Source organism: Pseudoalteromonas sp. ESRF-bin5 (genome assembly GCF_002632075.1).
In the GTDB taxonomy this organism is placed as follows: Bacteria; Pseudomonadota; Gammaproteobacteria; order Enterobacterales; family Alteromonadaceae; genus Pseudoalteromonas; species Pseudoalteromonas marina.
On sequence record NZ_NTLW01000227.1, the window covers coordinates 1 to 44,788 of the forward strand.

37 protein-coding genes are annotated in these 44,788 nt (G+C 41.3%); 24 read left to right on the plus strand and 13 right to left on the minus strand.

Annotation, left to right across the window (positions count from 1 at the left end):
• The 4 genes from BCG07_RS13740 to greB form a co-directional block, all read right to left on the minus strand.
• Window positions 1–1,397, minus strand: a 1,397-nt coding sequence (locus tag BCG07_RS13740; RefSeq protein ID WP_286890578.1) for a Tex-like N-terminal domain-containing protein, incomplete at its 3' end; no start/stop codon positions are given.
• A 166-nt stretch (window positions 1,398–1,563) separates the two neighbouring features.
• A complete protein-coding gene (locus BCG07_RS13745) occupies window positions 1,564–2,145 on the minus strand; it encodes a CBS domain-containing protein (RefSeq protein WP_286888628.1) in 582 nt (193 codons plus the stop codon).
• A gap of 47 nt (window positions 2,146–2,192) precedes the next feature.
• Window positions 2,193–2,498: a hypothetical protein gene (locus BCG07_RS13750; protein WP_010557746.1), complete on the minus strand. Its 306-nt coding sequence runs from the start codon at window positions 2,496–2,498 to the stop codon at window positions 2,193–2,195.
• A 110-nt stretch (window positions 2,499–2,608) separates the two neighbouring features.
• On the minus strand, window positions 2,609–3,091 hold the full coding sequence (gene greB, locus BCG07_RS13755) for a transcription elongation factor GreB (protein WP_286890580.1): 483 nt from the start codon (window positions 3,089–3,091) through the stop codon (window positions 2,609–2,611).
• Window positions 3,092–3,288: 197 nt separating this feature from the next.
• Between greB and ompR the strand changes: the two genes are divergently transcribed.
• Together ompR and envZ are read left to right on the plus strand one after the other, a co-directional pair.
• Window positions 3,289–4,008 carry an osmolarity response regulator transcription factor OmpR gene (ompR, locus tag BCG07_RS13760; protein WP_006793806.1) on the plus strand — a complete coding sequence of 240 codons (720 nt, stop codon included), beginning with the start codon at window positions 3,289–3,291 and terminating at the stop codon, window positions 4,006–4,008.
• A 5-nt stretch (window positions 4,009–4,013) separates the two neighbouring features.
• Window positions 4,014–5,330 (plus strand): two-component system sensor histidine kinase EnvZ, encoded by a 1,317-nt coding sequence (gene envZ / locus BCG07_RS13765; protein ID WP_286890582.1) that lies wholly within the window; start codon window positions 4,014–4,016, stop codon window positions 5,328–5,330.
• Window positions 5,331–5,392: 62 nt separating this feature from the next.
• Here envZ and BCG07_RS13770 read toward each other — a convergent pair whose 3' ends face one another.
• Window positions 5,393–7,429, minus strand: coding sequence for a glycoside hydrolase family 97 protein (locus BCG07_RS13770; protein WP_286890584.1), 2,037 nt, complete (start codon window positions 7,427–7,429; stop codon window positions 5,393–5,395).
• Window positions 7,430–7,591: 162 nt separating this feature from the next.
• Here BCG07_RS13770 and BCG07_RS13775 point away from each other — a divergent pair, with 162 nt between their 5' ends.
• The 3 genes from BCG07_RS13775 to BCG07_RS13785 all read left to right on the plus strand — a co-directional run bounded on the left by BCG07_RS13775 (window position 7,592) and on the right by BCG07_RS13785 (window position 11,111).
• Window positions 7,592–8,218, plus strand: coding sequence for a methylamine utilization protein (locus tag BCG07_RS13775; RefSeq protein ID WP_286890612.1), 627 nt, complete (start codon window positions 7,592–7,594; stop codon window positions 8,216–8,218).
• Entirely contained in the window at window positions 8,208–9,440 is a 1,233-nt protein-coding gene (locus tag BCG07_RS13780; protein WP_286890585.1) for a hypothetical protein, read from the plus strand. Before BCG07_RS13775 ends, BCG07_RS13780 begins: the two co-directional genes overlap by 11 nt.
• Window positions 9,441–9,509: 69 nt before the next feature.
• A complete protein-coding gene (locus BCG07_RS13785; RefSeq protein ID WP_286890586.1) occupies window positions 9,510–11,111 on the plus strand; it encodes a methyl-accepting chemotaxis protein in 1,602 nt (533 codons plus the stop codon).
• Between the two features lie 51 nt (window positions 11,112–11,162).
• Here the strand turns inward: BCG07_RS13785 and speE are convergent, their stop codons facing one another.
• Window positions 11,163–12,026, minus strand: coding sequence for a polyamine aminopropyltransferase (gene speE, locus BCG07_RS13790; RefSeq protein WP_058403599.1), 864 nt, complete (start codon window positions 12,024–12,026; stop codon window positions 11,163–11,165).
• A gap of 197 nt (window positions 12,027–12,223) precedes the next feature.
• Here speE and speA point away from each other — a divergent pair, with 197 nt between their 5' ends.
• From speA to BCG07_RS13810, 4 genes are read left to right on the plus strand one after another with little or no spacing between them, the layout of a single operon-like run.
• A complete protein-coding gene (speA, locus tag BCG07_RS13795; protein ID WP_138740605.1) occupies window positions 12,224–14,104 on the plus strand; it encodes a biosynthetic arginine decarboxylase in 1,881 nt (626 codons plus the stop codon).
• Between the two features lie 57 nt (window positions 14,105–14,161).
• Window positions 14,162–15,046, plus strand: coding sequence for a 1-acylglycerol-3-phosphate O-acyltransferase, YihG family (yihG, locus tag BCG07_RS13800; RefSeq protein WP_138740604.1), 885 nt, complete (start codon window positions 14,162–14,164; stop codon window positions 15,044–15,046).
• An 18-nt stretch (window positions 15,047–15,064) separates the two neighbouring features.
• Window positions 15,065–15,985: a 1-acylglycerol-3-phosphate O-acyltransferase, YihG family gene (gene yihG / locus BCG07_RS13805; protein ID WP_243532390.1), complete on the plus strand. Its 921-nt coding sequence runs from the start codon at window positions 15,065–15,067 to the stop codon at window positions 15,983–15,985.
• A complete protein-coding gene (locus BCG07_RS13810) occupies window positions 15,982–17,238 on the plus strand; it encodes a mechanosensitive ion channel family protein (protein WP_286890589.1) in 1,257 nt (418 codons plus the stop codon). Before yihG (BCG07_RS13805) ends, BCG07_RS13810 begins: the two co-directional genes overlap by 4 nt.
• Here BCG07_RS13810 and chrA read toward each other — a convergent pair.
• Complete coding sequence (gene chrA / locus BCG07_RS13815) at window positions 17,201–18,355, minus strand: chromate efflux transporter (protein ID WP_286890614.1); 1,155 nt, start codon at window positions 18,353–18,355, stop codon at window positions 17,201–17,203. The two genes, BCG07_RS13810 and chrA, sit on opposite strands and share 38 nt — an antisense overlap.
• A gap of 178 nt (window positions 18,356–18,533) precedes the next feature.
• Here chrA and BCG07_RS13820 point away from each other — a divergent pair, with 178 nt between their 5' ends.
• Window positions 18,534–19,166: a YiaD family glycine zipper/OmpA-like lipoprotein gene (locus BCG07_RS13820; RefSeq protein ID WP_008129859.1), complete on the plus strand. Its 633-nt coding sequence runs from the start codon at window positions 18,534–18,536 to the stop codon at window positions 19,164–19,166.
• On the opposite strand, the gene BCG07_RS13825 is transcribed toward BCG07_RS13820, so the two are convergent.
• Window positions 19,163–20,941 carry an ABC transporter transmembrane domain-containing protein gene (locus tag BCG07_RS13825; protein WP_006794215.1) on the minus strand — a complete coding sequence of 593 codons (1,779 nt, stop codon included), beginning with the start codon at window positions 20,939–20,941 and terminating at the stop codon, window positions 19,163–19,165. The two genes, BCG07_RS13820 and BCG07_RS13825, sit on opposite strands and share 4 nt — an antisense overlap.
• An 88-nt stretch (window positions 20,942–21,029) precedes the next feature.
• Here BCG07_RS13825 and BCG07_RS13830 point away from each other — a divergent pair, with 88 nt between their 5' ends.
• From BCG07_RS13830 to BCG07_RS13860, 7 genes are all read left to right on the plus strand, one after another.
• On the plus strand, window positions 21,030–21,428 hold the full coding sequence (locus BCG07_RS13830) for a DUF3224 domain-containing protein (protein WP_006794216.1): 399 nt from the start codon (window positions 21,030–21,032) through the stop codon (window positions 21,426–21,428).
• 17 nt (window positions 21,429–21,445) lie between these two features.
• On the plus strand, window positions 21,446–21,628 hold the full coding sequence (locus tag BCG07_RS13835) for a DUF4177 domain-containing protein (protein ID WP_286890592.1): 183 nt from the start codon (window positions 21,446–21,448) through the stop codon (window positions 21,626–21,628).
• A complete protein-coding gene (locus BCG07_RS13840) occupies window positions 21,629–22,246 on the plus strand; it encodes a LysE family translocator (protein ID WP_008129861.1) in 618 nt (205 codons plus the stop codon). It abuts the gene before it with no gap.
• A gap of 156 nt (window positions 22,247–22,402) precedes the next feature.
• Window positions 22,403–25,282 (plus strand): TonB-dependent receptor, encoded by a 2,880-nt coding sequence (locus BCG07_RS13845; RefSeq protein ID WP_286890594.1) that lies wholly within the window; start codon window positions 22,403–22,405, stop codon window positions 25,280–25,282.
• 22 nt (window positions 25,283–25,304) lie between these two features.
• Window positions 25,305–29,609, plus strand: coding sequence for an alpha-1,6-glucosidase domain-containing protein (locus BCG07_RS13850; RefSeq protein ID WP_138740601.1), 4,305 nt, complete (start codon window positions 25,305–25,307; stop codon window positions 29,607–29,609).
• 337 nt (window positions 29,610–29,946) lie between these two features.
• Window positions 29,947–30,492 (plus strand): PH domain-containing protein, encoded by a 546-nt coding sequence (locus BCG07_RS13855; protein ID WP_008129868.1) that lies wholly within the window; start codon window positions 29,947–29,949, stop codon window positions 30,490–30,492.
• Window positions 30,493–30,535: 43 nt separating this feature from the next.
• Entirely contained in the window at window positions 30,536–31,360 is an 825-nt protein-coding gene (locus BCG07_RS13860; protein WP_286890597.1) for a hypothetical protein, read from the plus strand.
• Window positions 31,361–31,441: 81 nt separating this feature from the next.
• On the opposite strand, the gene BCG07_RS13865 is transcribed toward BCG07_RS13860, so the two are convergent.
• Window positions 31,442–31,786 carry a rhodanese-like domain-containing protein gene (locus BCG07_RS13865; protein ID WP_006794223.1) on the minus strand — a complete coding sequence of 115 codons (345 nt, stop codon included), beginning with the start codon at window positions 31,784–31,786 and terminating at the stop codon, window positions 31,442–31,444.
• A 5-nt stretch (window positions 31,787–31,791) separates the two neighbouring features.
• The gene (locus BCG07_RS13870) at window positions 31,792–31,980 is read right to left on the minus strand and encodes a YgaP family membrane protein (protein WP_006794224.1); all 189 of its coding nucleotides are present in this window, start codon (window positions 31,978–31,980) and stop codon (window positions 31,792–31,794) included.
• A 131-nt stretch (window positions 31,981–32,111) separates the two neighbouring features.
• Here BCG07_RS13870 and BCG07_RS13875 point away from each other — a divergent pair, with 131 nt between their 5' ends.
• The 3 genes from BCG07_RS13875 to BCG07_RS13885 are packed head-to-tail and all read left to right on the plus strand — an operon-like array spanning window position 32,112 to window position 36,758.
• Complete coding sequence (locus BCG07_RS13875) at window positions 32,112–32,414, plus strand: ArsR/SmtB family transcription factor (RefSeq protein ID WP_006794225.1); 303 nt, start codon at window positions 32,112–32,114, stop codon at window positions 32,412–32,414.
• 5 nt (window positions 32,415–32,419) lie between these two features.
• Window positions 32,420–35,695: an efflux RND transporter permease subunit gene (locus BCG07_RS13880; protein WP_286890601.1), complete on the plus strand. Its 3,276-nt coding sequence runs from the start codon at window positions 32,420–32,422 to the stop codon at window positions 35,693–35,695.
• Window positions 35,685–36,758, plus strand: a complete 1,074-nt coding sequence (locus BCG07_RS13885; RefSeq protein WP_286890603.1) for an efflux RND transporter periplasmic adaptor subunit — start codon at window positions 35,685–35,687, stop codon at window positions 36,756–36,758. Before BCG07_RS13880 ends, BCG07_RS13885 begins: the two co-directional genes overlap by 11 nt.
• Here the strand turns inward: BCG07_RS13885 and BCG07_RS13890 are convergent.
• The gene (locus BCG07_RS13890; RefSeq protein ID WP_008130030.1) at window positions 36,751–37,428 is read right to left on the minus strand and encodes a nitroreductase family protein; all 678 of its coding nucleotides are present in this window, start codon (window positions 37,426–37,428) and stop codon (window positions 36,751–36,753) included. The genes BCG07_RS13885 and BCG07_RS13890 overlap by 8 nt on opposite strands.
• 187 nt (window positions 37,429–37,615) lie before the next feature.
• Here BCG07_RS13890 and BCG07_RS13895 point away from each other — a divergent pair, with 187 nt between their 5' ends.
• The 4 genes from BCG07_RS13895 (at window position 37,616) to BCG07_RS13910 (ending at window position 42,893) form a co-directional block, all read left to right on the plus strand.
• Window positions 37,616–38,497: an ABC transporter ATP-binding protein gene (locus BCG07_RS13895; RefSeq protein ID WP_286890607.1), complete on the plus strand. Its 882-nt coding sequence runs from the start codon at window positions 37,616–37,618 to the stop codon at window positions 38,495–38,497.
• Window positions 38,498–38,506: 9 nt separating this feature from the next.
• Window positions 38,507–42,085, plus strand: a complete 3,579-nt coding sequence (locus BCG07_RS13900; RefSeq protein WP_010557718.1) for an ABC transporter permease/M1 family aminopeptidase — start codon at window positions 38,507–38,509, stop codon at window positions 42,083–42,085.
• A gap of 170 nt (window positions 42,086–42,255) precedes the next feature.
• Entirely contained in the window at window positions 42,256–42,567 is a 312-nt protein-coding gene (locus tag BCG07_RS13905) for a Bor family protein (protein ID WP_010557717.1), read from the plus strand.
• The gene (locus tag BCG07_RS13910) at window positions 42,564–42,893 is read left to right on the plus strand and encodes a Bor/Iss family lipoprotein (RefSeq protein WP_008127820.1); all 330 of its coding nucleotides are present in this window, start codon (window positions 42,564–42,566) and stop codon (window positions 42,891–42,893) included. Before BCG07_RS13905 ends, BCG07_RS13910 begins: the two co-directional genes overlap by 4 nt.
• A 13-nt stretch (window positions 42,894–42,906) precedes the next feature.
• Here BCG07_RS13910 and BCG07_RS13915 read toward each other — a convergent pair whose 3' ends face one another.
• Together BCG07_RS13915 and BCG07_RS13920 are read right to left on the minus strand one after the other, a co-directional pair.
• Window positions 42,907–44,145, minus strand: coding sequence for an ABC transporter permease (locus tag BCG07_RS13915; protein ID WP_006794233.1), 1,239 nt, complete (start codon window positions 44,143–44,145; stop codon window positions 42,907–42,909).
• On the minus strand, window positions 44,138–44,788 hold a 651-nt coding region (locus BCG07_RS13920), incomplete at its 5' end, for an ABC transporter ATP-binding protein (protein ID WP_286890610.1). The genes BCG07_RS13920 and BCG07_RS13915, both read right to left, overlap by 8 nt.

A 44,788-nucleotide genomic window follows, 5' to 3' on the forward strand; every position in this document is an offset into this window, starting at 1 on the left:
CCTACACCAATTGATTTTGGCTCTATTTTAACAAGCTCAGCAAGCGGATCCTGCAAGCGACGTGCAATCGATACCGCGCCACGTAATGACACATCTAAGTCAGGAAATTCGTTAGCTGCAAATTCAGATGCTGAGTAAACCGACGCGCCAGCTTCGCTCACCATAATTTTATTAAGTTTTAACTCGGTATTTGCTTTCATAAGCTCAGCAACCAATTTGTCTGACTCGCGCGACGCTGTACCGTTACCAATGGCAATAAGTTCTACTTTGTGTTGGCGGCAAAGTTGCTCTAGTGTACGCAGCGATTTATCCCAATGGTTTTGCGGGGCATGAGGGAAAATAGTTTGCGTAGTTAGCAGTTTGCCTGTGCTGTCTACAACAGCAATTTTGCAACCGGTACGTAAACCGGGATCAAGACCAAGTGTTGTGCGTGGACCTGCAGGTGCCGCCATTAGTAAGTCTTTTAAGTTTTTAGCAAATACATCAATAGCGCCTGCTTCTGCTTTTTCGCGCATGGCTGCAAAAAATTCGTTTTCTAGGTGTAAACCTAGCTTAATTTTCCAAGCCCATTGCACCACGCTTAAAAGCCAAGTACTCGCTGCTTGGTCGGTAATATTTAAGCGGTAGTGCTGTGCAATCATATTTGCACAAAGTTGAGCAGGGTTTTCAGAACTTGGTTCAGGGTTTACATTTAATTGGAGTATGCCTTCGTTGCGAGCTCGCAGCATAGCTAATGCACGATGAGAAGGAACTTTAGTAAGTAGCTCCTGATGATCGAAGTAATCGCGATATTTAGTGCCCGCTTGTTCTTGACCTTTAATTACTGTGCTTTGTATTGCACCGTTTTGGCTTATGTGACTTCTTAATTTAGCGAGTAATTTTGCATCTTCGGCAAAACGCTCCATTAAAATAAATTTAGCACCATCAAGCACGGCTTTTGTGTCATCAAAGCCTTTATCAGCATTAATGTACTGCTCAGCGTGTTGCTCAGGATTTAAACTCGCGTCGGTAAATAACGCATCGGCTAGGGGCTCTATGCCTGCTTCTATAGCTATTTGGCCTTTGGTGCGGCGTTTTGCTTTATATGGAAGATATAAATCTTCGAGTTCTGTTTTACTTTGCGCGCTAGTGATATCGGCTTTGAGCTCTGCGGTGAGCTTCTTTTGAGATTCGATAGTCGACAAAATAAAGCTACGGCGCTCTTCAAGTTCTCGAAGGTAAGATAAACGCTGCTCTAGTAAGCGCAATTGAGTGTCATCTAAACCGCCGGTGACTTCTTTTCTGTAGCGGGCAATAAAGGGAACAGTTGCGCCTTCATCAAGTAATTTTGTTGCAGCAACAACTTGTTGTTGTTGTGCATTTAGCTCACTGGCTAAACGTGCAGAGATATCGCTCATGCAAAAACCTTTTTAAACAAAAAATAAGACCAGAAATAAATATCTGGGTCGGCTAATTGCTTGAATAATATCACATGAAGTTGTAATAAAAAGCTCTTAAAGCAAGCTATTTAACTTGCTTTAAGACGGTTGCTTTGGTTGAGATAGTTAAGTGTTAAAACAACCTCTAATGAGGGTGGTCTACGCTTTCTAGTACGTCGCTAAACGAATTGGCAATTGGGCTAATATGCAGTGGAATATGTAATGTTTTAGCAATTTGGCGAGCTGAAATTAATCCACATATTTCGTTATTGGCTGTTGTTACTAATAAAAACATCGCCCCTTGATGCTCCATTGTTTGTAAAGCATCGCCCACACAGGCATAACTTAAGCTTTGCATGCTGACACCCATTAGCTGGTTTATTGGGGTCATTACATGGCGAAGGCTCACTTCATTTCGCGGTGTATTTAAACGTTGAGCAATAATAGTAATTTTAGCGCTTTGTAAATCAGCACTAGAAACAATACCTATTAGCTTGTGGTCGTCATCCATCACTAATACAAAGTCAGACTGCTGGCTGCTCGTTTTTTTAAGGGCCTCAGCGATTGTTGCTTCGTGCTGAGCTCGAACAGGTGTTTTTTGCGTAAAGTTATTTACCATTTTTAAAGCGGGTGAGGCCAAATCGATTAACGGTTGATTGTCAGCAAATGGTTTTGCAATAACCCCATGAGAGATATTTTGGGTACGTAATTCTTTAAAGTTAGACATAATATCCACCTATTAGTTAAAAATTTAATTAAATTGAAAGTAATAAATTAAATAACAGGGGGTCCACGTTGGTACGCAGTGCTAAACGGTCTGCTAAAAGATGAACTCTTGTAAAAAGAGTGAGCGCCTTTAGGGAGTGGTTGAGCTGCCTTAAGGGAAGTGACATCAACAAATGAATCTTCGTCAAAGTCAGGAGTTGCCTGATCGGGAATATCTAAGGCAATTAAATTATTTAAAACGGTTGGGTGTTCAAGGTTGGTGTTTTGGTTGCTGGCATGCAAAGTCAAACTCACACTCATAAAAAGTGCAAACAATACGGCATTACTAAATATGCGCTGTACTACGTTTGACATAACCATTACAACCTTTGCTAATTTCACATTAAAATTATGTGCGAGCTATTTATATATAGCCTAATGCGATAATTTAAACAATCAAAAGTTAATATGATCTGAATCAAATGCTACTTAGCCGTTTTTTGATACTCAATTGAGTTTATGTACCATTCTTTTTTTCCCTGCGGTGTCATTACTTCAAAATCGTCATCAACTTGTTTTTTAATCAGTGCCCGGGCCATGGGTGAGTCGATAGAAATACAGTCTTTTCTGTCGTAAATTTCGTCGGGACCGACAATTCTGAACTTTTTTATGTCGCCTTGATCATTTTCTATTTCGACCCACGCGCCAAAAAATACTTTTCCGTCTTGCACGGGGGAGTAATCAATAATATTTAAATCGGGAATACGCTTTCGCAAATAGCGAACACGTCGGTCTATTTGGCGCAGCAGTCGCTTATTATATTGATAATCGGCGTTTTCAGAGCGATCGCCTAAGCTTGCTGCCCAGCTAACTATTTTTGTTACTTCAGGGCGTTTTACATTCCACAGGTGGTCGTGTTCTTGTTGCAGTTGCAAATAGCCTTCACGGGTAATTAAATTTGTTTTCATCGACTTTTAATTATTATTAGCTTCAATGATGGGCACGGTAATAAACTTAGAAAAATTTGTCGAGCTTAAAGTGTTTAAAGCAGCCATTATTGTTGTTTGAAATGTTCAGTAACAATCTAAGGCCGTAATTAGTTTTTGATTATTTGGTTTTTCATTTATATTAATACTTAATTGGATATAAAAATAAGAAACAGGTAATGGGACACGAAACGACAAAAGTATTGGTTGTAGACGACGATATGCGCTTACGCAGCTTATTGGAGCGTTATTTAGTAGAGCAAGGTTTTATTGTAAGAACCGCCGCAAACTCAGAGCAAATGGATAGGCTTTTAGAGCGTGAAAACTTTCACTTAATGGTTCTCGACTTAATGCTTCCCGGTGAAGATGGCTTATCTATTTGCCGTAGGTTACGCCAAAAAGAAAACGAAATCCCTATTGTTATGCTCACCGCAAAGGGCGACGAAGTCGATCGCATCATAGGTTTAGAGCTTGGCGCAGATGATTACATTCCAAAGCCATTTAATCCTCGTGAGTTACTTGCGCGCATTAAAGCCATATTACGCCGCCGCGCTAAAGAAGTGCCAGGTGCGCCCGCCGCAGAAGAAAACCTAATTGCCTTTGGTAAATTTACGCTTAATTTAGCCACTCGTGAAATGAGCGAAGGCGATAAAACAATATCGCTAACCAGCGGCGAGTTTGCCGTACTTAAAGCGCTTGTGTCACACCCAAGAGAGCCGCTTAGCCGCGATAAACTCATGAACTTAGCGCGTGGCCGAGATTACAGTGCCCTAGAGCGCAGTATTGATGTGCAAGTGTCGCGCCTTCGCCGCATGATTGAAATAGATGCGGCTAACCCGCGTTATATTCAAACTGTGTGGGGATTAGGGTACGTGTTTGTTCCTGACGGTGAAAAGTAGTTTTTATGGGATTTTTTCCACGTAGTGCGTTTGGGCAAACTGTATTTTTGGTAGCGGCGTTATTACTTATAAACCAAGTTGTATCTTACGTAACAGTTAGTTTATATGTTGTAAAACCCACCATAGAGCAAGTTAACTTAATGCTTGCTAAGCAAGTTAAAACCGTTTTTATTGACTGGGAAGACGGTATAGAAATAAACGACGACTTATCAGAAAAGTTTTTTGAAATAACCGGTATTGATGTCATGACCCAGCGCGAAGCCATGCGCCAAGGGCTTGGTCAAACCCGTGAGTACCCGATGCTTTCACGTAGTATGTCTGCGCAGTTAAATGGCTCGGCGCGGGTGCGTATTACGCAAACTGGGCCACTCGTTTATTGGATAGAGGCCCCGCAAGCGCCTGGCTATTGGGTTAAAATTCCGCTTTCAGGGTATCAAGAAAACAACCTCGAATTTTTAACGTTTTACTTATCAAGTATTGGCTTTTTGAGTGTGCTAGGTGGTTGGTTATTTGCACGCCACCTAAACCGCCCGCTTAAAGCACTGCAACAAGCCGCTGTAAAAGTGGGTAAAGGCGATTTTAGCACCAAGCTAGAAGAAGAAGGCTCTACCGAAGTAATCGAAGTAACGCGTGCGTTTAACCAAATGTCGCGCGGTATCGCTGCCCTTGAAAACGACCGCCGTTTACTTATGGCGGGTGTATCTCACGATTTACGCACACCACTTACACGTATTCGTTTAGCAACCGAGATGATGAGCGACCAAGACGAGTATCTTCGCGAAGGGATTATTTACGATATTGAAGATATGAACGGTATTATCGATCAATTTATTGAATATTTACGTCACCACAAACGCGAAGAACTCAGTTGTGAAGATGTAAACGCGTTAGTGGGTGAAGTCGTTAATTGCGAGTTAAAGCATCAGCGTTCTATTACCTTTAAAAGTAACCCTAGTATAGAGAGCATTCCGCTCAGCAGCGTGGCTATAAGGCGTGTTGTAACTAACATGATTGAAAATGCTATTCGCTATTCTGACGGCGATATAGAGGTACTTAGTTATTATAACTCCAATAAAAAGTATGTGGTCATTGCGGTAAACGATAATGGCCCAGGTATTCCTGAAAGTGAATTAGAGTCGGTATTTGAACCGTTTAAGCAAGGTGATGCTGCACGAGGCAGTGAGGGCAGTGGCCTAGGCCTTGCTATTATTAAGCGCATTGTTGATATGCACGACGGCAAAGTAAAACTAGAAAACCGGCCTGAAGGCGGCTTAAGTGCACAAATTTATCTGCCTATAAAAATAGTAAACTCTGCACAGTAACCTGTGCAGAGTTTGCTATTTGTAACACTTAAATATCTGTAAAACTGATATAACCGTGAAGCCTAAAGTGCTTTAAAGCGGATGGCAGTGCCGCCGCTTGTTGCTAGTTTTAAAGTTAGCTTATCGTTTGCACTAACTACGCGCTTTTCGATATCTAAATCATACGGCTTGTTTTTCCATTCAGCGTTTTTGCCGTCTTGGTATATATGCGCTTCAAACTTTTTACCCTTTTCTAAAAAGTCGAGTTTTACCTCAATGGTGCGGGCTTTTTCGTCAGTCACTGCACCTAAGTACCAATCGTTTCCTGAGTATTTATCGCGTTTTCGTTCTTTACGAGCGAATACAATAAAGTCGCCCACCTCGCCATCAAGCGCAATACTCTGCTGCCAATCGGTTGGTACATCTTGAATAAACTGAAAAGCATCGGGTTTAGCTAAGTAGTTTTTAGGTAGGTCGGCAGCCATTTGAATCGGGCTATACAGCACAACATAAAGTGCAAGTTGCTTGGCAAGCGTTGTTTGTGGGCGGTTTGTATCATCGCCTAAGCCATTAAAGCCCATATCAAATATACCTGGAGTAAAGTCCATTGGCCCTGCCAGCATACGGGTAAACGCAAGCATAGGGATATGCTCTGGCGGGTTAGGCGGTGTGCCCCATGCATTAAACTCTTGCCCACGTGCGCCTTCGCGCGCAATCCAGTTGGGGTAGGTACGGCGCAGGCCAGTGTCTTTTATTGGTTCGTGAGTGTTAATACTAATTTTATGTTTAGCAGCGAGCTTTACGTTATAAAGGTATTCGTTAACCATAAATTGGCCGTCGTGCCACTCATGGCGGGCAATGCCGTTTTCATCTATGCGTTTTATGTTTCCGCCATCGGCCACATAGCCCGTTTTAACTTGGCTTACGTTTGACTTTTCGTATAGGGCAAAGGCATCTTCCATTTGATTGCGATAGTTAGTTACGTTGCCTGAGGTTTCGTGGTGGCCAATTAACTGCACCCCTTTTTGCTTACCGTAACGGGTAAGCTCCTCAATATCAAAGTCGTCGTAGGGTTGTGTAAAGCTAAACACATCGCCATTAAAAAACCAGTCGCCATCCCAGCCTATGTTCCACCCTTCTACTAACACGCCGTCAAAGCCATATTCTGCGGCAAAGTCCATGTAGTATTTGGTTGTTTGAGTTGTAGCGCCGTGTTTTTCACCACTGCCCCATGTTTGCGTATTTATGTGCATCCCCCACCAAATACCGACGTATTTACCCGGTTTTACCCACGATACATCGCCCAATTTATTTGGCTCATTAAGGTTTAAAATAATATCGGAGTTAATCAGGTCGACCGCTTTACTGCCTATTTGAATAGTACGCCACGGTGTATTAAATGCGCCTTGCTTTTTTACTGCAATGCCGTCAGACCACGGTGTTAAATCGGCTTGAAAAACACCTGGTCGACGCTGGTTAAGGGTCATACCAGCATAATCGACAAGGGCTGCTTCGTGAATGCTAACGTGTACGCCCTCTTTATTTTTAAATGTAAAAGGGGTGTGTACTAAGGGGGCGTCGTTAACTGGGGTGGTGTTATAAACATATTCGTAACGGTTCCAGCCTCGGGCTGGGATCCACCACGCTGTTGCACTTTGGCTGTCGGCAATGGCAAATTCGGTAAGTTCTTTTGTGATTTCTATATTTTCAAAACCGGGTTGCTTGGGTACTTCGTATCTAAAGCCCACGCCGTTGTTAAAGGCTCTAAATTTAACAGTAAATACGCCGCCTTGTGGTTTTTTAAATGTAACAGCAACTTCGTTATGGTTGTCGGTAACGATTTGTCGTTCGCCCCAAGGTTGTTGCCACTGGGTGTTTTGTGTGTTTTGTTGTGTATGGGTTATTTTAAAGCCTTCGCTAAAAGGGGCTTGTTGTTTAAATTTAAACCCCAGTGCGGAGTGATTAATAACCGGTTTGTTTTTAAAGTCGATTGAATAGCTGGGGGTTGTTAATTCGTCAGAAATAGTTATTTTAATATTGCCGTTGGGCGATTGTAATGTGGCTGTTTGTGCAAAACAGCTGCCCGAAAAAGCGAAAAGCAAAAGTGCTGATGTTCTCATTTAAGAGATCCTTACTGTGTCAGTGTGACTTATCAGAATAAAGGCTGTTGTTAACAAATACGAATATCTACATACGTATTCATTTATCAATAAAATAGAAAGAAATAAGTAATCTAATAGGTCTATACTGTAAATAATTTGAAAAATAAGAATAGTAAGATGATGTTCAAATATTTAACGTTAATTATAGTCATGTTATTAACTTGGCAGGTACAAGCGGTTTCTATCACGGTTAACAATAATAAAAACGAGCCTATGGCTGATGCCGTGGTGTGGCTGAATTCTGAGGTGCTTTCTAGTCAATCCAGCCAAGTAGATACGCTTTATTCTATGGTGCAAAAAGATAGGGAGTTTACACCGCGCATTTTAGTTGTACCACAAAATGCAAAAGTGGAATTTCCAAACGCCGATTCAATTTTGCATCATGTGTATTCGTTTTCTGAGGCAAAAACGTTTGAATTAAAGTTATATAAGGAACAACCCAAGGCGCCATTAGTGTTTGATCAAACCGGTGTTGTTGAGTTGGGATGTAACATTCATGACTGGATGCTTGGTTATATTGTGGTTGTTGATAGCCCTATTTTTGATATTACCGATAACAGCGGACATGTAAATTTAACCGCAGAGCCAGGTGAGTACACACTTAATGTTTGGCATTCAGGGTTTGGCGATATAAGCCATGTTGAGTCTAAAAAAGTAACCATAGGGCAAGCTCCATTTATATATAAAATTAAACAAGCGATAACTGAGCAGTTTGATTTTGCTACGGATGAATTTGATGATTATTAACCACATGCTTAAATATGCGGTTGTGAGTGGTGTGTTTTTATTTAGCGCGTCAATCAGTGCACAGGTTAAGGGGCTGCTACAAGTGCGTGCAGTTCAAGGTGATGCGCTAAAAAGTTTTCAAGATGGAGGCACCGGCTTATACCGACACGATGCTAAAAACGATGGCGTTTTATTATCGCAAGGTATTATTGACGTGCGCGCCGATTTAGCAACAAGTTGGTCTGCTCATGGGGTGTTAAACGTTAATCAGGACCCTGATGTAGGTTTAGGTTTAACACAAGCCTATTTTACATATAAACCATTAACTAGTAGCGCTTATAAGTGGCATGTACGAGTGGGTGGGTTTTATCCGCTAATGTCGTTAGAGAACCCAGATATTGGCTGGACATCTCCTTACAACTATACCAATTCAGCAATTAATAGTTGGATAGGTGAAGAGCTTAGAACCGTTGGCGCAGAGGTAACAATAAAACGCCCCGCTAAACGTTTTAACAGCCCGCATAGTTTTAGTTTAGTGGGTGCAACATTTAAAGGTAACGACCCTACAGGCACGTTACTATCTTGGCGTGGCTTTGCCATGCACGACAGACAAACTACATTTAACGAAGGTATTAGGTTTGCACCCGTTGCAGCACTTAGCGAATATGCATTGCGTTGGCAGGCAAATCAGGTTTTACCATTTGAAGAAGTTGATGGACGCTTTGGTTATTACCTTGGTGTTCACTGGGATTATTTAAAACAATCACAATTTAGAGTTTATTATTACGATAATAATGGCGATCCAACTAAACTGAACATTAGCTCAGGACAATATGCATGGAATACACGTTTTACCAGTGCTGCATGGTTATATAAATTTAATAATAAAACGCGTTTTATAACACAGGTACTAAGCGGTAAAACCGAAATGGGGCATAGCAAATTAATAGATAACGACTTTTACAGCCATTATTTAATGCTAAGCCATAAAGAAGGTAAACATAGAATATCGTTGCGGTACGATTACTTTAAAGTAACCGATAACGACACGACGGTATTTGACCCAAATGCAAGCAATGGCGAAGGGGTAACAGCCTCTTGGCGTTACGCGTTTAGCAAACATGGTCAAATTGGTATTGAAGGCTCAGCACTAAAAAGTTTTGTAGACAATAGAGCTGCAATGGGGCTGCAGCAGAGAGCTTCGCAGCAGCAAGTAATGATTAACACGCAATGGAAGTTTTAGGTTTTATCAACCTACTGCAATTTTAGGTTTAATTTGTAAGAGGCGTTTAGGGTCTTGTAGGGTGATAAAATGAATTTGCATAGTATTCGCGTTAAAGTGTCGTTTCCGATAGTTGTTTTAGGACTTGCCATACTCTCGTTAATTGTGGGGTATACCTACTTAATAACCTTACAAAAAAATGCACTTGATGTGCAGTCTGAAAAATTTATTAAGGCGCTGTCTCTTGCTTTAAACGCAGACCGCGACCTATACCAAGCTAAAGTGGCCGAATTAAATTTAGTAGCTCATTCAAAAAATACAGAAAAGTACCAGGCAGAGCACGAAGAAAATGCAATGCAAGTTACTGATAAACTTAATCAGTATTTATCTTTAATGAAAGATTACCCAAGTATAGCTAAAGAGCTAAATGGCTTTGAAAACGACTTTAATGCCTGGCTTACAGCGTCAAAAAGCTACATGGCTGATAAAAATAGCCAAGCTAAACAAAAGAATTCGGAGCAAGCATTTGCCACTTTAAGGATTAAGCTTGATAAAGCTGGTGAGCTGGCTGAAAAAACCTCGGAGCAAGAAATCATCACGCTTTCATCCAATATCATTTCAACAAAAATGATGATGCTGACAGTGGTTGCTATTATTTTAATTGCAGCGAGTTGGTTTAGTTACAGTGTACCTAAACAACTTACTCGCCAAATTAATTATGTAACTAAGCGTATTAGTGATATTGCCTCAGGAGATGGCGATTTAACTGGTCGAATACAAGTAACGTCTAAAGATGAGTTTTCTGACTTAGCCACCGAATTTAATACTTTTTTAGATAACTTACAGCAATTGATACGCGACATATTAGAGCAATCTAAAGAGTTAAATGGTTTAGGTGTTGAGCTTAGCAAAGTGGCCACCCAAAATAACAGTGTAAACCAAGCCTTGGGGCAAGCGTCGGAATCTATTGTAAGCGCAGTACATGAAATGAGCACTGTTAGCAAGGAGGTTGCAGGGGTTGCACAGCAGTCATCAAGCGAAGCCGATAATTCGTTAAAACTAGCGCAACAAGGGCTTAGTGCGGTGGCTAATTCTAGTTCGCGAATTACCTCTCTCTCTAGCAACATGGAGCAAGCTATGGCGCGCTCTACTGAGCTGCAACAAAGCTCTGATAACATAGCTAAAGTTTTAGAGGTCATTCGCGCCATAGCAGAACAAACAAACTTATTAGCACTTAATGCAGCTATAGAGGCTGCACGTGCTGGCGAATACGGGCGAGGCTTTGCGGTTGTGGCTGACGAAGTAAGAACGCTCGCTACGCGCACACAAGATAGTACCAACGATATTCAACAAATGATTGAGTTGTTTGCATCGAGTGTATCGCAGTCGATTAATGCCATAGGTGAGAGTAAGCAATTTGCAGATGATGCTGTGGAGTCGTTTTCGCAAACTAACGATATACTCAATGCTATGCAAAGTTCATCTACTAAAGTAAACGATATGGCTATGCAAACTGCGCAAGCTACCGAAGAGCAAACAACGGTTTCTGATGAAATAAGCCATAACTTATCATCACTTAACGATCAAACCTTAGAGGGTGGGTCGCTTGCGCGCACAACGCAAGATGTATCAAATAAAATGGAGCAGTTAACAGACGAGCTAAATCGATTAGTTAACCGGTTTAAGGTTTAACGTAACAAAAAGGGAGCGTGTAGAGCTCCCTTTGTAGAATATTAACACTTATTATTTTTTATCAAACGCGCGTTTCATAAAGTTAGGTGTTGCTAATGCACCATGGTGAATACCGCTGTTGTAGTATTCACTTTGCTCGGCTATTTGTGCTGCGCCATCTTCTCTGAAGCCGTTAAAGGTTTCAGACTTACGAGCAAGTGTTACCGACCATAAACCGCTTGGGTAAATTGGTTGTGGGAATGGTAATGTTTGTAAATCGTTAAAGCCAACACTTAACATCGCTTCACGCATTTCAACCAGTAGTGGCATATGCATAAGTGGCGATTCACTTTGCTGTACTAAAATACCACCAGGGCGAAGTGCATTTAAGCAGCTTGTGTAAAATGCATGGTTAAATAGACCTTCGCCAGGTCCTACCGGGTCAGTACCATCAACAATAACCACGTCGATAGACTCACTAGCTGCTTCGCGCATGTACTTAATACCATCGTCAAACATAACTGTAGCGCGTGCATCGTTATTAGACTCGCATAGCTCTGGGAAATATTTTAACGACATTTGCGTGACTACTTCGTCTATGTCAATTTGCGTTACGCTTTCTACGCCAGGGTGCTTTAATACTTCACGTAACGTGCCGCAGTCGCCGCCACCAATAATAACCACATTTTTAGGGTTTGGGTGTGCTAAAAGTGCAGGGTGGCTGATCATTTCATGATAAAAAAAGTTTTCGCGGGTTGATACCATGGTACAACCGTCGATGATCATTAAATTACCAAAGTCTGTGGTTTCGAACATTTCTACTTTTTGAAAAGGAGACTGTTTTTCATCTAACTTTTTGTTAATACGTAATGAAAATGCGCTGCCGTCACGGTCGCTAATTTCAGTAAACCACTTACTTTGATCTAAGTTTGCCATAGTTGCTGATACACTTTTTAGGTTGAGGTAAAAAAAGGGCAATTCTGCCAGTGCTTGGCAGTTTGCTCAATGACATTTTAACTGATTTAGCGAATAAAGTTAGTTAGGAGTGAGTGAAAGTTCAATTTTTGTTAGCCTAGGAGATAGCGACGTATTAAAATGCGCCTTTATACCTAATTGACGAAAGAAGAGTTGCCATGACCTGGGGTTTAGAAACAGCACGTGCCACTTATAATGTTGCTCATTGGAGTGATGGCTATTTTGATATTAATGCACAAGGCGAATTGGTTGCCTACCCCGACGGCGATCAAAGCAAAGCTGCAATCTCTTTAACCGATTTAACTGAGCAATTTAAACAGCAAGGGTTAACACTGCCTGTTTTAGTGCGCTTTACCGACATTTTAAAAAATCGTGTCGATACGCTTACTAATGCTTTTACTAAAGCGCGCAGCAGTCGTGAGTACAATGGTAAATACACCTGTGTTTATCCTATCAAAGTAAATCAGCAGCGCTCTGTTGTTAGTAAATTATTGGCGCACCCAAGCGGGTTAGTTGGCCTTGAAGCGGGCTCAAAACCAGAGTTAATGGCTATTTTAGGTGTGGCAAAAGAGCCAATCACTATTGTATGTAATGGCTATAAAGACAGTGAGTTTTTACGTTTAGCGTGCATTGGCCAAGCTATGGGGCACAGCGTAAAAATAGTAGTAGAAAAGCTATCTGAGCTAACCACTTTACTTGAAGAAATCGATAATTTGGGTATTGAACCTGCAATAGGTATTCGTATACGCTTAAATTCGGTGGGTAAAGGTAAGTGGCAAAATACCGGTGGCGAAAAAGGTAAGTTTGGTTTAACTGCAGGGCAAGTATTAAGTGCGGTAGAAGTGCTTAAAAAACACAATAAATTACACTTGATGCAAATGGTGCATTTTCATATTGGCTCTCAAATTGCCAATATACGTGATATACACCGCGCACTTCGTGAATGTGCGCGTCACTTTGCAGAATTAACACAGCTAGGTGTGCCGCTCAATACCGTAGATGTTGGGGGCGGTTTAGGCGTAGATTATGAAGGGTCGGGCTCTCGTAGTGCATGCTCAATGAACTACACAGTGGAAGAGTATGCTCGTAATGTAGTCAATGCGTTTGCTGAGGTGTGCGACCAACACGATTTAACCCATCCGGCTATTATTACAGAATCAGGCCGTGCTTTAACCGCGCATCATGCGGTACTCATCACCGATGTGATTGACGTTGAAAAAGCACCCAATCATTTAAATCCAGAACCACCGCTTGAAAACAGCGTGTTAGTGCTTGATGAAATGTGGCAATGCTTACAGCGTTTGAATCCGCGTATGGCGCTAGAAATTTACCACGATGCGATGCACTTATTTAGCGAAGCTCACGATCAGTACGTACATGGTTTAGTAAGCATGTTAGAGTGGGCGAAAATAGAGCAGCTTTATTTTACTATTTTACACCGCGTGCGTGCATCGCTTAGCAATAACGCCCGCGCACACCGAGAAGTACTTGACGATTTAAATGAAAAATTAGCCGATAAACTGTTTGTTAATTTTTCACTTTTTCAGTCGTTACCAGATGTGTGGGGCATACAGCAGTTGTTTCCGGTTATGCCAATCGAAAACTTAACGCAACCACTTACTCAGCGCGCCATAATCCAAGATATTACTTGTGACTCGGATGGGCAAATACGCGAATACGTTGAAGGTGCAGGTATTGAAACAAGTTTACCAATCCCCGAATATAAGCATGGCGAACAATACCACCTTGCTATGTTTATGGTGGGCGCGTATCAAGAGATTTTAGGTGACCTACATAACCTATTTGGCGACACCGATTCAGTGCATGTTGAGCTAAACGACGACGGCTATGTATTAACCAATGCCATAAAAGGTGATAGCGTTAAGGATGTATTAAAGTTTGTTGATTACGATAGCGCTATTTTAGCTGAAAATTTTGCTTATCAAATTAATAAACTAGATGCCTCAGAGCAGTGTAAAGCAAGTTACCTGGCTGAACTTAATGCAGGGCTTGAAGGCTACACCTATTTTGAAGATTAATTTTTAAGTATAAAAGCGCAGTGTTTGCTGCTGCGCACCGTTAAAGGAATAGAAGTAATGTCAGTTATTCGTAGTGTTTTTAGTCTTATTTTTTATGCATTAAACACACTTTTTTGGTTTATACCTATTTTTATATGTGGCTTGTTAAAGCTTATTCCTATTAAACCATTACAAAAGTTATTGAGCTGGATTGCTAAACAGTGCGCCACTATTTGGGTGTCGTTTAATACCTTAAACCAGCGGCTGTTTACACCAACAAAACTTAACGTGACGGGCTTGGATTCTCTGAAACTAAAAGATTGGTATTTGGTGATTGCCAATCATCAAAGCTGGGTTGATATTTTAGTATTGCAGCGCGTATTTAATCGCAAAATTCCGTTTTTAAATTTCTTTTTAAAGAAAGAGCTTATTTATGTGCCTATTTTGGGCTTATGTTGGTGGGCGCTCGACTTTCCATTTATGACGCGCACGAGCAAAAGTCAGCTTAAAAAGAACCCTAAATTACGTGGCAAAGACTTAGAAACAACACGTAAAGCCTGCGAAAAATTTAAAGAAATGCCTGTAACGGTAGTTAACTTTGTTGAAGGTACGCGCTTTACACAAAGTAAACATGCAAAACAGCAAAGCCCATTTCCGCATTTATTAAAACCAAAAGCCGGTGGCATTGCCTTTGTTATGCAAGCAATGGGTGAGCAAATTTCTCAAGTAGTGAATGTTACCTTGCATTACCCTGACGGTATTCCTACGTTTATGGACTTTGCTGGTGGGAAAGTAAAAAATATTAATGTACACGTGAATGTCATGCCGGTAAGTGATGAGCTAATTGGTGATTACACGGGTGATTCTGAATTTAGAGTTCGTTTTCAAAGCGAGTTAAATCGTTTATGGGAAGAAAAAGAACAAACGTTGCAATCACTTGACGCCCCAACAAGTACAAAATAACACGGTGAGCTTACAGTTATGCTAAAAAAATGGTTACCAAATTGGCTAAACGGCCTAATTGTAGGCTGCGTATTATTTACTAACCTTATAATTTTTGGCGTGTTGGTATTACTTTTAGGATTAGTGAAACTATTACTGCCTATTCATGCTGTTAATCGTTTATTACATAGCGCTTATCGGGGGTGGTGTAATGGTAATCGATTGGGTTTATGGCTAGGCTGCCCAGACATTAAAATTGATGTGAAAGGTGATTTAAATTCAAAAAGTTGGTACTTACTAATTTGTAACCATATGAGCTGGTTAGATATTACGGTGCTTAGCTCTATGCATGCGTTACCCGCGCCTAAGTTTTTTTTAAAAGACGATTTAAAATATGTGCCATTTATTGGCACTGGTGCGTGGGCGATGGGAATGCCATTTATGAAACGTGTAAGCAAAGCGCAAATAGCTAAAAACCCAAAGCTTAAAGGGTTAGACATAGAGCGCACTAAAAACAGCTGTCGTAACTTTCGTAACCATCCAACAACTATTATCAACTTTGTTGAAGGAACGCGTTATACCCCCGCTAAACATGCACAACAGCAAAGCCCATTTAAGCATTTACTAAAGCCAAAAGCAGGCGGAATTGCATTTGCACTTGAGGTACTCGGAACCCAGTTTGATGCTATGTTAAATACCAGTTTGGTCTATAGCGGTAAGTCAGATCATGTGTGCCGCAACTTATTAAAAGGTGAGCTAGACTCTATTCACGTATCAATTGATGTAATGGCTATTACCGACACTATGTTAGGTAGCTATCAAACAGATGAAGCGTTCAAAGCTAACTTTCAACAATATGTGAACGACTTATGGGTTGCAAAAGATAAGCAATTAGCAGGTATTTATGCCCAGCAAGCTATGCCAGATGCACAAATTAGTAAGGAAGCCAAAACACTATGACCAACACCCATATACAAGAGCTAATTGCTCCTTGGTTTGAAAATGTCCCCGACGCTGCTTTTTTTAGTGCACTAACGGCTACCGCCATTGGCATTTGTTCGTTATTTGTTGTGTATTTATTTACTCGCAGGCTTATGCTGCCAGGTATTCAAAAGGTGGTTACTAAGTTATCGCCTGAGCGTATTGGCGCGCTTTCTCCAATGTTAACTAAGCTTAATAAGCGTATTGCTGGGCTACTGTGTTGTGTATTGTTTTTAGCCACCTTCGATAGTGTATATCCGGTTGGTGAGTTAGCGGCTGAAATACTTAAAACCATAGGCCAAGCCTTATTAATTATTTATACCGGTTTTATTATCAGCAGTATTGTTAGTCTTGCTGCTGCTATTTATAACCAATTAGACTTTGCCCGAGAAGTCCCCATTCAAGGCCTTGTGCAAGTTGTAAAACTAATTACCTTTATTGTGTGTGGCATTTTAATTGTTAGTATTGTGCTTGAAAAATCACCGACATATATTCTTTCGGGTTTTGGTGCGATTGCCGCCGTCACTTTATTAGTATTTAAAGATACAATTTTAGGGTTTGTTGCCAGTATACAAATTGCGGCTAACCGATTAGTAACTTATGGTGATTGGATCCAAGTTGATAATTACGGCGCCGATGGTGAGGTAATAGACTTAGGCTTAAACACGGTAAAAGTACGTAATTGGGATAATACCATTACGACGATTCCTACTTACATGCTGGTGGCCGGATCGTTCAAAAACTGGCGAGGTATGCAAGAGTCGGGTGGAAGGCGGATTAAGCGCTCACTCAATATTGATATGAACAGTATTTGCTTAGTAAACGACGAGTTTAGAGCGCAAATTGATGCGGCTATTCCGCTACATGAGTATATTCGAGTGTCGGCATTACCAGAGCCAGTGTCTAATTTAGGGCTGTTTCGTCGTTATGCTGAAGGGTATTTAAAGCAGCATAGTAAAATAAACTCTTCGCTTACTTTAATGGTGAGAGAGCTTCAACCGTTAAACCACGGTTTACCTATTGAATTTTACTGTTTTAGTGAAGATAAGCGCTGGATCTCTTACGAACATTTGCAAGCCGAAATAATGGATCATTTACTTGCCGTACTGCCTATTTTTGGATTACGCGCTTATCAAAGTGTGAGTGGGCAGTTAAGCCCGCCAACCAATGCGGGGCAAAATGAAAAGCCCAGTATTAAAGTGCCCAATAATGCTGTGCAAGACCCACACTAATAAATAATATTAATAGCCACCAAATAGGTGGCTTTTTAAGTCGTAGCCATGCAAAAGCCACAACAACTAACCCAATATGTAACCAGCTGTGCACTGCAGATGTCCAAATAGGTGAGTATAAAGCTGCGGCCAAAAAGCCCACAACGGCGGCATTAAGTGCGGCAATTGAACTAGCAAAACGCGGTTTATCAGCCAAGTTAAGCCAGCTTTTTTGAAATGCTAACATCAATAAAAAGCCGGGCGCAAAAATTAATAACGTGGCAACCAGTGCGCCAAATAAAGGCTGCGCAGTATTAAGTTGTGCACCTAAATAAGTCGCAATAGTAAACATAGGGCCAGGTATTGCTTGAGCGCTGGCATAGGCACTTAAAAACTGATCGTCACTCAGCGCAGGTACACCTGCTTGCAATACGGGTAATACAACGTGCCCACCACCAAATACCATAGCGCCTGCTTGGTAAAAAGGCGCAAATAATGCAAATTCTTTTCCAAGCGGGGCAAAGCTAATAGCCAGTAATAATACAAATAAGCTCAGAGCAACCCAGTTAATATTACTTTTTGTGTCGGTATTCGTATTTTGATTTGCCTCGCCTAATTTTAATAAAGGCCATATAGCACCAATAGTTGCAGCAATAACTAAAACTGCAATTTGCGTGCTTAACACGGGCAGTAGAACAAGCGCTAAGGTGCTAAATAGTGCAAGTAACTTAAGCACCGCACTTGTGCAAAAGCTTTTAGCCATAGACAGTGTGGCATCAGCTACGATGACCACGGCAAATAGTTTCAAACCTGCAATAATCGCATAGTAAACGGCGTCAAATTGGTGTGCACTAATGGCCAGTATCACCATAATTAAAAAAGATGGCAGCGTAAAACCAACAAATGCGGTAATACCACCTAATATCCCTGCGCGTTCAACGCCAATAGCAAAGCTCACTTGGCTCGAACCAGGTCCCGGCAACGCTTGGCTTAAACTAATTAATTGCGCGTAGCGTGTGTTGGTGATCCAATTTAGTGTATCTACAAAGTGGCGCTTAAAATAGCCTAAGTGTGCCGCTGGACCACCAAAGCTCATGCAGCCAAGTAGAAAAAACTGCCTAAAAATAGCAATTAGCATTGCGCTTTTATCCTTTTTTAAATTCATTAAATTGTCACAAAGGAATGTGACATATTTATTAAAACTCAATTTTTTAGGGTTAATAACAAAATTATAAGGTGATTGTTACGCACTTCATAGTTTGTTCATACAGGTAATTACATACTGTTGCTAAATTCTAAATGAATAGGACATCATCATGACATTATCAAAATCACTTTTGAGCGTTACAGTAGTAGCCGTATTACTTTCAGGTTGCGAAATGAATAACACCGGCAAAGGCGCAGCAATTGGTGCAGCTGCTGGTGGCGTGTTAGGTAAAGCAACGGGTAACCACAAAGACAAGCGTATATTTATTGGTGCTGCTATTGGCGCATTAGCAGGTGCTGCTGTAGGTGACTACATGGATAAGCAAGAAGAAGCGTTTCGTGATGAACTAGCAGGCTCGGGCGTTGAAGTAGTTCGCGAAGGCGATAACTTACGCTTGGTTATGCCCTCTAATATTACGTTTGCAACCGACCAATCATACATTTCAACAGGGTTTAACGATACCCTAAACGCCATTGCTAAAGTTATGAACAAGTATGAGAAAACCTACCTAAGCGTAGAAGGGCATACAGATAGCACAGGGCAAGATAGCTACAACATGAACTTATCGCGCGAACGTGCTCAAAGTGTAAAAGCTTACTTAGCCAACCAAGACATTATGGCAGCGCGTATTAGCACTAGCGGCTTTGGTGAAACACGCCCAATTGCCACTAACGATACTGCAAATGGCCGTGCTCAAAACCGCCGTGTAGAAATTCAAATAGTGCCAAACACAGAGGGTTAATCCTTATTAAACTGTAATTCACACAGCTTTTGATACAACGGGTTACTTGCTACTAATTCTTGGTGAGTGCCCGTTGCAATAATTTCTCCATTTTCCATGACTACAATCATATCTGCGTGGATAACTGTTGCTAGCCTATGCGCAATTATAAGCGTGGTGCGATTTTGCATTAAGTGCTCAAGCGCGGCTTGAACGTGGTGCTCGCTTTGCGCATCGAGTGCGCTGGTTGCTTCATCAAGAAGGAGTATTTCTGGGTCTTTTAAAATAGCCCTAGCAAGTACAATACGCTGCTTTTGCCCACCGGATAACCTAACGCCTTGCTCGCCTAAAAAGCTGTTGTAACCTTGTGGTAATTGTTTAATAAATTCATCGGCATGAGCATGTTTTGCAGCAGCGTATACTTGTTCATCAGTGGCGTTTGGATTGCCGTAACGAATGTTATGCATTACATCTGAGCTAAATAAAATAGGGTTTTGTGCCACCATGCCCATTTTATCGCGCAGAGTGTTTAAAGAGAGCGACTTAATATCAATATCGTGAAATTTTATTGCGCCACTAGCTGGGTCGTAAAAGCGCTGTAGTAGCTCAAATAAGGTTGTTTTACCTGCGCCAGATGGGCCAACAATAGCGACTGTTTGACCTTGCGAAATGCTTAAGCTTATTTTGTTAAGTGCACTGACATCCGGGCGAGACGGATAATTAAAGCTGATATTTTCAAGCGAGATTGCAGGTAAACTTGCGTTATTTTGTAGCTGAGCGTCTTGCGGGTTTTCAGGATTTTCAATTTCACTTTTTACCGCAAGTAATTCAAGTAAGCGGGCGGCTGCGCCTGCCGCTCTTTGCAATTCGCCGTACACTTCTGCAACCGTTGCCACCGACATTGCCACCATAATAGCGTAAAACACAAACGCACCCAGTTCACCCCCGGTCATAGTGCCTGCCAGTACATCACTGCCGCCAACCCAAAGCATTGCGCTGATGGCACTAAAGGTTAAAAATATTACAGCGGCAATTAAAAACGAGCGCTGTTTAATGCGGCTTTTGGCAACGTTAAAGGCTTTTTCGGTTTCAAGTGCAAAAGCATGTTGCTCTTGTGTTTCGTGGCTATAGCTTTGTACCACTTTAATATTTTGAATGATCTCGCCGGCATAGGTGCTTATATCGGCAATGGCGTCTTGACTAGAGCTTGCAAGTTTACGCACCTTTTTGCCAAATACCATCATTGGCACTAATACCAGCGGCACACACGCAACCACTACGAGCGTAAGCTTTAAGTTGGTAATTAATAACATTACCAAACCGCCAACCAGCATTAACGCGCTACGCAGCGCCATAGAAAACGATGAGCCAATAATTGATTGCAGCAAAGTGGTGTCGGTTGTTAAACGCGACATAAGCTCGCCACTGCGGTTTTCTTCAAAGTAGCTTGGGTGCAAAGTAACAATGCGATTAAACACGGCTTTACGAATATCGTTACTGACTCGCTCGCCAATCCACGACATTAGATAAAAGCGGCTAAAGGTGCCTACAGCCAATAAGCTAATTAAACCAATAAGTACCAATACAGCTTGTTGAAGTTGCGCTTGAGAGCCCGCAATAAAGCCATGATCTATAACAAACTTAACGCCTTGGCCTAGCGATAAGTTAACGCCAGCCGTTACTAATAAAGCGCCAAGGGCTGCTATAACCATCCATTTATAGGGTTTTATAAATGCAAAAATAGGCAATAAACTGCTAAAGGCAGCTTTTTCGGTTGCGGGGGTACTGTTTGGCATAGTGGATTCTTTTTATAAGTTGAGGTATAGATATGGCATCATTGGATTAAAAATCAATAGCTTTAAAAATCATCAATAAGGAATTGTTATGACAAGCAACATAGTAACAGGCCAATTTACGGTGGCCTTAGCCCCACTAGATGGCTATGCCAAAGGACAAAACGGCATTAATTTAGGGCGTATGTCGATTGATAAAACATTTACAGGCAAGCTTAATGCTTCTAGCCAAGGCGAAATGTTAAGCGCTATGACACCTGTGCAAGGCAGTGCTGGTTATGTAGCAATAGAGCAAGTAATAGGCGAACTTGAAGGCAAAAAAGGCAGTTTTGTATTACAACATTTTGGCACTATGGATAAAGGCCAAGACAGCCTAATTTTAACTGTAATTTCCGACTCAGGCACTGATGAGCTAGAAGGATTAGCCGGCAGTATGAAAATACGCATTGAAAACGGTGTACATTACTACGATTTTCAATACACGTTATAAGATACACAGGGATTTAAATGCAAAAAGTAATCGAATTTAGAAAGACCCGCTTTATGGGTGGGGTAAATATAGCGGCGCTGAATGATCGCATACAGGAATTAAATCAAGATGGCTGGAAAGTAATTAGCGTAGTGCCAATAACCGGTTTTTATGGGCAAGTGCATGGTTATACATTATTTATTGAAATTGACGAGCTGTAAATGACTCTTTCTATGTGGTTAGGCCTAGTGGCTATTTGTATGATGGGCGCAATGTCGCCGGGTCCAAGCCTTGCGGTTGTATTAAAGCATTCGCTCAACGGCAGTATGAAAAATGGCATGCTAGCGGCGCTAAGTCATGGTATTGGAGTGGGACTATATGCGGGAGCCTCATTACTTGGCTTGGGTGCGTTAATGCTACAGTTTCCTACTGTGTATCAGGTGTTAGTGTATTTAGGCGCTGCCTATTTAGCTTACCTAGGAATTAAAATTTTATTGTCTAAACCCAACAATGATGAACTTAAAATACAAAATAGCGAAGTGAGTAGCATTAAAGCATTACAAGATGGGTTTGCCATTGCCTTTTTAAATCCCAAACTTGCTATTTTCTTTTTAGCCTTGTTTTCACAGTTTATTGATCCAGAAAATCTAACCCTAAGCATTGCAATGGTGATGTGTTTAACTGTATTTGTGATTGATACCGGTTGGTACTTACTTGTTGCCGCCCTAACAGAGTTTTCTAAAAACCGTTTTGGGTTTACTAAACACAATCCATGGTTAGACAAAGTACTGGGTTTTATATTTGTTGCCTTAGCCATTAGGGTGGTAGTGAGTATTTAAGCTATTGCTAGCTAAATTGCTCAAAATAGCTGCAGCCTAAGCAGGCTATACTGCATACGTATTCATCACAAAATATTCACCTTTTGGTTACAATTTGTTGGTTGTGTTTTTACTGCACTGACACACCACACAAAACAATAACCAAAAGGCACACACATGCAAAAGTTTAAATTAAATGCGCTCATGCTGGCATTATTTGCCGCCAATAGTGCTATTGCAGCTACTGAAGAACCACCTGAGGAGACGAGCAAAACCGCTCAAGTTCAAACCGATGTAGAAGTGATTGAAGTGCGCGGCTTTAGTCGCAGCTTAATTCAATCGCTTAACCAAAAGCGATTTAGCGATACGGTGTCAGAACAAATTTCTGCTGATGACCTAGGCGCATTACCTGATATTTCAATGGCCGATGCACTGACTCGTTTACCGGGTATTTCAGCTGTGCGTACTGGTGGGCAGGCTGCACAAATTAATATACGCGGGCTGTCGGGCGGCTTTGTTTTTTCAACACTTAACGGTCGTGAGCAGGTATCTACAAGTGGTAGCCGCAGTATTGAGTTTGACCAATACCCATCAGAATTAATTAGCTCTGCGGCGGTATATAAATCGCCAAAGGCATCGCTTATAGAAGGTGGTGTGGCAGGTACGGTAGAGCTTGAAACAGCCAGCCCACTCAATAATGATCAAAAGCATAAATTTGTAGCTAATGTGCGCGGTATGTATAACGACCGTGCATCTGAGGTATCGGATGCCACTGAGTTTGGTGACCGAATTAGCTTTTCGTATCAAGGTAAATATTTAGACGATACATTAGGTGTAGCACTGGGGTTTGCGCGTTTATTTCAGCCAAGTGTAGCAACACAGTTTATTGGCCTTGCTTACAACGATAGAAAAGATGTTGATGGCGTACCAAACGACACAAATGGCCCCATAGATAGCCCAGAAAGTGAATACATTAGCGAGGGCTTTGAGCTACAGCATTTAGGCGGTGAAGAAACCCGTAATGGCTATTTGGCTGCCATAGAGTGGGCACCGGTAGATAATTTTAAATTAAAAGGTGATGCGTTTTTATCGCGCTTTGATAAAGAGTCATTTGCCCGCGGTTTTAGGGTTAAATTAGGCGGCCCATCTGCAGCATACGCAAATGCGCAACTTGATGGCAATGCTGTAATTGGTGCTGCGGTTAATCGTACTTCGAAAAGTTATACCCGTGTTGAAATAGTGAATGACGACAACCAAGATTTTGACGAAGTAGACAGCTTTGGCGTTAATGCCGATTGGCAAGTAACCGATAGACTAAATGTTAATGCTGATGTAGCGCTTTCTCGCGCAAAAAGTAATTTTAGAAACGGTTTGTTGTGGAGCTTAGTGGCTGAAGATGCCAATGCAGAAACGCCGGTATTTGATAGCAACGTTGCAATTAACTATCAGTTAAATGGGTTAAATTTACCTGACGTTGGGTTTAATCAGGCGGCCGCCTTTAGCGATATAGACCGAGTAATGGTCAGTAAATATGGTATTTACCCTGATCAAACCGAAGATGAAGTAACGGCATTTAGACTCGATTTTAAATACGAGTTAGAAAGCGATATATTTAGCTCAGTAGAATTTGGTGCACGCTATTCAGATAGAGAATACAGCCGAAAGCGCTCGGTATTTGAGTACGGTAACGACGGGGCATTTTCAACAACGCAGCCACCTTTGCGTTTAACCGACGATATGGCATCAGTGGTTGATTGGCAGGGCGACTTTAGTTATTTCCCATCGTATTTAGCCATTGATTTAGATAAAGCACTTAATGCGTGGTTTCCAGATGGCACACCAGAACCCGTTCAAACATGGGGCAACGCCGATGGCGTAGACGACGCGCAAGGTTACACAACTAACTATTCGTGGTCAGTGTTACAAAGCGGCTCGGTGTTTGAAGATGTGCTAGCCGCGTACGTTATGGTAAACATTAACACGCAAATTGCCGGCCTTGACCTATCAGGTAATGTGGGTGTGCGCCGTATCGAAACCGACCAATCAGCAACCGTACTTGAAAACGTAGCAGGCGATGCGCGCTTAGGTGCGCAAAATATTGTTGATGAGAACGGCATTGTTAATGACTTATACGCGCCTAATGTATTAGGCACTAAATATACAGATTACCTGCCTTCGCTAAATTTAAACCTGCAACTTAACGACAATTCACTTGTACGCTTTGCTGCGGCTAAAGTTATGTCGCGTGCGCCAATTAACCGCTTAGCGGGCGATGCCAGCGCAAACGTAAGTGACGATGGTGTTATTAACGGTTCAAGTAATAACAACCCATTTTTAAAACCCTTTTATGCTGACCAGTACGACTTATCTTACGAATATTATTTTGAAGAAGGTAACGGTACTGTCGCTGCGGCGTTATTTTATAAAAATATAGACTCGTTTGTTGAAACGCTATCGATTGAGAACTTCGACTTTAAAGGTAATGGCTTTAATGTCCCTGATTCTATAGAAGATCCGGTCAGTGGTGAGCAAGTTGCTACAACAAACGGTATTTACACCACGGCAGTTAATAATGGCGAAGGTGGCTACATTAGAGGGCTAGAGCTTGCCTATACGCAAGTGTTTACCTTTTTACCAGAGCCATTTAATGGCTTAGGCGCTAATGCAAGTTACTCATACACCGAAAGTGAAATTGAATCGATAACCAGTTTAGGGGGCGATACTCTCGTTCAATCTTTACCTGGATTATCTAATAACGTGCTTAATGCTACGTTATTTTATGCTTTAGACGATTTTGAAACGCGCCTTAATGTACGCTACCGCGATGAGTTTGTATCAGAGCAGGTTGCCATTAACGAACAAGTGGTTAATTTTGATGCTGAAACAGTCATCGATTTTCAAACGTCTTATCGCTTTAGCGATTCACTCACCATGCTTTTGCAAGTTAATAACTTAACCGATGAACCAACCCAAAGTTACTTTGGCTCAGAGCAGCGAACAGGGACTACTCAGTACTTTGGTCGTCAGTTTTATCTTGGTTTTACATACAGTCATTAATTAGCAAACGGAGCGTTTAAAAATGAAAATTATAACAATGTCTAAATATTTGCTAATAGCCTTAGGGTTAATGATATTAGCAGGATGTGGTGGGACAGATGAAGTCGAGTCGGGGCAGCAGCTTTTAACCTGTAATGTGCCACAAGTACCAAACGAAGCAGGCTCGCAATGTGTGGACCCTGAGCCTATAACGTGTGCAGCGCCTACTGTACCGGATGATAAAAACGAAAGCTGTGTAGTGGGCGCTGACCCAACATTGCCTGATCCTATTGTATTTGCTGGTGAAGGTGAGGCAGTTTTATTTTATAACCGTTTAGCCGACGATAACTACGAAGGTTACCGATTACATTCGTGGAATAACGATGTGTGTGATGCTTACGCACCTCCGTTTGACACGAGCGATTGGGCTAACGGCCATGAATACGATGGGATTGACCCAAACTACGGTGCCTACTGGATAATTGACCTCAAAGAAGGTTATAACGAGTGTGCTAACTTTATTGTGCACATTGGCACAGAAGGATCTGGTAAAGCGTTTGGTGATGTTGATTTAACCATGCCGCTTATGCAAGACGATGAAAAGTTTCAGCGTATGAACTTTACCATTCATGGTGAGCCTTCGGTGTTTGAATACCCTATTTTAAGCTTGGGCGAACGTCCGGTGGCGATAGATGGTGCATCAGCACATTGGATTGATTTAAATACAGTATTGTATAAGCCAAGTAATGAGCTTACACAAATCATTAAGTTACATTCTTCAGCAGCCGCTGACTTGGTGGTTGATTTAGACACTGGGCTAAATGGTGAAACCGTTGAGCTGACTGCAAGCGAGTTAACTGATGAGCAAGCTGCAAAAGTACCACACTTAACGGATTGGACTGCTTATGAAGGTAGTTGGGATGCAGACGCTGCAAAGCAGCTTATAAAGCAACAGCTTGTTGTTGCAGGCTACGATGCCGATGGCAAGCTACTAGAAGCAACCTTTGTACAAACCGCTAAAGCACTCGATGCCCTTTACACACAAGGCGAAGACGATGCTAACGAGGCATTACTTGGCGTAAATTATGGCAATAACACGATTGATGTAACTGTGTGGGCACCCACCGCGAATAACATGGTGCTAAACGTGTTTGATGATGCAAAAACACAAGTGCACTCCACGCCAATGACATTAAATACACAGACAGGTATTTGGCAAGTAAGTTTAGATACGCAATATGACCGCCATTACTATCGCTTTAATTTTGATGTTTACCACCCACTGACTCAGCAAATAGAGTCGCTATGGAGTACCGACCCTTACTCACTCAATGTATCTGCTAATGGCTTATACAGCCAGCTGATTAATTTAGCCGATGAAGACACTAAACCAGAAGGCTGGGATGAGCGTATCGTACCTACGATTACTAACCCAGAAGATGCGGTTATTTATGAAGGCCATGTACGTGATTTTAGTGTGCGTGATCAGTCAGTAAGCGAAGCAAACCGTGGTAAATACCTTGCATTCACTGAACTTGAAAGCGTGCCAATGCAGCACCTTAAGCAATTAGCAGATAAAGGCTTAACACACTTTCATTTACTGCCAGTGACTGATATTGGCACCATTGAAGAAGATGCTTCACAGCGTGTGGAAATTACAGACACCTTAGGTAAATTATGTGAGCGTATTAACGATGAAGCTGATGCATGTAAAATCGAAGATAAAAACAGCGCCATTGTCGATATTATGCAAAGTTACCTACCTGGCTCAGACGATGCACAAGCATTAGCCAGTGCGATGCGTGATTTAGATGGCTTTAACTGGGGTTATGATCCTCATCATTTTATTGCGCCTGAAGGCTCGTATGCATCAAGCAGCGATGGCATTGCTCGCGTAGTTGAGACACGCGCTATGGTGCAATCACTGCAAGAAGTAGGACTTCGTGTTGTACTGGATGTGGTTTATAACCACACAACATCATCGGGTATTTGGGATAAGTCGGTATTCGATAAGCTAGTACCAGGTTACTACCACCGCTATAGCGAAGTAAGTGGTGAAATAGAGCGCTCAACCTGTTGTGAAAACACAGCTACAGAGCATGTAATGATGGATAAGTTTGTTACTGATTCAATGGTTATTTTAGCGCGTGAATTTGGCTACGACAGTTTTAGATTTGATGTAATGGGGCATATGCCTAAATCATCAATATTAGCTGCGCGTGAAGCCGTGCAAGCCGTTGACCCTGATAACTATTTTTACGGTGAGGGCTGGGATTTTGGTGAAGTAGCCAACAATCGTTTATTCACACAAGCTAAACAAGCTGATATGGCAGGCTCAGAGGTAGGCACATTTAACGACCGTATTCGCGAAGCCGTGCGTGGTGGTGCAATGTTTAGCAATAACCCGACAGATGGCAACCTAGCCGAACAAGACACGTTACGGTTATCGCTGGCGGGCAACTTACAAAATTACATTTTAAAAGACTTTAAAGGTAATTCATCTAAAGGTAATAGCTTTACTTGGAACACTCAACCAACGGCGTATGCACTTGACCCAGCGGATAGCATTCATTACGTATCAAAACACGATAACGAAACGCTGTGGGATCAGTTGCAATACAAACATGCATCAAGCATGAGTATTGAGCAACGTGTGCGCGCGCACAATGTGGCATTGTCGATTCCACTTATGAGCCAAGGCATCCCATTTATGCAATTGGGCGCTGATTTACTGCGTTCTAAGTCAATGGACCGTGATAGCTATAATGCCGGTGATTGGTTTAATGCTGTTGATTTAACCAAAGAGAATAATAACTGGAACATTGGTTTACCTAACGCAGAGAAGAACCAAGAAAAATGGTCTGAAATTATGCCTATCTCTGCTAATGCAGATGCACAGGCAATGCCGCAAGACATAGCTTATGCAGGTGATGTATTTCAAGAATTCTTGGCTATCCGCAGCGCAAGCCCGTTATTTAGATTAACAACTGAACAAGATGTTATCGACCGTGTCGGATTTCACAATGTGGGTAAAAACCAGCAGCACGGCTTAATTGTAATGAGCATTGATGATGGTGAAGAACTCACAGACTTAGACCCAGCACTTGATGCGCTTGTTGTGATAATTAACGCAACCGAGCAAACTCTTAGCCATACTATTGCCACTGCAGCGGGTTTTGAATTACATGACGTATTAAAAAACAGTGTTGATGCAAGCATGGCCAGCGCCAATTTTGCCGAAGGCGATAACGAAGGCACATTCACTGTACCGCCTTATACGTTAGCTGTTTTTGCTAAAAACCAAGGTGAGAGCCAAGGTACTGGTTTAAGTGCAAATGCAACCGTAGGCGCACCTGATGTAGTACCTTATGGCAGCAACGCTGTGTTTGTTCGTGGTACGTTAAACGACTGGGGCACACGTGATGCATTTGAATATATTGGCGAAGGTGAATACCGTATAGCAATTGCACTCAGTGCTGGCGATTACGAATTTAAAATTGCCTCAGAAGATTGGTCTACGGTTGATTTTGGTGCGCTTTCTGATGCCGATAAAGACGTTGTAGAAAACCAAAGTGAGCCACTAACGCGCTCAGGTGCCAACATGATCTTTAATGCAGCCATTGATGCAACTTATGTATTTTCGCTTGATGCTTCAAACCCTGAAAATCCAACGCTTACTTTATTCAACGAAGAGCCATTTGTAGGCACCGCTATTTATGTGCGCGGTACGCTTAATGATTGGGGAGTAACCGATGAGCTGAGCTATCAAGGCAAAGGCATTTACACCTTTACTAAAACACTGAGCGCTGCAAGCTATGAATTTAAAATAGCGTCAGAAGATTGGAGCACGGTTGATTATGGCTCTGGCGAGGGGGATGCAAGTGTGATGATAGGCACAGCAGAGCAGTTATCGGTTGCGGGCGCAAATATGACCTTAGATATTGCCGAGCAAGGTGAATACCAGTTTGTATTTGATGCCAGTGATTTAAATAATGTAACGCTCAAAGTACTTAACGCTGAAATGTTTGCACAAACACCGGTGTTTATTCGCGGCAGTTTAAATGGATGGGGAACAGACAACCCACTGATGTACGAGGGTAATGCGGTTTACTCTACATCCATAGAGTTAGAAGCGGGCGACTATGAATTTAAAGTAGCGTCTGAAGATTGGAGTACCGTTGATTATGGCGGAGCAGGTGATGCACCTGTAGCCACCATTGGTGAACTTACTTCACTCGAAGCTATAGGTGCCAATATAGCACTGAATATTACCGAACAAGGTACTTACACCTTTAAGGTAATAGGTCCAGATAGAGAAAATGTGAGCATACTTATAAACAAACAGTAGCAGTTATATTTTCCCAGACCTAAGCCGAGCATAATCCTGCTCGGCTTTTTTAATGCCTCACTAATACATAATTAAAAGCATATTAAAAACGGGTGTTAACCCATGGTATTCGCGTTCTAATGCAAAAATAAACTTTATGTAAAGTGAAGCCAGTTCAGAACTGAGGTGGAAGATATTTTTTGTTTAAAGGGGGGGGTTATAAAAGGAAGTGTGACAATTTATTTCAGTGTAATAAGTTAAATTGCATTAAAGTTACTGTTCACGTAACTTAAGTAACTAAAGGCGTAAAAACGACCTAGTACAGGGTATACGCTCTCATTAAATTAAGGATAAATTTATGAATAACCACGTTTTAAAAAGCGCAACTTTCGACCCCAAAGTGCAGCAATACTGGATGTTAATGGCCACTTTTTTTAGTGTACTAGCACTGGTGACGATTCCGTTGTTACCTATTGTTTTGGCGATTGTGTGGCTAGTGGGAGGGCGAATATTGGCGGCTATGTCGGCACAATTACTCACGCAAAAACTCGTTGTAAAACGCGGCGTGTTTTTTAAAGAAGAAAAATCGATACCACTTGAAAAAATAACCGATGTAGGCCTAAGTCAAGGCCCAATAATGCGCATGTTTGGACTGTATCGTTTAAGTTTTGAAACAGCAGGGCAGTCTGGCCACGGTGCATTAGTGTCATTACTTGGTGTTGAAAATGCCAGTGAATTCAGAGAAGCCATACTTGAGCAAAAAGATAACTTAACTGCAAACACACCAGCAAAATCATCAAATGAAGAAACCCCGCAAAGCCAAGTAGAGCTAATACGTACACTTACCTATAGCGTAAAAAACATAGAGAATATGCTTGTTACGCTACTTGATGAAAAAAAATAGCTTTTGCTACACAAAAAATCACTTACTAAGGAACTTAAAAAATATGCTGAGATATGGACTGTTTTTATTTTTATTGATTAATTCGGCTACGATTAAGGCCAGTGGCATGCCACCTTATTTTAATGAGGATATAGACGCAGAATATAGAGCATTGCTAAAGCATGCTGGAGATATATTACCTAAAAGTGATTTACCTCTCGCGTATCTGCCGTTATTTTATCCTTTTAGTTTTCTTGATATTCATCCGACTAAGTTTAAAAGTGATAAAGATAAACAAGCGTTTGCAAACTTTAATTTAGGTGTTTTGGGTCGTAATTTTTTAAGTATAAATAAGGCACAACTCTCCAATTTACCTAACGTTACGATATGTAAAAAGCAAGCCTGCAAAGAAGAACGGTTAGGCTTAATTAACGACTTTTTAAAAGTAACGATGAATGAGCTTATTAAATTCAATCAGTCAAAAGATCTAAATCTTATTCAGCAAACAGACATGTTTGTTTATCGAATAAATAATACATTTTTCACGCCAGCTCAACTTGTTACTTATTATCCTTCTAAGTATGCGGGATTTGTTCCGTCAGCTAATTATAAAGTTTTTGAGTTAGGTGAAAACGAAGAGTTAATGACGTTATCAGCAGAAACTAAGCAAGTTAGGGAGTTAATGAATGCTTATAATGTTGCTGCTATCACTAAAAATGATGACAAGAGCATGAGCATAATTTTTGGAGGGGTGAGTGATAACCATTGGGGTGTCGTTGTTAATTACAGTTCAAGAATACCAACTCAGGGTGAGTATAACCACATGGGCTTAGAGTATGACATTATTGAAAAAATAACAGAAACGCGCTTTTATTTTCAAACAAATTAAGCCCAACTTGAATCAGTAGACTCGACGATTTTTATCGTCGAGTCTACTAACTAAGGCCCTAATTATTTGGGTTTACCATAATTAAAAAGCTTCACACACTTGCGTTGCGTTACAAGTAATAACGGTGACGTTTTCATATCCTATACGTGTAATTGCTTCAGCACTTAATGTGGCGCGTGCGCCACTAGCGCAGTGCAGATAAATAGGGCGGGAAGCGTCTTTTTCTATTTCCATCAACTTCATTTCAAGTAAGCCACGCGGAATATTAATAGCGCCTACAGCAGGATTGGTAGCATGTTCTGCGGGTTCACGCACATCAATAAGTAAGCCCTTGTTTTCGATAATCTCTTGTTTTGCTTGTTCAGCGTCGATACGTCGTTGGTTAGGTGTAATAACTTTTAGTAAATCGGGGATAGAAGTAAGCATTATATTTATTCCTTAACGCCAAATTTGCGTAGTAGTGTAATCATAGGGCACCAGCTAGTGAAAGCCGATTGCATCAAGTTTAGGGCAATAAACACTGTAAAATATACCCACCTAGGATCGTGATAGGTTTGTAATAAAATTGAGATCACAATCATTATGCCAGCGATCAGACGAAGCGCATTATTGAGTTTCATTATAGTCGGTCACTTATCCAGTTAAATACCTAATTACTATAATCGTATTTCATATATTAGTAAATCCTAATATTAGACTTTTCTAATGTAACAATTTATACTGCGATCACATTAGATTATTAGAGCTTTATATGAATATTGATTTTACTGCTATGGCGGGGAACGTTGAGCAAGCAGAGCAGCTATTAAAAATTTTAGCTAATAAAAATCGTTTAATGATTTTATGTTCGTTGCAAGATACCGAAATGAGTGTGACACAGCTTAATGAAGCGGTGCCGTTAGCGCAGTCGGCACTTTCTCAGCATTTAGCTGCCCTTAGAAAAACGAATATTGTTGCTACTCGCCGTGAGGGGCAAACTATTTATTACCGTGTGATTGATCAGAATGCTATTCATCTTTTAGGCACATTGTATGGTTTGTTTTGTAAGGGGTAGAGGTAATGAACATGATTGATAACGCAGTAAAAAGCAGTTTAACGGGTCGTATTCCGGTTATTATTTTTGTGTTATCAATTTTGTTTGGCCTGTTTGCTTTAAAACAAACGCCTCGCGAGGAAGAGCCGCAAATAGTGGTGCCTATGCTTGATATATATGTATCGGCTCCGAATGTAGAAGCGCCCGAAGTGACACGGCTGGTGACTCAGCCTCTTGAGAAGTTACTTTCCCAGCTTGGCGGTGTTGAACATATTTATTCAACCACACAAACTGGTGCTAGCGTGGTGACACTTAGGTTTGAGGTGGGGCATGATCGTGAACAGGCTATTTTAGATACCTACGCCAAGCTTAATGGTTACCAGCATACAATGCCTTCTGTTATTAAAGATTGGCAAATTCGGCCCATTGAGGTCGATGATGTTCCCATTGTTATGCTTGGGTTGTACAGCAAAGATCCACAACTCTATAGCGATTACGAATTAACACGATTTGCAAACGAAATTGCGAGTGCTTTACAACGTATTGAAAACACCAGCGAGGTAAAAGTGATTGCTGGGCGTAAACGCACGCTCACTATTAATTTAAATGCCAGCGCGTTGGCTGCTCACCAAACGACTATAAACGATGTACTTTATGCATTAAGTGTATCTAATCAACTTACGCAACTAGGCAGTGTTGTAAATGGTCAGCAAAAAATAGCTTTGCAAGCGGGTGACGTTTTACGTAATAAGTCTGCAGTGGAGCAGCTTGTAGTAAATGTAGTAAACGGTAAGAGTGTTTACTTACTTGATATTGCAAGCGTGATTGACGGACCTGGCGAGAGCGAACATTACCAATGGCTTGCACAATCTTCTAATGCTCAACAGTTACCCATGGTCACATTAAGTGTGGCTAAGCAAACAGGCACGAATGCCGTGGCGGTGGCAAACCATGTTCATCAAATGATGGCCGAGTTATCACGCACGCTTTTACCGCCAGAAGTGAGCTACTCGGTATTAAGAGATTACGGACAAACCGCCAATGAAAAAGTAAATAATCTAACATCAAGCTTAGTATTTGCTGTATTTACGGTAGTGATATTTGTTGGGGTGTTTTTGGGCTGGCGACCCGCCATTGTTGTTGGGTTAGCGGTGCCTATTTGCTATGGCATTACACTGGCACTGGATTTTGCGTTTGGTTATACCATTAACCGAGTAACGTTATTTGCACTTATTTTATCGTTAGGTTTATTGGTAGATGACCCAATTACAGGCATTGATAATATAAGCCGTTTTTTAAATAAAAAAGGCAACAAAAAACAGCAAATAGTTGGCGCAATGAGCGAAATTCGCGGTGCGTTACTTATGTCTACGTTAACGATTATGGTGGCATTTATTCCGCTGGCATTTATTACCGGCATGATGGGGCCGTACATGGCACCTATGGCATTTAACGTTCCAATCAGCGTGATGGTATCCACCATTGTGGCGTTTTTTGTAACGCCATGGCTTGCGATGAAGTTACTCAAGCCCAATACAGATACCCACACTGAAATTGAGCCCAAAATCAGTATTTATCAAACGTTATTAAGCCCGCTGCTTGTCTCAAAGCAGCGCGCAAAATGGGTGTTATGGGGCACATTAATTTTGTTTATTATTAGCGCCATGCTACCAGTTATGCGTTTAGTGCCTTTAAAGCTATTACCGTTTGATAATAAAAACGAGCTACAAGTATTAATAGACATGCCAGAGGGCACAAATTTAGAACGAACCGCTGCCTTTACTCAACAGGTGCAAACACTCACATGGCAATTAAACGAAGTAAGTGAAATAGCGGCGTACGTTGGTAAGCCTTCAAGTATGGATTTTAATGCCATGGTACGCGGCTATTATCGCCGTGAAGCTGCACATTTAGCAGAGCTAAGAGTGTTATTGATTGATAAGTCTGAGCGCGAGCATCAATCACATGCTGTGGTTATGCGCTTACGTAAACAGCTCGCACCTTTAGCAAAACACGGCATAGTAATAAAAGTTGTTGAAGTGCCTCCTGGTCCGCCCGTATTAAGTACTTTAGTTGCTGAGGTTTACCGAGATGATTTTGTTGATCAGCAAACTCATTACCAAGCAGCTAAACAATTAGCTGAACGTTTAAAGCAAGAGCCTCACGTAGTCGAAGTGGATACCTCTATGGTTGCACCTTCACCTTTACAGCGTTTTGTAACCGATAAGAGCAAAGCGGCAATCAGTGCAATTTCTACTCAAAATATTGCTCAATCGTTAAGTGTTGCAACACAAGGTGAAACCGTGGGTGTGCTTTACGTAAGTAACGAAACAGAGCCTGTTGATATTAAATTACAGTTACCATACAGCGAGCGTAATCAAATTTCGCAATTACTTGCACTGCAAGTCAGAGGTGATAGAGATTTAGCTAAAACCAGCAATGAATTTGGCTTACAAAGTGCACCAAGGCCATTAGTGTCGCTTTCAGAGTTAGGTAAGTTTACGCAACATCAGGTTGCTGACATTCGGGTTCGTAAAGATCAACGCGATGTAATTTATGTTATGGCTGAGCTAAACGGGCGAACGCCAGCAGAGGTTATTGCAGACGTAAATGCTGATTTTAACGCCGAGCCTAACTATTTTGAAAAAACACCGTGGATAAACCGCCACTTTTTTAACAATGGCGGTACTGCACCATGGCAATTACCTAAAGGTACGCATGTCAACTTTAGTGGTGAGGGGGAGTGGCGTATTACCATAGATGTGTTTAGGGATATGGGAATTGCATTTGCCTTTGCGCTTAGTGCCATATTTATTATTTTACGTGTACAAACACAATCTGCGAGCTTGTCGCTAATTATTATGTCGGCTATTCCGCTCACGGTGATAGGTATTATGCCAGGCTTTTGGTTATTAAATCAGTTTGGAGAACGTGCTATAGCTGGCGCTCCTGAGCCGGTATTATTTACCGCTACAGCAATGATTGGGATGATTGCCCTTGCTGGTATTGTGGTTCGTAATTCGCTTATTTTAGTTGAATTTATTAATCAAGCCCGATCTCAAGGTATGGCTATAGAAGACGCGCTGATTGCTGCTGGAACAGTGCGCATGCGCCCTGTATTACTAACCGCAGGCACGACTTTATTGGGTAACTTAGTAATCACACTTGACCCGGTATTCAGCGGGCTCGCGATTGCGATAATTTTTGGTATTGTGGCGTCTACTGTATTTTCGTTATTTGTAGTGCCACTTGTTTATTATTTAGTGTTTGCAAGTTCAGAGGGTGAAGCGCATGCAGGGTAAATCAAAACTAATCGGCGCTTTAATCGCTTTATTGGTAATTATTATGGCTGTGCTTTACATGGCAGGCAGCTTTTCTGACCAACAAGCTGCTGGTTTAAAAGAATCACAACAAAGTAATTATCAAGGTGAGCGAGTCACCATTGCGCTGCAAAGCATCACCGGTATTGAGCAGGTACCGGGTAGTGTAATTGCAAAACAAAATACGCAAATTTCATCAAATGTTATGGCGCAGGTGGAGCAGCTAAAAGTACGAGCGGGCGATAAGGTCACTAAAGGCGATTTACTTATTACCCTCAAGCAAGATGATTTTAAAGCGGCGTTAGCACAAAGCGACGCGAATATTAACGCGGTGAAAGCATCGTTGACGCAAGCTCAAAAGCAATTAGTTAGAATGAGTGATTTAAATGCGAAGGGGTTGGTGCCTGTTAGTGAATTGGATGAGGCTAAGGCTAAATTTGATAATCTCACTGCTAATTTAGCCGCCGCTCAGCAGCAACAAGCACAAGCAAAAGTGGCGCTAAATTATACTCAAATTATAGCGCCTATTTCAGGGGTTGTGGTTGAGCGTTTAACCGAGCCCGGCGACACCGCCACTCCGGGCAAGCCACTTATTACAGTGTATAACCCATTGCAATTACAGCTCGAATTTAATGTGCGTGAACAACAAGCTGTAAAATTAAAACTCGGAGATAGCTTAAATGTGGCCCTTCCATCTTTGGCAATAACAACACCTGCCGTAGTAAGTGAGATTGTCCCTGTTGCCGACAATAGCGCGCGTAGCTTGCTTATTCGCCTCGATACGAATGCACAGTTAGGGTTAATTCCTGGGCTTTACGCACAGTTGCAGTTACCTACAAAAAGCGCTCAAGGTATTTTAATTGAGCCAAGTTGGGTACATGAGTTTGGGCAATTAAACATGGTGTATGTACTAGAAAACGAAACGCCAGTTAAACGTTTCGTAAGGTTAGGTACAATGGTTAATAACAAACAACATGTAATTGCTGGCCTTAAAGAGGGAGATATTCTTGCTATTGATTATTCCCCCTTGCACGGGATTAAATAAAACTGGCTATTTCATCAATCGATTTTTTATCTAGTGCATGCATTGGTACTGTTGCATGCTCATCCGGATAGCCTGCAATTAATAGCATATAAGGGCGCTCGTTATCTTTATCGCGGCCACAAATGTCTGTTAAAAAGCTCATAGGTTTTGGGGTGTGAGTAAGCGTTGCAAGGCCTGCTCGGTGCAGAGCTTGTATTAAAAACCCCGTTGCTAACCCAACAGACTCATGCACATAGTAATTTGTATTTTTATCGTCAGTACTCACGCCGCCCTTTTTTTGACTAAACACAGCAATAAGCCAAGGTGCATGCTCTAAGTAGGGTTTGTTCGCGTCAGTCCCTAATGGTTTTAATGCATCCAGCCACTCCTCGCCTGCTCGCCCTTCGTAAAAAGAGCGCTCTAGCTTTTCAGCCGCGTCGCGTATTTGTTTTTTTACATCGCTACTGTTAATAGCCACAAAATGCCAAGGCTGGTGGTTTGCACCACTAGGTGCTGTACCCGCTGCTTTTATACAGGTTTCGATAATCTCTTTTGGCACTGGGCGGTCACTAAAACTGCGAATGCTATGGCGGCGCTGGCTTGTTTGTAAAAATTCATTTGCACGGGCTAACATTTCATCGTGTGAGTATTCTATAAAATCGGTCAATGGCTGGTTTTTATGTTCTTGCATGGCTTTTCGCTTCTTATCAATAGTGTGTGGTTTTTATACCCAGAGGCTCACTTCTTAGCAAGTGTTATTAGAGTGTGTTGCTGTTTATTTATTGTTACAAAGTTGGCCACAGCGTAACTTATGTTCCCGTTTTTAATGTGGTATAAAACAGTATAAAAATAATACTTACAATTCAAGGAAGTAAAAAATGCTATCAATAACAGGGTTATCAAAAACCTACGACAACGGCGTGCACGCTCTGCAAGGTGTTGATTTATCAATAGGTAAAGGCATGTTTGGGCTACTTGGGCCAAATGGTGCCGGGAAGTCATCGCTAATGCGCACTATTGCAACGTTACAATCTGCCAACGCGGGGGCAATTACCTTTGATGGTATTGATGTATTTAAAGACCCACAAGCACTGCGCCAACGTTTAGGTTACCTTCCGCAAGATTTTGGTGTTTATCCGCGTGTTAGTGCTTACGACTTGCTAGACCATATGGCTGTTTTAAAGGGGATTCATAATAAAAGGGAGCGTAAAGAGTCGGTTGAAGGCCTACTAGCACACACTAATTTATATCAACATCGCTCAAAAGCGGTAAGTGGCTTTTCGGGCGGGATGCGCCAGCGTTTTGGTATTGCTCAAGCGTTATTGGGCGACCCTGATTTACTAATCGTTGATGAGCCAACCGCAGGGCTAGACCCTGAAGAGCGAAATCGCTTTCATAACTTGTTAGTAAGCTTAGGCGAGCAAAAAGTCGTTATATTATCAACCCACATAGTAGAAGATGTGGCTGAACTATGCCCTAATATGGCGGTACTGGCTGGTGGTAAAATTTTATTAGAGGGTAACCCGATTGCCCTCACCGACAAGCTGCAAGGCCAAATTTGGCGCAAAGCCATGAGCCAAGAAGAAGCGCAAGAGCTTGAGCCACAGCTACCTGTTATTTCTAAACGCTTATTTGCTGGGCAAACCATATTGCATGTATTAGCGGAACAAGCCCCTGAAGGTTTTCAATCAAGCCATGCAAACCTAGAAGACGTGTACTTTTCTACTTTGCTCAATCATCGTAATAGCCAAGTAGCATAAGGAGGCGTTATGTTTTTTAATATGCTCGCGTTTGAGCTGCGCTATTTTGTGCGCCAGCCCTCGTTTTATATCATTTCATTAATGTTCTTTTTTATGGCGTTTTTTATCAGCTCTTCTAGCAAATTTCCGCTAGGCGGCGCTAATGTACATATGAATTCGCCTTTTTCAATTATGATGTTGACCATTACATTTTGTGTATTTGCGATGTTTTTGGTAGTTAACTTTGTTGCCAGCTCCGCTATTAGAAATAGTGAAACTAAAATGGATGAACTGGTTTTTAGTAAGCCTGTTAATCCTGTCCCTTATCAAACTGGGCGCTTTTTTGGTGCTTACTTAGTGGTGCTGGTTGTATTTTTAACCGTGCCTTTAGGAGTACTTTTAGGGTCGCAGTTTGGCTTATCAGTTGGATGGCTCGATAGTGAGCTAGTGGGTCCAAATAAGTTTGTGTATTACGCTGCACCTTATTTTTATATTGCAGTACCCAGTTTGCTGGTGCTTTCGGCTATTTTTAACAGTGTGGCTGTCTATTTTAAAACGATGATGTCGGTGTATGTCGCAGCCGTTGTTATTTTTATCGCCTATCAAATAGCCAGTGCTTATTTTGATGATTTAGCATTTAGAAATATAGTTGTTTACGCCGACCCATTTGGCTTGGGGTCTTTAATTGATTTGACGCGTTACTGGACTGTGAGTGATAAAAACACAGAAGTGCTAACCCTCACAGGTGACCTTTTAGTTAACCGTATATTGTGGGTGGCAATCAGTATTACAATGTTTTTTGGTCTTGGAAAGCTAAGCAACCGCATAGTAATTAAAAAACAGCAAAAACAATTTAAAGTCTCTGCTTTTGTTCAAAATAAACAAGCTGCACTTATCAACAGTGCTAAAAATTATAAATCAGCGGGGGTTAGTACTCCATCTCAGCTAATAATGCGCAGTATATTCGAACTTAAACAAGTTATATTTAGTGCTCCTTTTATGATTTTAGCGGGTGTAAGTATTGTAACGCTTATGATCCCGCTGTTTGCGCCCATAGGCGCTTACGGCACAACTAACTGGCCGATCACCGCGAATATGGTAAATATTATTAGCGGTATTTCTGGTTTATTTTTGTTTGTTATTATCGCTTTTTATAGTGCAGAACTTGTATGGCGCGAACGTCAAAGTGGTATGGGCGATATTGTTGATAGCTTTCCTGTGCATAACAGTGTTTTTTGGGTATCAAAAATACTGGCGTTAATCACGGCTATTTCAGGCTTGTTTATTGTTGGAATGATACTAACAATCACAGTGCAGTTATTTAAAGGGCAATTTAATTTAGAGTTGGGGCAGTATTTATTCAGGATTGTTTATTTATCGCTTTTACCATTGATTATGCTGACGGTGCTTGCCTTCTTTTTACAAATTATTAGCCCAAATAAATACGTAGGGATGGGTTTGTTTATTCTTTATTACATTGCCCAAATCGTAATGGATTCTTATGGATTTGAACACCATATGTATCATTTTTCGAAAAGCAGCAGCGTACCGTACTCTGATATAAACGGTTATGGACACTTTTTGGAAGCAGCGCATTGGTACACATTGTATTGGGGCGCGTTAAGTCTTGTTTTGGCTATTGTAGGATTTGCGTTATGGCATAGAGGACCTTCACAAACACTACGTACACGACTGTCTCTGCTTCGTTATAATATGTCGTTAAAGGGGCAAGTAATTGTTTGTGTTAGTGCACTGGTGTTTGTTGGTGCAGGTTATAACATTTATCACAATACGCGTGTTTTAAACGAATTTATCACAAGCGATGCGTTTCAAGACAAGCAAGTAAGCTATGAAAAACAGTTTGCACAATATAAAGATTTAGCAGTGCCTATGGTGACCGATGTTGACTTAACTGTTGATATTTACCCTAAAAAGCGTGCTTTAAGTGCAGTTGCAAAAATTAAGTTTACTAATACATCTAATGAGCCAATTTCGCGAGTATTGATCACCTCACCGCAACACGCCAAAAGCTGGGATGTAACGATGGCTGGCGGTAAAATTGTTGAAAAATTACCAGCGCTTTATTCTGCATGGTTTGAATTTGATCAGCCCCTTATGCCAGACGAGGTAAGAGAAGGGCAGCTGTCTGTCACTCGCGAGCATACAGGCTTTACCGATAGTGGCTCCGATACACAGTTAGTGGCTAATGGTACGTTTATTAATAATTGGGAGCTTTTTCCTAACTTCGGGTACAACCGTGGTTTACAGGTGGCTGATAAATTTAAGCGCCGTAAACATGGCTTACCAGAGCTAGAACGAGCAAATAAACTTGAAGATAGCCAGTACTATACACAAAGTGATTTTGGTCAAGCTACTGGGTTTATTAACTTTAGGGCCAGGGTAACGACCGATGAATCGCAATTTGCGATTACACCTGGTTATTTACAAAGTGAAAGCGTAAAAGATGGGCGCCGAACCTTTGTTTATGAAATGGATGCACCTATTATAAATTTTTATGCGGTGCAGTCGGCTGAATTGGAAAGTAAAAAGGTTGAGCATAATGGTGTAAATATTGAGGTTTATTTCCATAAAAGTCATGCGTGGAATGTTGACCGCATGATTGAATCGGTTCAAGACTCGATAGATTATTTTACACAAGCATTTGGCCCCTATCAGCATAAGCAATTACGTATTATTGAATTTCCTCGCTATCGCTCATTTGCGCAAAGTTTTGCTAATACTGTTCCTTATTCAGAAAGCATTGGTTTTGTTACAGACTCAAGGGATGAAAGTAAAATTGACCTGCCTTATTACGTAACTGCACACGAAGTAGCGCATCAATGGTGGGGTCATCAAGTATCAGGCGCCAATGTAGAGGGGAGTGAAGTTATGTCCGAAACGCTTTCACAATACAGTGCGCTTATGGTGCTTGAAAAACGCTTTGGCCCAGAAAAGCTACGTAAGTTTTTAAAATACGAGCTAGATAGGTACTTAATGGGCCGTACTGGAGAAGCGTTTGAAGAGATGCCACTATATAAAACCCAGGCTCAGCAATACCTTCATTACAATAAAGGATCTGTTGTTATGATGGCGATTTATGATCGCCTAGGTGAAAAACGCCTAAACGCTGCACTTAAGGCATTTTTAAATGAGTTTAGATATCAGTCAACGCCATACCCAACAACACTTGATTTACTAAGTTATTTAAAACAAGACGCAACCCAAGCTGAGCAAAACTTTATTGACGATCAGTTTAAATATATCACTTTGTATGAGCTGGAAATGAAAGAGGTTTCGATTTCAGACGAAGCCGACAGTGAGGGCTTTTACAGTGTTACGTTAAACGTTGAAGCTGTTAAGCAACGTGCTGATGGTCAAGGTGAAGAAACAGAACAGCCACTCGATGAGTTAATTGATATTGTGTTGTTTAGTGACGATCCTGAAAATCTACTCGCTGAAGATTTTGTGATTTACTCACAAAAACATCAAATAGTAACGGGTACTAATATTATTGAGTTAAAGGTAAAAGAAAAACCTTTATTTGCAGGGGTAGATCCGTACGTAAAACTGGTTGATAAAGACAATGTAAATAATTTGGCTAAGTTTTAATAGCTGAAACTAAACTTACTCAAAGGCCGCAATTTTGCGGCCTTTTTTGTGTAAAAAACTGTTTGAAATCTGTAAGGTTGGCTACATTTTTCGCACAGCTTTTTACTCATTATTTTACTGGTTTACTGTAAAGTTTATTTACTGAAAGTAAGTACCAAGTAAGGACAAACATGAAATCATTAATAATGGGGTTTGTAGTATTAGGCTTAAGCGCCTGTTCTGCGGTTACCATACAGCCACACGCTATCGCAAAAATTACAAGTAAAGCGACCTACGAAGATAGCCGTCCATTTTATTTATGGGGGTTAGTAGGAGAGGAACGTGTGGATGTAAAACAGATTTGTACAGATACACAAGCGGCTCAAATGCAGTCGCAACAAACATTTAGCGATGGTGCGTTGGGTTTAATTACGCTAGGCATTTATTCACCACATACCATAAAGGTATGGTGTGAAGAGCAAAATACGCAGGAGGCGTTATGAATCTTAAATTAATTTTAGGCAGTATTACTTTTGCTATGTTAACTGGTTGCACAAATATTTACTTTGATAATGGTGTACCTGAAAAAGTTAATAACCAGTCGCACAATAGTTCTCAGTGGCATCATAATTTTGCTTTAGCTTTGTATGAGGGATCTGATGCGGTTGACTTAAGTGAGCATTGTCCACAAGGACAATGGCAAACGGTGCACACGTATAAGTCATTTAGTAATGGAGTAGCGGAGGTTGTAGTTAATCAGATAGGCCCGGCTTGGTACCCTAAAACAGTTGAAGTGAGCTGCACTAAGGTACCTTTTAAAGCTGAGTAGAGATTGATGCTGATTATTCGTATCGTAATGCTTCAATAGGGTTTAGCCTTGCCGCTTTAATAGCAGGGGCTAAGCCAAATATAATACCGATAAGTGACGTAAAACCGAACGATAGCATCACAGCCCAACCAGGTATGTAAGCATCCGGCATACTGGGAACCATAAACGAAATCAATGCGGCAGCACCATAACCTATAGCTAAGCCAATGAGTCCGCCAAATAACGATAGCACTACGGCTTCCACCAAAAACTGTAGCATAATAAAGCCGGGTGTTGCGCCCAATGCTTTAAGAGTGCCTATTACTCGGGTACGTTCAGTCACCGATACCAGCATAATATTCATTACGCCAATCCCCCCTACAACAAGGCTTATACCAACAATACCAGCAGTGATTGCCGTGGCGCTACCTGTAAACTTATCAACATTAGCACGGGCTTTTTCAGCGGTTTCAAATTCAAAGTCGTTTTCTTCTCCGTCTTTTAATTTATGTAATTGGCGTAAAATACGCGTTATTTTAGCTAAAGTAAGCTCTTCATCGACCCCTTCTTTAAGTCTAAACATTATTTGCACGTTACTCGTGCTGCTAGCACCCTCTAACGCGCTCATGGTACTGATCGGAATATTTATATAATCATCTTGATCAAAGCCAAATAAGCTACCTTGTTTTTCGGCTACTCCAATGATCCTAAACCATTCGCCACCAAGTTTGATATATTCGCCTACTGGGTTATCGGGTAAATTTAACTTTTCAATAATAGAAGGACCAATAAACGCAACCCGACGGCGTTTTTCGTCATCTTCCGCGCGAATAAAGCGGCCTAATTCTGGAAACGTGCGGTATGCTTTTTGGTAATCTTGTTCGGTTCCCATCACGCGTGATGAATGGCTTTTATTTCCGTATTCAGCTCCACCAGAAAAACGCCACGTAAACATAAGTGCGGTTAGTGTTTCGGCTTCTTTTATACGTGCTTTTAGTGTTAGAAAATCGGAGTAAGTCAGTTTTGCGTTTTTACCAACCATTTCTTGCTCGATGCTTGTAAATGGTTTGATTGAGGTTACATCGGGTGCCATGTCAGCAAGTTGATCGTTAATTTGTTTAGTAAAGCCCTGCATAACTGCAACCACAGTTATAACGGCTGCAACACCAATAATAATACCTAAACAGGTTAATGCGCTGCGCATTGCGTTGGCCTTAATAGCCATTAATGCTGCTTTTGTTCCTTCCATAATGGCAATGGCAGATTTAAACATGTTGTTTTTCTCCTTCGCCTTTTTTTACATCACTCACTACTTTACCATCTACCAAGCGAATAACCCGTTGGCAATGGTCTGCAATTTCTTGCTCGTGGGTTACTAAAATAATAGTGTGCCCCTCATTATGCAGTTCATCAAACAAGGTCATTATTTCTGCTGTGGTCTTGCTATCAAGATTACCTGTGGGTTCATCCCCCAGTAAAATATGTGGTTTAGTTACTAATGCGCGAGCAATGGCTACACGTTGACGTTGCCCACCCGAAAGCTGACTTGATAGGTGATCAACTTTGTCGCCAAGACCAACGCGTTGCAATGCTTCAAGTGCTTTTTGTTTGCGTTGTTTTGCGGGTATAAAACGATAAACCAAGGGCTGCATTACATTTTCAAGTGCAGATGCGCGAGGCAGTAAGTTAAAGCTTTGGAAAATAAATCCGACGCTCTCATTACGTTGATGGGCAAGCTCGGTTTCGGTCATACTTTTTACAAGCTTATCTTTTAAAAAGTAATCGCCACTAGTGGGTGTATCTAAGCAGCCAAGTAAGTTCATTAAAGTTGATTTACCTGAGCCTGAAGGGCCAATAATGGCTACGTATTCATTTTCATTCATGACGATATTTACATCATCTAACGCTTTAAATAC

Excerpts from the sequence above, each read along its gene's own strand:
- speA (WP_138740605.1), top strand. The coding sequence starts at position 12,224 with ATGACCTGGGGTTTAGAAACAGCACGTGCCACTTATAATGTTGCTCAT.
- BCG07_RS13840 (WP_008129861.1), top strand. The coding sequence starts at position 21,629 with ATGACTCTTTCTATGTGGTTAGGCCTAGTGGCTATTTGTATGATGGGC.
- yihG (WP_243532390.1), top strand. The coding sequence starts at position 15,065 with ATGCTAAAAAAATGGTTACCAAATTGGCTAAACGGCCTAATTGTAGGC.
- BCG07_RS13915 (WP_006794233.1), bottom strand. The coding sequence starts at position 44,145 with ATGTTTAAATCTGCCATTGCCATTATGGAAGGAACAAAAGCAGCATTA.
- BCG07_RS13835 (WP_286890592.1), top strand. The coding sequence starts at position 21,446 with ATGCAAAAAGTAATCGAATTTAGAAAGACCCGCTTTATGGGTGGGGTA.
- BCG07_RS13895 (WP_286890607.1), top strand. The coding sequence starts at position 37,616 with ATGCTATCAATAACAGGGTTATCAAAAACCTACGACAACGGCGTGCAC.
- yihG (WP_138740604.1), top strand. The coding sequence starts at position 14,162 with ATGTCAGTTATTCGTAGTGTTTTTAGTCTTATTTTTTATGCATTAAAC.
- greB (WP_286890580.1), bottom strand. The coding sequence starts at position 3,091 with ATGAAAACAAATTTAATTACCCGTGAAGGCTATTTGCAACTGCAACAA.
- BCG07_RS13910 (WP_008127820.1), top strand. The coding sequence starts at position 42,564 with ATGAATCTTAAATTAATTTTAGGCAGTATTACTTTTGCTATGTTAACT.
- BCG07_RS13745 (WP_286888628.1), bottom strand. The coding sequence starts at position 2,145 with ATGTCTAACTTTAAAGAATTACGTACCCAAAATATCTCTCATGGGGTT.
- BCG07_RS13885 (WP_286890603.1), top strand. The coding sequence starts at position 35,685 with ATGCAGGGTAAATCAAAACTAATCGGCGCTTTAATCGCTTTATTGGTA.
- ompR (WP_006793806.1), top strand. The coding sequence starts at position 3,289 with ATGGGACACGAAACGACAAAAGTATTGGTTGTAGACGACGATATGCGC.
- envZ (WP_286890582.1), top strand. The coding sequence starts at position 4,014 with ATGGGATTTTTTCCACGTAGTGCGTTTGGGCAAACTGTATTTTTGGTA.
- BCG07_RS13770 (WP_286890584.1), bottom strand. The coding sequence starts at position 7,429 with ATGAGAACATCAGCACTTTTGCTTTTCGCTTTTTCGGGCAGCTGTTTT.
- BCG07_RS13905 (WP_010557717.1), top strand. The coding sequence starts at position 42,256 with ATGAAATCATTAATAATGGGGTTTGTAGTATTAGGCTTAAGCGCCTGT.
- speE (WP_058403599.1), bottom strand. The coding sequence starts at position 12,026 with ATGGCAAACTTAGATCAAAGTAAGTGGTTTACTGAAATTAGCGACCGT.
- BCG07_RS13860 (WP_286890597.1), top strand. The coding sequence starts at position 30,536 with ATGCTGAGATATGGACTGTTTTTATTTTTATTGATTAATTCGGCTACG.
- BCG07_RS13780 (WP_286890585.1), top strand. The coding sequence starts at position 8,208 with ATGATTATTAACCACATGCTTAAATATGCGGTTGTGAGTGGTGTGTTT.
- BCG07_RS13845 (WP_286890594.1), top strand. The coding sequence starts at position 22,403 with ATGCAAAAGTTTAAATTAAATGCGCTCATGCTGGCATTATTTGCCGCC.
- chrA (WP_286890614.1), bottom strand. The coding sequence starts at position 18,355 with ATGCTAATTGCTATTTTTAGGCAGTTTTTTCTACTTGGCTGCATGAGC.
- BCG07_RS13810 (WP_286890589.1), top strand. The coding sequence starts at position 15,982 with ATGACCAACACCCATATACAAGAGCTAATTGCTCCTTGGTTTGAAAAT.
- BCG07_RS13775 (WP_286890612.1), top strand. The coding sequence starts at position 7,592 with ATGTTCAAATATTTAACGTTAATTATAGTCATGTTATTAACTTGGCAG.
- BCG07_RS13880 (WP_286890601.1), top strand. The coding sequence starts at position 32,420 with ATGAACATGATTGATAACGCAGTAAAAAGCAGTTTAACGGGTCGTATT.
- BCG07_RS13785 (WP_286890586.1), top strand. The coding sequence starts at position 9,510 with ATGAATTTGCATAGTATTCGCGTTAAAGTGTCGTTTCCGATAGTTGTT.
- BCG07_RS13850 (WP_138740601.1), top strand. The coding sequence starts at position 25,305 with ATGAAAATTATAACAATGTCTAAATATTTGCTAATAGCCTTAGGGTTA.
- BCG07_RS13870 (WP_006794224.1), bottom strand. The coding sequence starts at position 31,980 with ATGAAACTCAATAATGCGCTTCGTCTGATCGCTGGCATAATGATTGTG.
- BCG07_RS13900 (WP_010557718.1), top strand. The coding sequence starts at position 38,507 with ATGTTTTTTAATATGCTCGCGTTTGAGCTGCGCTATTTTGTGCGCCAG.
- BCG07_RS13825 (WP_006794215.1), bottom strand. The coding sequence starts at position 20,941 with ATGCCAAACAGTACCCCCGCAACCGAAAAAGCTGCCTTTAGCAGTTTA.
- BCG07_RS13830 (WP_006794216.1), top strand. The coding sequence starts at position 21,030 with ATGACAAGCAACATAGTAACAGGCCAATTTACGGTGGCCTTAGCCCCA.
- BCG07_RS13865 (WP_006794223.1), bottom strand. The coding sequence starts at position 31,786 with ATGCTTACTTCTATCCCCGATTTACTAAAAGTTATTACACCTAACCAA.
- BCG07_RS13750 (WP_010557746.1), bottom strand. The coding sequence starts at position 2,498 with ATGTCAAACGTAGTACAGCGCATATTTAGTAATGCCGTATTGTTTGCA.
- BCG07_RS13820 (WP_008129859.1), top strand. The coding sequence starts at position 18,534 with ATGACATTATCAAAATCACTTTTGAGCGTTACAGTAGTAGCCGTATTA.
- BCG07_RS13875 (WP_006794225.1), top strand. The coding sequence starts at position 32,112 with ATGAATATTGATTTTACTGCTATGGCGGGGAACGTTGAGCAAGCAGAG.
- BCG07_RS13890 (WP_008130030.1), bottom strand. The coding sequence starts at position 37,428 with ATGCAAGAACATAAAAACCAGCCATTGACCGATTTTATAGAATACTCA.
- BCG07_RS13855 (WP_008129868.1), top strand. The coding sequence starts at position 29,947 with ATGAATAACCACGTTTTAAAAAGCGCAACTTTCGACCCCAAAGTGCAG.